The organism is Streptomyces sp. NPDC039424 (genome assembly GCF_055639495.1).
The window spans coordinates 626372-670589 of the sequence record NZ_JBVKAI010000004.1 but is presented as its reverse complement, the minus strand read 5'-3'; the positions used below and the strand labels follow the sequence as shown (position 1 = coordinate 670589).

Sequence of the window (44218 nt, the reverse complement as noted above, 5' to 3'; positions counted from 1 at the left end):
CCGATAACTCACCCCGGAGTCGTTCCACTTCCCCCAGCCTCATGCTTAGAAGATGCCCAACACCAGGCGAGATCACCCGACGTAACGAAGCACTACTAGTTCCGTCGAGGGTCATAGCCGAGGAGGTCACATCGTGAGCCGTACGGTCATCGATCTCGACGACGAAGCACTGGAAGAAGCCGCCAAGGAACTCGGCACCACCACCAAACGCCACACCATCAACGCCGCCCTGCAGGAGGTCACGGCCCGTTACCGGCGTCTTCGCGCGCTCGACGAGGCCCGCACCCTGGCGGCCGAAGGCGCGCTGGACATGGACCTCCTCCTGGACAAGAGCAAGTACCAGCCCACGAGCACGACAGGCAACGTCCCCGACACCAAAGCGGACAAGCGACCGCCGCCGACTACCTCATCGACACCTCCGCCCTCGTCCGCGTCCTGCTCCGCCAGAACACGACCGAACGGGGCGACAGAATCGGCGCCGGCCTCGTCGCGATCTGCGACCTCACCGAACTGGAAGTCCTGCACTCAGTCCGCTCGACCGCAAACCGTACGCGGTTGAAAGCGGCGCTCGACGCCCACCACGCCTGGTGCCCCATGCCGGACGGCGTCTACCACCGCTCCCGCATCGTCCAGGAACATCTGACGGCCAAGGGGACACCTGGGCCGTTTCAGTTCGGGCAGTTTCCGTCCGCGCGCACCAGCCCCTCACGTCCTGGTGCCGGTGCGATCAGGCTCCTCGAAGCTGTGGTCGAATCCGGTAGGCAGTCCCGGTCGGAGGCCTTCCGGACGCCGAACGCAGAGCCCGCGGACGGAGGCCGACGGACCCCACTGAAACCCCGCGTCCCCAACACGTCCCCACGATCATGAAAATGAGGTCGCGGAGATGTTGCCGACTCGTCGACTCAAGCTCCGCTCGTCAGCATTCCCGCAGGTCAGCGCGACGTCTGCCCGGCGAGGGAGCAAGATCCTCACCCCGCTCCGAACTCGCGAGCAGCGGATTCATTCCGTTCAGCGAAAGTTGACGGTCCAACACCTCACGAGGAACGTTTCCGCAGGTCAGAGACCTGCAAAGGTGGGGCGGGTGGGACTCGAACCCACGGCCGACGGATTATGAGTCCTTTGAGGATCTTGGCGGACCTTGCTCTTCCACGTTGATTCTTGGCGTTTTCGCAGCTCACAGTGCGTGCCATCTGCTGGTGCTCTGGACCCTTTGCCAGTCTGTTCCCGTCTTTGCGTCCCCAACGCGTCCTCACCGAGTCCCTACAGGGGCCGAGCGGAGCGCCATGGGACGATCACGGCAGGTCACTTCGTGTATGGCAGCTACTGGCGTGACCTCCTACCCAGCCCACCCGGCCCGGCGAGAAACCAGACCACGTAAAGTGACTCCTCATATCTGCCGGGCACTCCGGCACGAGACGCGTACAGGGGTGGGACGAACGGCCAGGGCCTGGAAGCGTGCCAAGTCGGTTCGCTGCACTGCCGCTTCAGCGGCGGCCTCCAGGTCCCGCGCGACGGCGCGTTCGGCGCCGACGGCAGCAGGCCGAGGCTGTCCGCGACGCCTTCGACCTGGGCCTTGGTCAGGCCGTAGTCCTGGGCGGCCTTGATCGCCTCCGCGCGGGCGCGGCTCATCTGCTCGCGTGCCTTCGCGAGGGCCGCCGGCAGCGTCTCGCCGTTGCACTTGGCCAGGTCGAACGTCGCCATGCGGCTGCCGGTAGTGCCTTCCCAGAGAGTCCACACCGACGAAACCGTCGCTGAGAAGCCGACTCCCTACGAGGCGTGAGTTTGGCGCAACTGCTGGCCCGTCCTGAGGTGACCCGCGCTCCCGGCAGCTCAAGAAGCCTTCATGGCCAGCGAACTCGGCCTGGGCTACCTGCGGCCGGTAAGCGCGGTGTCGCCCATCGCCTTACCGCCCCAGTGTGGAGATACAGAACGCCAAGGCTCAGTCGCACAACCGCCGTACAACCTTCGTGCCACCCGAAGACTGCGCTACAGCCCGGGCGCGGACCCTGCGGTGCTCAGCGTTGTCTTCTTCCTCGCCCTTCAGCAGGGGCCGCCCAGGGCGTTTGCGGTGCGGCACCGCCATGCCGCAGTTGAGGTAGGCACCGTCCGCCAGCACCGTCACTGCTTGGCAGTGCGGGGCTGACCACCCGGAGAGGCGCTGTGGGTAATGGGAGCTAGCCGTTCGGGTGAGGTGTCGTCCGCCCCAGGGCGGGGCGGCCGACAGGGTGAAGCTAGCGACGCTGCTCGAACATGACCAGGAACGGGGAGACGAATCCCGACGCTTCGACCGGGCTGGTGTCGCCGAAGATGATCAGCAGCACGCCAGCCACCAGGGCGAGCCCGTAGATTCGGGCCGCGGTGTTGTCGTGACCGTTGCCGACTTCGGGCACGGCGCTGTTTTCGCACATAATGGAGTAGCTCCTGTTCGTTGCTGGACAAGGGCACACGGTTACTCACAGCGACTAGGACCCCTGTGGTAACCAGACGGCGGCTGGGGCGGCAGCGCATTGCAGTGCGCTTACTGCCTCAGCCGTTAGTCATGGGTCGACGTGAAGCCTCCTTCAAGCTTCGGCCATACGACCTCGATACACAGGGACGCGCAGAGGTCGAGCAGGTCCTCTCTTGGCGCTGCGGGCACGAGCAGCGTGAGAGTGGGAGTCGGGTGGAAGAAGCGGCGATAGTCCATGAGGGCGCCGATCGCACTTCGAACTGACTGTCGGGTGGTGTTGTGTTTCACCTCGATGAGTCTGTTCTCGGTGGCGTCCAGAAGATCGACGCGGGCAATTCTGGTTTCGCCCTTCACTCGCACCTGTGCGCTGACGACCTCCCGTCCGAGATCGTGCAGATGGCTCGCGTAGTCCCCGGTCAGGCGTCGGAGGATGTCGTTTGTGGATTCCTGGGGCTGTCGACGGACACGGGCAACGGTGATCTCGGGTGCCTTGGTGATGCGTGTTTCAGTCAGCGGAGTGACCGGCAAGCGGGGTCCGTCGGGGACGGTAGCTCCTACCGGCCGCAGGCGGAAGATGATCACCGTCCGCATATGGCCGTTCACATCTGGTGCGTCCGCGATGTAGTACGGCTGCTCAGAGTCGACCTCGAAGCCCCCCAGGTGGCGATAGAGCCGACCTGGTTCATCTGAATGCCTGGGGAGCTGGTGGAACAGGTGCACCGCGCGGCCCTGCTCCCTATGGCGCAGCAGTGCCAGGTTCCCTCGCGTCATCTCCTGGTCGCCGTTCATGCCGACGCCCAAGAAGTGGAAGATCCCGTCATCTCCCCACCCCGTGAGGCCGTCAGGGATTGGTCGCTCGGCGACAAAGGCCATCACCATCTGTACTTGCGTCGACGGCGAGATACCGCCTTGAGGCGTACCGCCGAAGCGCGCGTGCAGATCGCGCCGCGCTACTACCTCGCCCACCTTTAGCTCATCCTTGACCACCGCCTCACCTCCCATGCACAAAGGCTAGCCCAGTCACCCTGAACAGAGAGGGTGACTTCGGGTCGTCACATGCAGATCACGGATGCCTGAGCTGCTTCTACGTGCTGAAACTCTCCCGAAAGACCCTGCGATACCCTAGGAAGGGTTACGAAACCGTTATGGTAGGTCACTTGGGTGGGCTTCGGGTAGGTAGCGTGTCGCCTTTGGCGCCGGGGCCGGCTGCGCCTGCGCGAGCTGATCGCTGGGCGGCGCTGCCGCCGTTGCCCGCGACCAGCAGCCGGGCGCCGCCGGTCAGTCGCCCGGCGGGACTGACATCTGGAGCTGGCTGGACTACAAGCCAGTCATGGCCGACCCGCGCCGGGGGGCGCAACACCTGGGCGGAAGACTCATCCTGGATTCCCGACATGGATCTGCGCCGACTCGCCGCGTATAGCCTGCTGGCTGCGTACGACTACAACCGAGCCGGGCAGGTCGCCGCGATCACCGGGGATGACGAGGCCGGGAACCGAGCGGCGTGAACTCGGCGACGTCTTGATCACCACGGCGTGGTAATGGCTGTCCGCCGGATCCTCAACGACGACGGCCCCTACGCCGTCCGCCTCGGCGAGGCCGTATCGACGGCCAGGGCGTCCGATGTAAGCGAGATTCGGGTGCCGGGACCAGTGCCGCGTGGCCGAGCGGGACTGCTGGCGCTACCGCCCGCCCCCCTGCTGTCCGTGCTGACCACCGGACCCTTCGAATGCCAGCGGGCACTGAGACAGGCTACTTGGGCGCGTTCGGCGTTGAGGAGTATCCGTGAGGAGACGACGACGTGTTCAGCGCCACGCCTGTCCGTTCTGACCGCCTCCAATGGACGCCTTCCTGAGACAGACGTACGGCTCCTCGCTGGGGAAGTCGAGGTTCTGCCGATGGCCTGGCCGCGGTTGCCTGACGACACAAGCCAGTGGGACCCGTTCGACGCGCGCGTCCCAGAGTTGTTACGGCGGGTCGTCGATGAACGCGGCCCAGGGCGCGACCCGCTGGCCCCCACTCGCGTCGTCGGCAGCTTGACCCAGACGGAAGTGGCAGTCCTGGCCATCGAGTTGTATGGCGAGGATCGCGACGGGCTCCTCTTTGCCGCCGCCAATGACGTGCTGACACGGCGGAGAGGGATGGAGCTCCAAAGAGTCGCCCAAGTCGCTTCTCCCTGGGGATGTCATCTTCCTGGTCGATCACGACGCGCGACGCGACCTTCTTGGTGCGGTCATTGGAAAGCTGTCGGAGACAGCCGCGTACGCCCCGTTGGCGGTACTGGTCGATTTTTGGCACCGCAGAGCGCGGCTCGTCGCGCGGTCCGGAATGACATACCGTGACATTCTCCGCCGAATGCGCGGCACGTCGATCACCTCGGAACAGGCGATTGGCTCATGGGTGAGAGGCGAGGTCAACGGCCCGCAGGATCCGGCCGATGTACGGCGGTTCGCCATCGCCGTGCAGGACTGGGTACTGCTCGCCCAACCGGAGAGAGTCGGCTGGGCGTTGAAGACGCTGCAGATCGTGCACCGTAAGGCGGGACGCTGGTTGTCCTCCCAGATCAGCGGAACCGACCCGCGCCCCAACGAGATGCTGGTCGACGTGAACCTGGGGCTCCGCGTCTCGGATCTACTGGATAGCGTGACGGCGCATACCGTCGGGGCGGTCGATCGAAGCCCGCGCACCGTCGCGGCGTACGAGGTGGGGCGCCTGCTCCCTCGAACGAAGCGAGTGAGCTTGTCACTCAACTGGCTTAAAAGTAGTACCGATTGAGCCGGTTCGGCCTACACCGGCTAGTGTGCCGCGCTAAAGTGTCGGCCATCTAAAGCCGCGCAGTTACGCACTTAGCTCTTCTTCGACTTAACCGACATGAGGGTCACGCGAGGGGGTCTCCCCCCGGACGGGCCAACCGGCTATACGCCTACCGTTCACAGCACAGGAGCTTCGCCATGTCGGCATTCCCTCATGGCCGTGCGTCCGCGCCGGCCAATACGCCTGCCCAGCGATACGACGCCCTGCTCGCGAGCCTCTCGCGCCGCGTCGTCAGCGAGGCCGTAGGCACTTCAATCCCTAACGGCACCCGCCTCTCCGACCGGCCTCAGAAGCGCCTGTGGCTCGGCATGCTCGCGAGCGAGCCGAAGATGATCCAGGAGACGAACGCCGGTTTTCGCGGCCTCCAGATCACCCCTCCCGCGCAAGGTTTCACCTTCCGCGTACGGAGGTTGCCAAGTGAGCTGACCGTCGAAGTCAGCGCGTCCGCCTTCCTCGCGCTGCACCCAACGGTCGACGAGCAGCGCGCGTCTATGGCAACAGACGCGAGTACCCACGGTTTCGACGTCGCTGACGAGCTTGGCTCCGCGGCGGCGGACCACGCCCGCGATGTCCCCGCCGCCGCTCCCGCGCCGCGAACACGAGTGTCCACCTTTGGAAACGGCCAGACGCCGGGATACCCGCTGGCTCAAGTGTGGACGAAGATCTCGATGACCCCGGTCAAGGTCGCGATTCCCTTGGACTCAGGCGAGGCGCGTTCGGTTCGGGCGGGGGAGAGCGAGATCGCTACGGCGATGCGCTCGGCGACAGCGCGACAGCAGCGGGAGCTCTACCGGCAGCGTCTGGCCGGCCCGCCCGTTGGTTCGCTGCCGCGCGATCACGACCTTATCGACGAACGAACGTGGGCTTCCTACGCAGCTCACAATTTGTTGGCTCCCGATGACCTCACTCCACCTGAGCATCGGGCCGCTGTTGAGGTCGAGGTGAGGCCCGTAGACGGCTTCTACGAGATCTTCGTCTCCGTCGTGAACACCACGCCGGCTCCGCGAGATCAGTTGGTCGACGGCAATCGGCCCTACGACGAGGCATACCTGGATACTCGCCTCTACGAGGTCGTCCTCTCGGCGACCGTTGATGCGCCCATCGTGCCGTACGAGCTGGAGCAGGTAGCCCAGTCGCATCGTTACGAACGAACGGTCTCAGCCTTCGGGCACGCCTCTCCGGTCACGTGCGAGACGGTGGGGGAACGGACGGTTCTTCGCACGGAGTTCGCGGCTGAACAACCGACCTGGCGCGCGCATCCCAGGACGAGGTCCAAGGACGCCGACGGACGAGAGACCCTTATTGACACCACCTTCGACTCGCTCATCGCGGATCCGATCGGGACAGTCGCGAGACTCGTGGATCTCCTTGACGTATGGGTTGAGGACAATTGGGGCGCGTCCGCTCTCGATGCCCTCCATAAGGCCCGCAGTTGGAACGACGAGGCGCGCGCCGAGGCGGAGGGGGCCGCTCTGGACGCCCGAGCGGAGGCCAGCTGGGTCCGCGCTGGGCTCGAGACCCTACGCGCCAACCCCGATGCGCTGGCCGCCTTCGTGGCGACGAACAAGGTGGTCAAAGCTGCCGCGGAGAACGAGTACACGGCCTGGCGACCTTTCCAGATCGCCTGGATCGTCGGCTGCCTCCCCGGCATGGTCGACCCCAGGAAGCACCGCGAGGTCAACATCGTCTGGTTCCAGACAGGTGGTGGCAAGTCGGAGGCCTACCTCGGATTGATGCTGGTCACTCTGTTCTACGGCAGGTACACCGGCGTCACCCGCGGGACGCAGGTGTGGGCTCGCTTCCCCCTGCGCCTGCTGGCCCTCCAGCAAACAGAGCGATTCGCGAAGATGGTGCTGCACGCGGAGGTCCTGCGGCGGAAAGACCCACGCATTCGCCACACGGGGGCGTTCGGCATCGGTTACTTCGTTGGCGGCGGCAACACACCGAACAAGCTGTACAAACCTGGCAACAACAGCTACCACGGGCCCGATCCCACGTCACCTGAGACAGCGGAGACCTGTCGAGTGCTGGACGAGTGCCCGTTGTGCCGCTGCCCGCTCGCGGTACGGTGGGACGATCCCAGCCACACCATGCGTCACATTTGCGAGAACGACGATTGTCGGCTCTCGGGGGTGTTGCCGGTATGGGGCGTGGACGACGATATCTATCGCCGGGCACCCGCTGTCCTTGTGGGCACCGTAGACAAACTCGCACAACTCGGCCAAAATCAGGCGTTCCAGATTTTGCTCGGGCGGCCTCACTCCGTCTGCCCTAAGCACGGATACTCGTCCAATCCCAACTGGTGTGCGGTGTACGGGTGCCGTGAGAACCGGCTCCCCGTGCCGAAGGGATTCGGGCATGTACGCCTGGAAATCGCGGACGAGCTCCACTTGCTCGATGAGAGCCTTGGCGCCCTCGACGGCATGTACGAGTCACTACTCCAAAAGATCAGCGAGCACCTGAACAACGACCCGTTCCAGATCGTTGGGGCCACCGCGACGATCGAGGGATACAAGAACCAGGTGCGCCACCTCTACGACCGGGACGCGAGGCGCTTCCCCGTCAACGGTCCGGAGGCGGGAGAGACATTCTGGTCCACCACCGAGATTGGCGATCCGCTGCGCCGCTACCTCGGCGTGCGCTCCCGGGCGAGCACGATGATTACGGCCACCCGAGAGGTCGCCGTCGTCCACGACCGGTGGGTACGTGACCTGTGCACCAACCCTAAGAGCGTCGTGACGGAAGCCGGCCTGGACGCCAACGAACCCGACATCGTGGAGGAGGCTCGAAAGGCCGGCGAAGACCTCTACGAGGTGCTGGTCACGTACTGTCTACGCAATGAGGACTTGACGAGCTTCACCCGGGACCCCGCGGTGAGCGACCTCCTAGTCAGCCGTGACAACCTCGCGATCATTAACGGCGACGCCAGTCCCTCGGCCATTCGCGGGGCGGTTACCCGGCTGGTTGAACGTCCTGACGACGAATCCGAGCGTGTCAAGATCATCGCTGCCACGAAGGCGATCGGGCATGGATTCGACGTCTCACGACTCGGCGTCATGGCCGTCATGGGAACCCCGACTCAGGCCTCCGAGATCATCCAAGCGTCCGCGCGTGTCGGGCGACGACACCCGGGCCTGGTCGTAAACGTGATCAACCCGAGTCGCGACCGGGACGCCAGCGTCTTTCGCTACTACCCCGAGTGGATCAGGTACCTGGACCGGCTCGTCCACAAGGTTCCCGTCAACCGCGAGTCGGTACCCGTACTCAAGCGAGTCTTGCCAGGCGGATTGATGGCGTGGCTGCTCCAGGTGCTCGACCGTGCCTGGATTACGGGAGCGCCGAGGCGACGCTCATTGGCGGACTCCACGGCCTTCCGTGACGCCGTGAACGCCGGCTTCATCGACAAGAAGCTGCTCGTCTCGCTCCTGCGTCACGGTTTCGGCATCAACGACACCAGCGTCTACCACCGCATGCACCGGCAGGCCATCGATTCGTGGGTGGACGAACACCTGACCACGGTCCCACTGCGGGCGGAGGCTGGTGACAGGCTGCCCACCTTGTTGAACCCGTCCGTGCCCCGGTCTCTCCGGGATATCGAGGAACCTCTGATCATCTACGGCGAGTTGTAGTCGGCCGCGCAAGCCAGCGTGCCGCACCAGCCGTTCTCAATCACGTCTCTCCAGAGAGTCCGTCATGGCCTTCGAACAGCTCAGTCGCAGTAATATTCAAGCCCTGTGGCGCTACATGCCCGGCCAGCCATACAACTGGTCCTCCAAGGGATCGGTCATCGGCCAGCCACCCCGGCAGGTGACCGCCCTCGATGTGCCCGAGGGTTGGGTCGCTCCGCAACTCAACCGCCTCCTCCTGCCGTTCGCCGCCGCGGCGAAGGGTGGCCCCAGGTCGGGATCTGAACTACACGCGATCGAACGCGGACAGTTCAAGCTCGTGAAGGCGGAGGACCTGCGTGCCACGCGTTTCCCCAACACCTTTATCTGCCGTGCGTGTGGCCTCCTCAAGACCGTCCGAGCGAGTGACCCGGCGCCGGCCTGCTCGGTATCCAGCCACGGGGTTATGGCCCAATTCTCCTGGGGTGAGGTACATGAGTGTGGCCTCCTGAAGGAGCTCTCGGTGCCGCGATGTGCCTCCGGTTGCCAGGGCGCGATGCGGCTCTGCAACACCCGCGACTTGAACACGTACCGGTGGTACTGGATGTGCGGTCGTTGCCAAAGGCGCTCCGACCAGCCGATCGTCAAGTGGTGCTCTACCTGTCGCGAGGGTCGCCCTCAGGTGATGCGTGTGCCACAGACATCGGTCTACTACCCCCAGCAGATCACCGTCATCAACCCGCCGACTCGGGGCACCTATGGGGCCCTGGCCCACAAGCGCGTGTACGCGGCCGCTGTGGCTCAGAGTCTTGGCCTCCTACCCAAGGGCGCGGAAGGACTACGACGGGGAGGAGGCTCCACCGCCACGGGAGGCGCCGTGGAACAAGCACGCGAGATGGCCGCGACGCTCGGCCTGAAGGCCGGCGATGATCTCTATAACCAACTCATCGCTGAGGCCAAGAAGAAGGAGGGAGACGCGCCCGCGTGGGACGCACAGGTCGACTCCCTCGGACGGGATCCAGACACGATTGAGGAGTTCGGTGAGGAGTGCCGTCAGCTTGGGTTGGCCTGGGACGCCAAGCCCCTGACGTCTCAGGAACTGCTGGACGGCGACGAGGGAACTGAGCTTGAGCCCATCTACCGGCGGTACCGCAAGCTCTTCACCCACTACGGGTTCGCCGACGTGACCCTGCTGCGAGAGCTCCCGATCGCTTACATCGTCGCCGGATACACCAGGATCAGCAGCAAGGCTGTCGCGACGACCCGTCGGGGAACCCAGACTACGCAGCAGTTCCGATTCTTCCCCGCTGGCCGGGACAGCAAGTTCCCGATGTATGGCGTCCGTACGGAGACCGAGGGCTTGCTGTTCGAGCTGGACAAACTCGCCGTGGTGAAGTGGCTCGTCGACTCCGGTCTCGTCGCGGATCCGGGCGTGCGTACGCAGGAAGACGCTCAGCGTTGGATCTTCTCGGTAGCCGACCCGGTAGTCGATGTCTTCAACGCCCCCGAGAACCCGATCAGCCGGGCGCTACTCGGCCTTGTCCACTCGATGGCGCATCGCACCATGAAAGCCATGGCCAGCAGGTGCGGGCTTAATGTCGATTCGCTGGCGGAGTACCTCTTCCCGGCGAATTGCGGCTACCTGATCTACGCGAACACTCGAAGCGAATTCACCCTTGGCGGGCTGGAGCACGTCTATCGCTTCGATCTTGAGGACGCCTTGCGTGAGTTGGACGCGGAGACCCGTTGCGTCTTCGACCCCCCGTGTCGACGGGACTTCGGTGGAGCGTGCGCCGCCTGCCTTCACATCTCCGAGGTCGCTTGCGCGAGGTTCAACACCGTGTTGGACCGCAACCTGCTCTTCGGCACACTGCCGCTGTCCGCCTCCCCCGCGAGGACACCAGTCAAGTCTGGACGAAAGGAAGAGCGGCGGTGGCGCGGGTACTGGAGCCACTGAGACCTCTCGTCTCCCTTCTCCAGCAAGCGGCGGACCCTGTCCGCGTCGCGGCGGCCGCGACCAGCCTCGCGGCCGCCGGCGCCACCGCGGCGAAAGTGATTGAGCAGGTCGCCAACGCGGTGACGGATCAACGCCTCGTGACCCACGCCCTCGTCCACGCTGGCGTGCTCCAGGAAGACAGCCGCCTTACCGAATCGGCACCGCTGCTTCTCGCTCAAGCCCACGCCATGGTCGCGATGTCAGTCGAGGACAACTGGGAGCTAGTCTTGACCGTTCCGACCTTCTTGCGTGATTCACTGAGCGCGATGTCCCGGGACAATGGCGGCCCGGGACTCCCTCTCGATACGGAGCCTACGCTCCGCATGGTCGCTGAGAGCGCCAAGGACCGACTGGTGATGGCCGCGCCTTATCTGCACCCATCCTTCGTCTCCGCGCTGGCGCCCGCTCTGGCCGATCTGTTGGCGAATGGAGGGCGCGCGGTCGTGATCACAAGGGCGTTGGGTGTTTCGGCACCAAAGCGTTCCGACCCCAATATCGACTCCGTGTCCATTCTTCGTGAGGCCGCGGGCGCGAACGGTGGTCGCCTCAAAATCTGCTCGTGGGACGAAGCTGGCCTAGGTGTCCACTTCAAGGTCTTACTCGCGGACGAACATCTGGCGTACGTCGGATCCGCCAATCTCACGCCTGGAGGCACTTCGTCAAACGCCGAAGCAGGCGTGCTGCTGCGAGGAAGACGGGTTTGGTCGCTCTCGCGTTGGCTCCACGTGGTGGCTGATGAGCTCATACGAAGGTCACTCGTGTAAGCCTCTTAAAGGTCCTTCCGCCGGTCACCCCGCTCGGGTAGGGCCCGAGTACCTAGGCATTGGTGGTGCCTAGGCGTACCCGAGAGGCCACTTATGATCCACGACTCAAGGTCAGGAAGGACGGGTGCGAAGCGGTCGACCGTGGCAGAGGGCCGCGTGGCACACTCAGCCATATGATCCGCGAACCAGCAGAGCTAACCGTCCAAGCGGACGGAACCGTTGAGTTGCCCATGGGGCTGTTGGCCGAGGCCGGCCTAAACCCCGGGTCCAAGGTGCTCGCCTTCAGCGACAGGGACGGCCGGATCGTGCTGCGCCGTTTTGACGACTCGGTCGAGGACCTACTGGGTGGGCATGGTTTGTAGCCCCGCGCGTTCAGCCGTCGCGCGCTCTGGGCGAAGAAGCGCGATGACCCGGTTGGCCGCGTCGACTGGGTCATCATGCTCCCAGACACGGATGATCGTCCAGCCAGCCTGACGCAGGAGGCTGTCAGTCTCGGCGTCTCGCTTGCGGTTTCCCTCGATCTTCTCGCGCCAGAAATCGATGTTCTTCGTGGAGGGTCGGTGGTGCTCAGGGCAGCCGTGCCAGAAACAGCCATCGACGAAGACCGCGATACGCGCTTTGGGAAAGACGATATCGGCCGTCCTGCGCAGTTGAGGAAGTGGCCTAATTCCCACGCGATAGCGCAGGCCCGCCCGATGGAGGAGCGAGCGAAGCCGGATCTCTGGCTTCGTGTCCCTGCCGCGGTTACCCCGCATCACAGACCGGACGGCCGGCGAAGTGGCCCAGGACCGCTCGGGCGGCGACTCCTCTGCGAGGAGCCCGGCGTCCCTCGCCATCTCCCATGCCTGAGCCAGGTTGGCGCCACGTGTGTCGTGCGCGACCTCGCCCACGTACTCAGCGGGTGAGCGGCCCTTGTCGGACCACCGGAGATAAGCCCGGATACGGCGTGTCTTGGGGAGGACCTTCAGCTCGATGGAAGCGCGCGCGAAGCGTCCGTCGCCCAGGTCGACCATGCGCCGGTGCCGTCCACCAGCGGCACGGTCCTGCTCGGCCGCCAGCGCCTCACGGCTTCGTCCCTCTCGGCCCTTCCACGCGCGGGCGGGTGGCGGCTTGCCCTTCCATCGGCTTGGCTCGTTTGGTGCCATACCGGTCACCTACGGCTCTCCGCCTCGTCCAGGGCGGCGGCCACGGCCTTGGCGAAGACCTCGCCGAGCAGAACGGGGACGGCGTTGCCGAGTTGCCGCATCTTCTCTCCGCGAGGACCTTCTAGCTTGTGGTCATCCGGGAATGTCATAACGCGAGCGGTCTCTCGAACGGTCATGTAGCGGTGCTTGTACTTCCAGCCGTTAGGGGCTTCGGGGTCCGGCTCTCTGTCGTCCAGGAGCATGACCGATTCCCCACCGGGTACACCGTGCACGCCAGCCTTGACCGTCTTCGCCGGCCTGTCCAGCTCGTTGGGTGTGTGGCCGTCGTAGATACGGGCACCGGGCCAGCCGATGTGGTAGGTAAAGCCCCCCAAGTAGTGCTCCTTGCGATCGAAGAGCTCCTCGGGGACGGGGGGTAGGGGCTTGTTCCCATCGATTCCGGCGATCGCGTCGCGAAGGGTCCGCCAGGGCTTCTTCTCGCCGTCCTCGTCCTGCGGCAGCTCCTGTGGCAGCTCCTTCGGCAGCCGCGCGTGGACGCGTTCCACAACGTGGTCCAGCACCTCCCGGATGGCTCGATGACGCTTCCAGTAGGACCCGTCCAGCATGGAGCGGATCAGCGCCTCTTCCGAGTACTGGGGACGCACCGCCCTCTTGAAGGCCTCGATATCGACGTTCAAGTCCGCCCGGAACGCGACGAGGATGACCCGGTGCCTGATCTGTGGCACGCCGTAGTCAGCGGCGTTCACCGGGGTCATGATGACCTCGTACCTCTCGGATGGATCGCGAGGCTCTTCCTCCCGACGTCGCTTCAGGATCTCGTCGTGCTCTTCCCACGACGCCCCGTCCGCGCGTTCCTCGAAAGGCAATTCCAGCTCCCGCTGGATGTAGTCGAAGTACCGCTTGAACGAGGGGCGAAGCAACCCACGGACGTTCTCGCAGATCACGGCCTTGGGCCTGATCTGCCGAACCGCCCTGAACATCTGGGGGAACATGTTGCGCGCGTCCTCGGTACCCTTGTGGGCGCCCCCGAGGCTGAAGGGCTGACAGGGCGGACCACCCGCGAGGACGTCGACCTCGGCGTCGCGCAGGTACTCCATGGACAGCTCTCGGACGTCGCCCACAACCAAGGGGCAGGGCTCGCCGGGCTTGGGGATCCGTTCCTCGTCGCCACGGGGCTTGGCCCCGTTGGCCTCCAGGGTCTCGCCCGCTCGCTTGTCGAACTCGTTATAGAGGAGCGGACGGAAGCCCGCGCGTTGAACGCCCAGCGCCAAGCCGCCAGCGCCCGCGAACAGCTCGACGCTGGTGCGGTCCCTAGTTTGCTCTCCAAGCTGATCAGGCATGGCGAAAGCATACCGCGGAGTTGTCGATCTTGCTGCGGGTATGGCGAGAAGTTTCTCTTCGCTTTCCCGATCGCGGATAGGGTGCCGGTGATCACTTGAGCGAAAGGACGCTTGGATGACGCCGGCAGTCGAGTCCGATGACGGGGCCAAGTACCACAGAGACTTCACCCTGAGCATCACCAAGGCCCTCGGCGATCAGCTCGCGGACGCGCTTGAGGGACTGGACCGGGCCCCGTTGGCCGAGGACAGCATCGACGACCTCAAGGAGAAGCCCGGGGTCTACCAGCTCTACCTCAATGGCGAGTTCGTCTACGTGGGCAAGGCGGACAAATCGATACCCGTCAGGCTACGTCAGCACCTCCGCAAGATCGGCGGACGTCGCGGCATCTCCTTGCGAGACGTGGAGTTCTCTTGCCTCTACGTCGCGGAGGACTTCTCCGCCCTCGCACCGGAGCAGCTGCTCATCACGCACCACAAAGAAGCCGGCCAGATCCCATGGAACAACAACGGCTTCGGCAACAAGGACCCTGGCCGGAATCGTGACAGCACAGTCCTCAAGGCCAACCACTTCGACATGCTCTTCCCCATCGACCTGGAACGTACGGTCGATGGGCTCACACCAGGTGTCGTAACCCTTCAGAAGTTGCTGGACGAGATGAAGACCGGCCTTCCGTACAACTTCAGGTATCAGAAGTCGCCTCTCTTCAAGCAGCGATTGGTGACGATCCCTGAAGCGGATATGACGGCGGACTCCGTCTTCGGATTGATCGCGAAGGAGATACCAGACTCCTGGCAGATCGTCGCCCTGATGGGCTACGTGATCATGTACGACGACAGCCCCCGCGAGTATCCGAGCGCCTGGCACTACTACCGCGGCACGGAGTCGTTCGAGACGGCGCCAGAGGCTGAGCCCCCCGGCCCTATCGATGAGGCCGAGGAAACCGACGAAGACGCGTAGTCAACCAGTTCGACCCACAGCCGCTTCCAGGCGGCGTGGGTGTACACCGCGAGTAGCCACGCGAGCACTCGACGGCCGCACTCGTCGTCAAACGCTGCTCACATCCCGGAGCCCTCATGACCACGCCAAGCACCCTGTCCTCCTGGCTCGAGGCCGAACCGCCTCCCGCTCCCCTACGGAGGAAGCCCAAGCCCGCCAGTTGGATGGATGGCGCGCAGCGGCACGAAGAGTACAACCCTCTCGACCTGGAAAACCTCGGCCGCAGCGTCGAGGCGCAATTGCTGCGCCGCCCGATCGAACCGCTGGCTTCCATCGCGCCCACCCTCGGCGCCGGTGTCTACGCCATCTATTACTCGGGCCCTCATCCGCTCTACAAGCCGATCGTCAAACCTTTTGGGGGCACCCCTATCTACGTGGGCCAAGCTCGCCGCGAGGGGGAACGCAAAGGCACAACCGATCTGAACGCGCCAACGCGCGCCCTCTTTGATCGCCTGGATGAGCATAAGGACTCCATAGAACAAGTCGCTCGGCTCGACAGCGATCTTGATATCCAGTTCTTTCACGCGCGTTACCTCGTAGCGATCGAAGCCTTCGTCAGCCTCGCGGAGCGCGTTATGATCCGGCACCATCGCCCTGTTTGGAACACTGTCGTCGACGGCTTCGGCAACCACAATCCGGGGGCCGGCCGCTTTGACAAGCAGGCAAGGCCCGCGTGGGATGATCTACATCCAGGCCGCTGGTGGTCACATCCGAAACGTATGAAGAAACCAAGCGCCCGGTCGCCCGAGCAATCGCGCCAATTGATCAAGGCGCACTTCGTGGGCATTCCCGCACAGGTCGCGAGTGAAGACGCCACTCACTGAAGTCGGCTCACGCTGCGTCCGGGCGGCGGTGCGTTCAAGGCTGAGGGCTATCGGTAGCGGCTGGCGGCGGTCAGCCATGTCACCACAATCGACTCGTCCCCGTCCTCTTCCTCGTCAGTGCCATCGGGGGCGGGGGCTTGGCGGACCTGTTCGATGTGCCGCTCCATGCCGCGCAAGTTCTCCTGCAGATCCATGGTCACTACGCCATCGACGCTGACTTTCAGGGGGTCGGCGAGGAGCTTCGCGCGCCGCTCGCCCAGTACCTCGAGCGCGACCGCGCACAGATCCCAGCCGGAAGAAGCGGCGTTCCAGGTCAGCAGGGTCGGCGTCCGGTCCGAGCTGCGCGAGCAGCCACGACCGCTGGAACTCATCCACCAGAGCCACATCCCTCAACATGAGGCACGGCCCGGAGCCAGACGGGGGAGACTGGCTCCGGGCCGTACTCGGGAGCGTATTACGCGGAGGAGGAGCGTGTCCGCCGCGACGGCGACTTCTTCGCGCCGCCCCCGCCGGTCTCGCCCCGCGCTGAATCCGGCTCAGCGGCGCCCGCGGTCGGATCCGACTCACCAACAGTGATCGGCTCTGTCTCGGCGTCGTCCTGCAGCGGCCCATCCCAGGCGTCCGGGTTCGTCACCAGCACGGCGATCTCCGACGCCGGGCTCTCGCCCGGAAGCAGGATCAGGTTCTCGTGGGTCGTCGGGTCCTTCACGTACACGGCGGCGATCAGTCGGCGCACCTGTATCAGAGCACCTTCGCCACAATGTGCGCCTCCGGGGTGTGCATGACCGGCATGCCGACCGCAGCAGGCTTGGTCCAGATCTGGACCGGGTCATCCTGAACACTGCGGGTGATTATCAGGCCCGGTGCGTCCTCCCGGATGATCTCCGGGTTCGTACCACGGGACAGCACCAGGGCCTCCGCCGTTACCCCGAACATCGGCTGGGCCCACTTCTCCCGCTCCGGCGGCACCAGAATCCACAGGTCCTCGGGCAGCACCTTGCGGGGCTTGCCGTCCACCCGCACCTGCGCCTTATAGAACTGGATCGGCGGCAGGTTGTAGTTGCGGCGCACCACTTGATCTTCTGCGGTGTGAGCGTGGTCGTTGGCGTGGTAGACGGGTTCACGCTGCCGTAGTACGCCGCCCCGTAGGCGTTGTTCGCCGCCAGGTAGCTGAACGCCTTCCGCGAGGTGATCACCAGCTCCGGTTCCGGAGCGCCGATGTCGTCCAGGTGCTGAATCCACCGCAGCTCATCCGCGATCGGGTCCGACCACGGCCGCGCGGCGACCGGCATGTTCTCGGCGGGAACGTTCCAATCCACCTCCAGCGTCAGCCCGCTCTCCTGCACCAGCGAGAACTTCCCGTCCGCGAGCACGTCGCCGGCCGCCAGCTCCAACCGGGAGCGGATCGCCTCCACGTGACGTTCCACGTCGTCGTACAGCAGCTCGGATCAGCCGGTCCTGATCCGAGCCGTGGGAGTTCTCCAGCAGGATCTGCTCCTGCTCGGAGACGACGAGCTTCTGTCCCTGCGCGGGCAGAGCACCCTCGCGGGACGTCTGCCACGCCTCACGGGTGGCGAACGGCACCGACGCGTTGAACGCCCAGCACTTGGCGACGTTGACGTACCGGCCTGAGTCCTTCGTACGCCACTTGACCTCCCGCATCTCCATTGTTGGGAAGACGTCTGGGAGGAAGTCCTTCGGGGACGGGATCGCCCTGGCGAACGTCGTCACGTCCATGACGGAGACGTCCTTCAGCAGGTCCTGAATCGTCACAGCTCACACCCCCGCTCACACAAAGCGGATCTGCGCGGCACGCGGGTGGCACACGAGCTGGGACATGTCGATGCCGCCCGGCACCTTCGACGCCTTCACCGCGCCGTGCCACAGCAGCACGGCCGTAACACGGGTCTACCCCAGGGCGAACAGGGCCTCGGGGATGATTAAGCCGCGCAGGATCTGGCGGCCACAGATCGCCTCCGGGTAGTACGGCCCGTACAGGCCGGAGTCTGCGACCGTGCCGACCAGCACAGCGGACAGGATCCTGCCGTACGGCTCTCAGCCGTCGCCGCACACGTAGTGCGTGCCGTCGCAGAACGGTTCAGGTCGAGGGTGACGGTGTCAGTCGAGTCGGTGTCGTGCAGGGACGCCAGCCACTCACGGTTGGCGGTCGTGTACTCGGACTTCGAGACGGTCTGGATGGTCATATGCGTGTCTCCATGGACGCCGCGGCCACGAATCCGCACACCGCCCACGGAGGCGATGCCGTCCACGAGGTTCAGGGGGCATGGTCCCCCACGTCCCGGGCCCGGGGCTACCTCGCAGCGGAGTCGCTGAACTCCGGAATCAGTCCACGACGCTTGGCCATCTCCAGCCCGGCCACACTAGGCCTTGATAGCGGCGCCGTACGTGTCGCGCCTCGCCCTGCCGGTGCACCGGCAGGAGCCGCCGGCGCCGGCTTGCGGAATGCACCGAACGCTCCGGACGGCGCGCACGCAGACTTTCGGCCGCCGCCTAGACCTGCGCCTATCCGCATCCTCGTCGTCCACGGCCAGCAGGCGCTCCACGGGCGCCAGGTCCTCGCCCTCCGCTCCGAGCGCCACCAAAGCAGACCGCCGAAGCGCCGCCCGGGCGGGACGCCCCGCAGGTGGTGCTTACCCGTGTGAACATGCGGGAGAACGACGCGAGCCTATCGGCTGCGGCACGCGAGGAGCTGGAGCGGGAGTACGCCGGCACCCGGCTGGGGCGGCAAGAGCTGTCTGGGGAGCTACTCGAGAACTCAGAGAAGGCAAAAAGGGCATATCCGACTTGCGGGTTATGTAGGAAATAAGCGTCCTCAACGTGTCCTCATGATCTTGAAACCGCGACCAGAGAGGCCGTCAAGATCGCTACGGACGTGCTGCTGACCGACGAAACGCCTGGTCAGAACGTTCCTGCATGACCACTAAGTGGTGGGGCGGGTGGGACTCGAACCCACGGCCGACGGATTATGAGTCCGCTGCTCTAACCGGCTGAGCTACCGCCCCATAGCGGCGTGTCGCGTACATGTGTGCGCGCCGTCTGCCGCAGCATAGCCGCTCATACGATCTCCTGCCTCGGATGGTCGGCTTCCCGCGGCCCCTCATGACCTTGAGGACTGCGGCGGGGGCGCGGCGGTTCCCCCGGACATGAAAAAGGACCCCGAAGGGTCCTCGTTCAGCATGCTCCCCCGACTGGACTCGAACCAGTAACCTGCCGGTTAACAGCCGGCTGCTCTGCCAATTGAGCTACGGAGGACCGAGCTCCCCCGACTGGACTCGAACCAGTAACCTGCCGGTTAACAGCCGGCTGCTCTGCCAATTGAGCTACGGAGGAATGCCTCGTTGCATCGAACGTACCTACCTGGGTATTCGCCAGGGGGCGCGCGCTCGCTGCGACACATACATTAGCGCAAGCAGGGGGGTGCTCCGCCAATCGGTACCTCCGGCGCCGAAGCCGCACCAGAGACCTACGCATGGGAAGGATGGTCGTCATGCGCTACCGGCTCACGTTCGTCGCCGGTCTCGCCCTGGGTTACATCCTGGGCACGAAGGCCGGACGCGAGCGCTACGAGACGCTGAAGAAGTCCGCGCGGCAGATCGCGCAGAACCCGGCCGTCCGCAACACCGCCGAGACCGCGGCCCAGCAGGGCCGGGAGATCGCGGGCAAGGCTCTGCACACGGTCAGCGACAAGGTCGGCGACCGGGTCCCCGAAGCGGTCGCCCATCGGGTCCGGTCCCTGCGGGACAGGAACGGACACGGCCCCGGAGAGGACGACTGGGGCACCAGCAACACCTAGGGACGTCCGAGGCGACACGGTCACCCCCCGCCGTACGGCAGAATTTTCGCCATGGGGATAGTCGCCGGGTTGGACAGTTCACCCGATTTCACTCGCATCGTCGTCTGTGACGCGGACACCGGGGCCGTGCTGAGGCAGGGCTATGCGCCGCACCCGATGGAGGGCCCGGACGGCGGGGGGCGGCCCAGCGACGTGGATCCACAGGCCTGGCTGCTGTCCCTGGGCGAGGCGGCCGGCGGCGGGCTGCTCGAAGGGGTGCAGGCCATCGGGGTCTCCGCCCAGCAGAACGCGCTGATCCCGCTCGACGCGCAGGGCGCCACCGTGCGCCCTGCGATGGTCGGCGGCGACAAGCGGGCGCAGGTCGCGGCGGCCGACCTGGTGGACGCGCTGGGCGGACGCGAGGCGTGGGCGCAGGCCGTGGGGTGCGTCCCGCAGGCCGCTCAGCCCGTCACCAAGCTGCGCTGGCTCGCCAAGAGCGAGCCGGAGAACGCCCTGCGGACGGCGGTCCTGCTGCAGGCGCACGACTGGCTCGTGTGGCAGTTGCTGGGGCGGCCTGTGAGGAGAACCACTGATCGCGGGGGCGCCTCCGGGACCGGGTACTGGTCCGCGGCGACCGGCGGTTACCGCCCGGACCTGGTCGAGCTGGCGCTCGGTCACCAGGCCGTCCTGCCCGACGTGATCGGCCCGTCCGACGCGGCCGGTACGACGCCGGAGGGGCTGCTGATCTCCGCCGGGACCGGCGAGACGATGGCCGCCGCCTTCGGTCTGGGCCTCGGCCTCGGGGACGCGGTGGTGTCCCTGGGGGCGTCCGGGTCGGTGATGGCCGTCCACCCGGAGGCGCTCACCGACCAGAGCGGGATGATCACCTCGCTGGCCGACGCCACCGGTATGCACCTGCCCGTCGTCACCACCCTGAACGCGGTACGGACCCTGCGCGGCACCGCCGAACTCCTCGGCCTGTCCGACCTGGAGGGCCTGTCCGACCTGGCGATGAAGTCGACACCGGGCTCGCACGGGCTGGTGATGCTGCCCTACCTGGAGGGTGAGCGGACGCCGAGTCTCCCGCACACCGCCGGAACCCTCGCCGGGCTGCGCCGCGAGTCGATGAAGCCCGAGCATCTGGCGCGGGCCGCGTTCGAGGGCATGCTGTGCGGGCTCGCCGACGCGCTCGACGTGCTGCGCGGCCGGGGTGTGGACGTACGGCGGATCTTCCTGCTGGGCGGGGCCGCCGAGCTGCCCGCCGTGCAGGCCGCGGCGCCCTCGCTGTTCGGCGCGCAGGTCGTCGTACCGCAGCCCGCCGACTACGCCGCGATCGGCGCCGCCCGGCAGGCCGCCTGGGCGCTCGGCGTCTCCCAGGGCACCCTCGACCCGCGTACCCCGCCCCTGTGGCAGGGCGCCGCCGCACAGGTGCTGGAGCCGGGTGAGGAACTGGCGGTGGGCCAGGCCGTGCGACAGCAGTTCGTGTCGGTCCGGGAGCAGACCCACCCGGGGGCGTTTCGCCCCTAAGGGGACAGGACACCCCCCTGGCCGCCCCGCTGTCGGCTTAATCGGTTGAGGTAACGCGGGTGGAGTGTTCGACGATAGGGGCCAAGGGCAACCAACCGACCCCTTTCGTCGACTCCGAGAGACGTAGCGTGCTCATACGACTTCTGCGGACCTATCTCAGGCCCTACAAGAAACCCATAGCTCTGCTGGTGCTGCTGCAGTTCCTGCAGACCTGCGCCACGCTCTACCTGCCCACGCTGAACGCGGACATCATCGACGACGGCGTGGTGAAGGGGGACACCGGTTACATCCTCTCCTTCGGCGCGCTGATGATCGGCATCTCGCTGGCGCAGGTCGTGTGCAACATCGGTGCCGTCTACTACGGCGCCCAGACCGCGGCGGCGCTCGGCCGCGATGTACGGGCCGCCGTCTTCGACCGTGTGCAGTCCTTCTCCGCGCGTGAGGTCGGGCACTTCGGCGCCCCCTCCCTCATCACCCGTACGACCAATGACGTACAGCAGGTCCAGATGCTGGCCCTGATGACGTTCACCCTGATGGTGTCGGCGCCCATCATGTGCGTCGGCGGCATCGTGCTGGCGCTCGGGCTGGACGTGCCGCTGTCCGGGGTGCTGATCGGGGTCGTGCCGGTGCTGGGCATCAGCGTCACGCTGATCGTGCGGCGGCTGCGCCCCCTGTTCCGGTCCATGCAGGTACGGCTGGACACGGTGAACCGGGTGCTGCGCGAGCAGATCACCGGCAACCGGGTCATCCGCGCCTTCGTCCGGGACGAGTACGAGGAGGGCCGCTTCCGGAAGTCGAACGTCGAGCTCACGGAGATGCAGCTGGCCACCGGCCGGATGCTCGCGCTGATGTTCCCGATCGTGATGACGGTGGTGAACGTGTCGTCGATCGCGGTCGTCTGGTTCGGCGCGCACCGCATCGACAGCGGCGGCATGGCGATCGGCGACCTGACGGCGTTCCTCGCCTATCTGATGCAGATCGTCATGTCCGTGATGATGGCCACCTTCATGTTCATGATGGTGCCGCGGGCGGAGGTGTGCGCCGAGCGCATCCAGGAGGTCCTGGAGACCGGGAGCAGTGTGGTGCCGCCCTCGGCGCCGGTCCTGGAGCTGCGCCGGCACGGGCATCTGGAGGTCCGGGGCGCGGGCTTCCGCTATCCGGGTGCCGAGGAGCCGGTGCTGAAGGCCGTCGACCTGGTGGCCCGGCCGGGCGAGACCACCGCCGTGATCGGCTCCACCGGCAGCGGCAAGTCGACGCTGCTCGGACTGGTTCCCCGGCTGTTCGACGCCACCGACGGCGAGGTGCTGGTGGACGGCGTGGACGTGGCGACCATCGAGCCCAGGCTGCTGGCGAGGACGGTGGGCCTGGTGCCGCAGAAGCCGTACCTGTTCGCGGGCACGGTGGCCACCAACCTGCGGTACGGCAATCCGGACGCCACCGACGAGGAGCTGTGGCACGCGCTGGAGGTGGCGCAGGCCAAGGACTTCGTCAGCAAGCTGGAGAACGGGCTCGACTCCCCCATCGCCCAGGGCGGCACCAACGTCTCCGGCGGCCAGCGCCAGCGGCTCGCCATCGCCCGTACGCTCGTCCAGCGCCCGGAGATCTACCTCTTCGACGACTCCTTCTCCGCGCTCGACTACGCCACCGACGCGGCCCTGCGCACCGCGCTCGCCCGGGAGACCGCCGAGGCCACCGTGGTGATCGTCGCGCAGCGCGTGGCGACCATCCGGGACGCCGACCGGATCGTGGTCCTGGACGAGGGCCGGGTGGTCGGCACCGGCCGGCACCACGAGCTCATGGCGGACAACGAGACCTACCGGGAGATCGTGCTCTCCCAGCTCACGGAAGCGGAGGCTGCCTGATGGCCGGGCCCATGGGACGCATGATGGCCGGGGGCGGCCCCGACCAGCGCTCGATGGACTTCAAGGGGTCGGGCAAACGGCTCGTCGCCCGGTTCAAGCCCGAACGGGTCACCATCTACGCGCTGCTGCTGTGCGTGGTCGTCAGCGTCGGGCTCAGCGTGATCGGCCCGAAGATCCTCGGCCAGGCCACCGACCTCGTCTTCTCAGGCATCATCGGGCGGCAGATGCCGGCCGGGTCCACCAAGGAGCAGGTGCTCGACTCCATGCGCGAGCGGGGCCAGGGCTCGATCGCGGACATGCTGCAGAGCACCGACTTCACGCCGGGCGAGGGCATCGACTTCGATGCCGTCGGGAACGTCCTGCTGTTCGCGCTCGGTACGTTCCTGGTCGCCGGTCTGCTGATGGCGGTGGCGACACGGCTGGTGAACCGGGCCGTCAACCGCACGATGTACCGGATGCGGGAGGACGTGCAGACGAAGCTGTCCCGGCTGCCGCTGTCGTACTTCGACAAGCGGCAGCGCGGTGAGGTGCTCAGCCGGGCCACCAACGACATCGACAACATCGGCCAGACGCTCCAGCAGTCGATGGGCCAGCTGATCAACTCGCTGCTCACCATCATCGGCGTGCTGGCGATGATGTTCTGGGTGTCCTGGCTGCTCGCGCTGGTCGCGCTGGTCACCGTGCCGCTGTCGTTCGTGGTGGCCACCCGGGTCGGCAAGCGGTCGCAGCCGCACTTCGTGCAGCAGTGGCGCTCCACCGGCAAGCTGAACGCGCACGTCGAGGAGATGTACACCGGGCACACCCTGGTGAAGGTGTTCGGGCGGCAGGACGAGTCGGCCGAGCAGTTCGCCGAGCAGAACGACGCGCTGTACGAGGCCTCGTTCAGGGCGCAGTTCAACAGCGGGGTCATGCAGCCGCTGATGATGTTCGTGTCGAACCTGAACTATGTGCTGGTGGCGGTCGTCGGCGGCCTGCGGGTCGCGTCCGGCGCGCTGTCCATCGGCGATGTGCAGGCCTTCATCCAGTACTCCCGGCAGTTCTCGATGCCGCTGACCCAGGTCGCCTCGATGGCCAACCTGGTGCAGTCGGGCGTCGCCTCGGCCGAGCGGATCTTCGAACTCCTGGACGCGGAGGAGCAGGAGCCGGATCCGGTGACGGCCGAGAAGCCCGCGGAGCTGCGCGGGCGGGTGGCGCTGGAGCATGTGTCGTTCCGGTACGACCCCGAGAAGCCGCTGATCGAGGACCTCTCGCTGAAGGTGGAGCCGGGTCACACGGTCGCCATCGTCGGTCCGACGGGCGCGGGCAAGACCACGCTGGTCAACCTGCTGATGCGGTTCTACGACGTCTCCGGCGGGCGGATCACCCTCGACGGCGTGGACATCGCGCGGATGTCCCGGGACGAACTGCGGACCGGGATCGGCATGGTGCTGCAGGACACCTGGCTGTTCGGCGGCACGATCGCGGAGAACATCGCGTACGGGGCCTCGCGGGAGGTGACCCGGGGCGAGATCGAGGAGGCGGCGCGGGCGGCCCACGCGGACCGGTTCGTCCGCACCCTGCCCGACGGCTACGACACCGTGATCGACGACGAGGGCACGGGGGTCAGCGCCGGTGAGAAGCAGCTCATCACCATCGCGCGGGCGTTCCTGTCCGACCCGGTGATCCTGGTGCTGGACGAGGCGACGAGCTCCGTCGACACCCGGACCGAGGTGCTGATCCAGAAGGCCATGGCCAAGCTGGCGCACGGCAGGACGTCCTTCGTGATCGCCCACCGGCTGTCGACCATCCGGGACGCGGACACGATCCTCGTCATGGAGAACGGCTCGATCGTCGAACAGGGCGCCCACGCGGAGCTGCTGGCCGCGGACGGTGCCTACGCGCGGCTGTACAAGGCGCAGTTCGCGCAGGCGGTGGCGGAAGTCGACTGAGTGCCCGGGGGGCCGCCCGCACGGGCGGCCCCCTCTTCAGTCGAGGTAGCCGCGCAGCTGGTCGGCGAAGGCGTGGTCCCGGAGCTTGTTCAGGGTCTTGGACTCGATCTGGCGGATCCGTTCCCGGGTGACGCCGAAGATGCGGCCTATCTCCTCCAGGGTGCGGGGGCGGCCGTCGACGAGGCCGTAGCGCAGTTGTACGACCTTGCGTTCGCGCTCGCCGAGGGTGGAGAGGACCGCTTCCAGGTGCTCCCTGAGCAGCAGGAACGCCGCCGACTCGACCGGGCTCGCCGCGTCGCCGTCCTCGATCAGGTCGCCCAGCGCCACGTCGTCCTCCTCGCCCACGGGGGCGTGCAGGGAGACCGGCTCCTGGGCGAGGCGGAGCACCTCGCCGACCCGCTCGGGCGGCAGGTCCAGATGGGCGGCGACCTCGTCCGAGGTGGGTTCGTAGCCGCGCTCCTGGAGCATGCGGCGCTGGACGCGCACGACCCGGTTGATGAGTTCCACGACATGTACGGGGACGCGGATGGTCCGGGCCTGGTCGGCGAGGGCGCGGGACATGGCCTGGCGGATCCACCAGGTGGCGTAGGTGGAGAACTTGTAGCCGCGGGCGTAGTCGAACTTCTCGACCGCCCGGATCAGCCCGAGGTTGCCCTCCTGGACGAGGTCCAGCATGGTCAGGCCGCGTCCGACGTACCGCTTGGCGACGGAGACGACGAGCCGCAGGTTGGCCTCGATGAGCCGGCGCTTGGCCATCCGGCCCAGCACGACCAGCCGGTCCAGGTCGAGGGCGAGCTGGCTGTCCAGGTCGGGGGTGTTGCTCAGCTTCTCCTCGGCGAACAGCCCCGCCTCCACCCGGCGGGCGAGCTCGACCTCCTCGGCCGCGGTGAGCAGCGGGATGCGGCCGATCTCCCGCAGGTACTGGCGGAACAGGTCCGAGGAGGGCCCGCTGGTATCGGCTCGGGCGGCGGGCGGCGGGGCCTCGACGGGCTCGGCGGCCTCCGCGGTGAGCACCTCGGCGGGCGGCTCCGCGGGCTCTTCCGCGCCCTCCGGTTCCGCCTCCGGGTGGTGCGCGGCACGGCTCTGCGGGGGCACGGCGGCGACTACCTCGCTCTCGGCGTCCGGATCGTCCGTCGTCGTGCTGTCGCTCTGTGTGAGGGTCTGGGTCTGCACGGGGGCGACCTCCAGGGTGATCGCTGCTGAGTGGAACCGCGGGGGGTGGGACCCGTGGGGGACGGATCGGCCGCGCTCCGAGGACTCAGGCACCGCACCCCAGTGTGGGGGAAGACACATCACCGCCACGAGGGGCTTGCGGTGACTTTTTGCGTCCGGGTCGTGACTCGTCGGTTACTCAGGTCGTTTGACCATCGGACTGACGGCCGGGGACCTGAGGCTCGCTGAGCCAAGGCAGGATGGAAGGCATGGGCGAGATCGAGGAGCAGCGTCGAGCGGACGTCCAGCTGATGCAGGCGCTGCGGCAGACGCAGCTGGAGCACGGCAAGGCGCTGGAGGCTCACACCAGGACACTCGCCGAGCACGGCAAGCTGCTCGGCGCCCTTGTGTCCGGTCAAGTGGCACTCATTGAGCAAGTCGGGGCCCTCACAGAGCGGGTCGGGGCGATCACCGACCACCTCGGCATCGCACCGCCCGAGCAGCCGCAGGACGAGGACCAGCCGTCCCTCACAACGCGGCGGCGCCCCGCTCGCGCAACGTCTGCCCGTACTGCTGGAGTACCCACAACTCGTTCTGCACGGCGGCCAGATGGGCCGGGTCGCCGCCCGTGCTGAGGCGGGCGAGGGTGCTCTGGACGTCCTGGATGCGGCGGTCGACGGCTCGGCGGCGGACCCAGACCAGTTGTTCGCCCGCGTACGACTCGTCGACCGTGCGGCGCATGATCGCTTCGACCGCCAGCTCGGTGACCATCGCTCGGACCATGTCGTCGGGGGCCGCCTCGCGGACGCGGACCAGGTACTCCTGGGGGTCCTGGGTGCCGTACTCGGCGCCGCCGGCGTCCATGATGGCCTGGCGTACGGCCGCGTAGGGCGCGGCGGTGAACTCGTCGACGCCGTACGCGTCGAAGGCGGGAGAGACCAGCTCCGGGCGCTGCAGGGCGAGTTTCAGCAGCTCGCGTTCCGTGGCGTAGACGGGGTTGCGGAGGTTGAGCGCGGGGCCGGAGGACGTGGGGCGGGCGGCGGCCGCCTCGTACTGCTGCTGGGGGCCGCGCGCCGGGGCCGGGCCCCTGCCGCCCCGGTCGCGGGCCCAGCGGGCCAGCTGGGCCACCCGCTTGACCACGAACTGGGTGTCCAGGATGCCGAGCATCCCGGCGAGCTCGACGGCGACCTCGTGCTGGGCGCCGCTGTTCTTGATGCGGGCGACGATCGGGGCCGCCTCGTCGAGGGCGGCGGCCCGGCCCGCCGGGGTGTTCAGGTCGTAGCGGCCGACGACCTGGCGGAGGGCGAACTCGAAGAGCGGGGTGCGGGGTTCGACCAGGTCCGCCACCGCCTCGTCGCCCTTGGCCAGCCGCAGGTCGCAGGGGTCCATGCCGTCGGGCGCGATGGCGATGTAGGTCTCGGCGGCGAACTTCTGGTCGTCCTCGAAGGCGCGCAGGGCCGCCTTCTGCCCGGCCGCGTCGCCGTCGAAGGTGAAGATCACCCGGGCCGAGCCGTTGTCCATCAGCAGGCGGCGCAGGATCTTGATGTGCTCGCCGCCGAAAGCCGTGCCGCAGGTGGCGATGGCCGTCGTCACCCCGGCCAGGTGGCAGGCCATGACGTCGGTGTAGCCCTCGACCACGACCGCGCGGGAGGTCTTGGCGATCTCCTTCTTCGCCAGGTCGATGCCGTACAGCACCTGGGACTTCTTGTAGATCGCCGTCTCGGGGGTGTTCAGGTACTTGGGCCCGTTGTCCGACTCGTACAGCTTGCGGGCGCCGAAGCCGACGACCTCGCCGCCGATGTCCCGGATCGGCCACATCAGGCGGCCCCGGAAGCGGTCGATGGGGCCGCGGCGGCCCTCCTGGGAGAGACCGGAGAGGAGCAGCTCCTTGTCGGTGAAGCCCTTGCCGCGCAGGTAGCGGGTGAGGTGGTCCCAGCCCTGGGGGCTGTAGCCGACGCCGAAGTGGACGGCGGCGGCCTGGTCGAAGCCGCGCTCGGCCAGGAAGACCCGGCCGGTCTCGGCCTCGGGGCTGGTGGCGAGCTGCTCCGCGTACCACTGCGCGGCGGTCCTGTGGGCCTCGACCAGGCGGATCCGCTCGCCGCGCTGGTGGGCCGGGTTGTACCCGCCCTCCTCGTAGCGCAGGGTGATGCCGGCCTGGGCGGCGAGGCGCTCGACCGCCTCCGAGAACGAGAGGTGGTCGACCTTCATCACGAATGTGATGGTGTCGCCGCCCTCCTGGCAGCCGAAGCAGTGGAAGAGCCCCTTGCTGGGGCTGACCTGGAAGGACGGCGACTTCTCGTCGTGGAAGGGGCACAGGCCCTTGAGGTTGCCGCCGCCCGCGTTGCGCAGCTGGAGGTACTCGGACACGACGGCGTCGATCGGGACCGCGTCCCGTACCGCCTTCACGTCCTCGTCGTTGATCCGTCCTGCCACGTGGTGATTCTACGGGGCAGAACTGACACTTCCGGTGCGCGCGATCGCTCAGGGGGCGAGGCTCTCCAGCGGCACGTGCGGGTCCGCCAGGGCCTCCGTGTCCACCCGGGCCCGGGAGCGGATCAGCTTCTGGACGGACTCTGTGACGTCCCACACGTTCACGTTCATTCCGGCCAGCACCCTCCCCTCCTTCACCCAGAAGGCGATGAACTCCCGCTTGCCCGCGTCCCCCCGGATCACCACCTGGTCGTACGACCCGGGCGGGGCCCAGCCGCTGTACTCCATCCCGAGGTCGTACTGGTCGGAGAAGAAGTAGGGCACGCGGTCGTAGACGACGTCCCTGCCGAGCATCGCGCGGGCCGCCGCCGGGCCGCCGTTGAGGGCGTTGGCCCAGTGCTCGACGCGCAGCCGGGTGTCGAAGAGGGGGTGCGGGAAGGCGGCGACGTCGCCGGCCGCGAAGATGTCGGGGTCGGAGGTGCGCAGCCGTTCGTCGACCACGATGCCGCCGCCGTGGGCGCGGTCGGCGATCTCCAGGCCCGCCGCCTCCGCCAGGCCCGTGCGCGGGGCGGCGCCGATCGCCGCCAGGACGTCGTGGGCCGGGTGCTCCTCGCCGTCGTCGGTGCGGGCGGCCAGCACCATGCCGTCCTGGCCGATGATCTCGGTGAGCCGGACCCCGAAGTGGAAGCGGACTCCGTGCTCGCGGTGCAGCTCGGCGAAGAGGGTGCCCAGCTCGGGGCCCATGACCCCGTGCAGTGGGGTCGGTTGGTGTTCGATGACGGTGACCTCGGCGCCGTACTCGCGGGCCGCCGCCGCCACTTCCAGGCCGATCCAGCCGGCGCCCGCGATCACGATGTGCCCGTTGTCCCGGCCGAGCGCGGCGAGCACGCCCTTGAGCCGCTCGGCGTGGGCGAGGCGGCGCAGGTGGTGGACGCCCGCGAGGTCGGTGCCGGGGATCTCGAGGCGGCGGGGCTCCGCGCCGGTGGCGAGCAGCAGCTTGTCGTAGTGGACGAGGGTGCCGTCGTCACCGAAGCGGACCGTCTTCGCGGCGCGGTCGATCCGGTCGACGGTCTGGCCGAGGTGCAGTTCGATGTCGTTCTGCGCGTACCAGGCGGGCTCGTGCACGAAGACGCTGTCGCGTTCCTCCTTGCCCAGCAGATAGCCCTTGGACAGGGGCGGGCGTTCATAGGGGTGGTCGCGTTCGTCGCAGATCAGTATCACCCGGCCGGTGAAGCCCTCCGCCCGGAGCGTCTCGGCCGCCTTGGCCCCGGCCAGGCCTCCTCCGACGATGACGAATGTCTGATCCGCGTCGACCACTTGATGCCTCCTCGTAAGGGTGCCGCCACATGGGAGCCTCCCGCACCGAGTGTGATGCGGGAAGGGGGAGTGACCCGATCAGGCCACGGAGGGTCACATTCTTTTCACAGGCGCCTCGTCAGGCTCGCGTGCAACGAGCGGGCGGAGGCGTCGGTGAGGGAGGCGATCTGGTCGACGATCACCCGCTTGCGGGCGTGGTCGTCGCCGGCCGCGTCGAAGAGCGTGCGGAACTGGGGGTCCAGGCCGTCGGGGGCGCGGGCGGTGAGCGCCTCGGCCAGTTCGGCGACGACGATCCGCTGGTCGGCGCGGAGCCGCTCCTGTTCGGCGCGCCGCATCACGTACTGGTCGGCGACCGCCTTGAGGACGGCGCACTCCATGCGGGTGGGGCGCGGTACGACGAGTTCGGCGCCGTACCGGGTGAGGCGGCCGCTGCCGTGCGCCTCCCGCGTGGCGCCCTCGGCGGCCAGGCAGAACCGGCCGATGAGCTGGCTGGTGGTGTCCTTCAGACGGGCCTGGGCGACCGCCGTGCCGTCGTACCCGTGCGGCCACCACTCCTGGTCCTGGAGCCGGTCGAGGGCCTCGGCGAGTTCGGCGGGGTCGGTGCCGGCGGGGACGTACCGGCCGATGGCGACGGCGAACACCACCTGCCGTTCGGACTCGGCCCGCAGACTGCCCGGGTCGATGTGGCCGGCGTGCAGGCCGTCCTCCACGTCGTGCACCGAGTACGCCACGTCGTCCGCCCAGTCCATGACCTGGGCCTCGAAGCAGGTGCGGGCGCCGGGGGCGTCCTTGCGGACCCAGTCGAAGACCGGCCGGTCGTCCTCGTACACCCCGAACTTGCCGGACGCCGGGTCGGTGGGGTGGGCGCCGCGCGGCCAGGGGTACTTGGTGGCGGCGTCGAGGGCGGCACGGGTGAGGTTGAGGCCGACGGAGCCCTCGGCGGTGAAGCGCTTGGGCTCGATACGGGTGAGGAGTCTGAGGGACTGGGCGTTGCCCTCGAAGCCGCCGCAGTCGTCGGCGAACTCGTTCAGGGCCTGTTCGCCGTTGTGACCGAAGGGAGGATGGCCCAAGTCGTGGGAGAGGCAGGCCGCTTCGACCAGGTCGGGGTCGCAGCCGAGGGCCGCGCCCAGCTCTCGGCCGATCTGGGCGCATTCGAGCGAGTGGGTGAGGCGGGTGCGGGGGCTGGCGTCCCAGGCCGCCTGGTTGGGCTCGCCGGGGGTGACCACCTGGGTCTTGCCGGCCAGGCGCCGCAGCGCGGCGGAGTGCAGCACGCGTGCGCGGTCTCGCTGGAAGGCGGTGCGGCCTGGGCGTTTGTCCGGCTCTGGGGCCCAGCGGTCGGCTGACGCCGGGTCGTAGGCGGGTGGGGGTTCGGGGACTGCCATGGTTCGACAGTACGGGTCGGCTGTGACAAACCGGGGTTATGGGGCCCCGTTTTCAGGCCGACGCCAGTGCCGGTTCCGTCAGCGTCTCCGGGGTCGCCAGTGCCTGGTCGTAGCGGTGGAGGATCAGGCGGGCCATCGCCGGGTGGGCGCCCAGGGGGGCCGAGGCGATCCAGGGGGCGGCTTCGGCGCACTGGGTGGCGAAGCGGCCGGGGGCGGTGAAGCAGGAGGCGACGGCGACGCGGTGGCGGCCTCGGGCGGCCAGGGCGCGCAGGGCGGTGGGGACGGTCGGTGTCGCGGCGGAGGCGTAGGCGGGAACGACGGGCACGCCGAGGCGGTCGGCGAGGAGCCGGGCGGTTCGGCGGGTGTCGGCCGCGGAGTCGGGGTCGCGGGAGCCCGCGGCGGCGAGGACGACCCCGCTCGCCCGGCGGGTGGCGTCGTCGAGGCGCGTACGCCAGCCGGCCTCCACCAGGCGGTCGTACAGGGTCTCCACGAGGAGCGGGTGCGGGCCGAGCGGTGCGGCCACCCGGGTGCGGGCGGTGGCGGCGGACGCCATCTCGGGGATGTCCCGCTTGACGTGGTAGCCGCGGGTGAGCAGCAGCGGTACGAGCACGGCCCGGCCGTCGCCGAGGGCGGCGAGGGTGTCGGGGAGCAGGGGCTCGTTCAGCTCGATGTGGCCGAGGCGCACGGGCAGGCCGGGGCGCAGTTCCCGTACCCGCTCCATGAGTGCGCGGACGGTGTTCAGGGCGCGCGGGTCGCGGCTGCCGTGCCCCACCAGGACGAGGGTGGGCGGGCCGGGGCGGCGCCTGCCGTCCAGGGAGACGAGGCTGAGCTGGCCGGCGAGCTGACTGCTGATACTGGTCATGATGTGCGCCGTGCTGTCGAGGTGGATGCGGAACTCGTCGCGGGGAGGGTTCGACGCCGTCATGGAAGGATCCTGACGGCAGGAGGTTGCCGTCCCGTTGCACGGCCGTGACGGTTATTTTTTCCGGCGCTTCACCGTGGGGGCGCCGGCGGTGTGAGGTGCCGTGCGGGTGCGGGCGAACCGGATCATCGTGCTGCGCGTCCTCCTCCTCGACAGCCGACAGGGGGACCGTATGAAGATCCGTCGACCGCGGTTGCCGCGCACCCGTGCCGGGCGGCGGCGGCTGGTGCAGGCCGTGATGGCCGGGTGTGTGCTCGCGCTGCTCCCGGCGACCTGGCTGTTCGTGTCGACGGCCGACCGGCTGCGCGGCACCGCGGACGCGCCGCGCACCGAGGTCGCCGTCGTCTTCGGGGCGGGGCTGTGGGAGGGCGAGCCGTCCCCTTATCTCGCGCACCGGCTGGACGCGGCGGTGAAGCTGTACCGGGCGGGCAAGGTGAAGGTGGTCCTGGTCACCGGTGACAACAGCCGCGAGGACTACGACGAGCCGGACGCCATGCGCGCCTACCTGACCAGGCGCGGGGTCCCCGACTCCCGCGTGGTCAGCGACTACGCCGGCTTCGACACCTGGGACTCCTGCGTGCGCGCCAAGAAGATCTTCGGTGTCGACCGGGCCGTCCTGATCAGCCAGGGCTTCCACATCCGCCGCGCGGTCGCCCTTTGCGAGGCCGCGGGCATCGACTCCTACGGCGTCGGCGTCGAGGCCAAGCACGACGCCACCTGGTACTACGGCGGCACCCGCGAGGTCTTCGCGGCGGGCAAGGCGGCCCTGGACGCCATGTTCAAGCCGGACCCCCGCTTCCTGGGCCCGAAGGAGCCGGGCGTGGCCCGAGCGCTGGCCTCCGACCGGTGACGGGCGCCGCGCTTCGGGGCACGGTCGTCGGTGACACGGGTCGCCGGGTGCGGCGGCCGTGCCCGTCGGTTGAGTACGGCAGGCACACGCGCCGATGACCGCGGGCCCGGGTGCCAGGTGGGCCCGGGTGCCTCCGTCCGTGCGTGCGCCCATTGGGGGCGCACGCGTGTGGGGGTGATCGGTCGGTCGGGGGCTTGCCCGGCGGGGGTGGGGGGTCACCGCCCCTTGAAGTGTGGTGGGCGTTTCTCCAGGAATGCCGTCATGCCCTCCTTCTGGTCTTCGGTGGCGAACAGGGCGTGGAACACGCGGCGTTCGTAGCGGATGCCGTCGCGGAGGCCGGTTTCCAGGGCGCGGTCGACGCAGTCGCGGGCCGCGGTGACGGCTGCCCGGCCGTGGGAGGCGATGATGGTGGCCGCCGCGAGGGCCTCGGGCAGGACGCGGTCGTCGGGGACGACCCGGGACACCAGGCCGCAGCTCTCCGCCTCGCGGGCGTCCATCGTGCGGCCGGTGAGGACGAGGTCCATGGCCTTGGCACGGCCCACCAGCCGGGTCAGGCGCTGGGTGCCGCCGATGCCGGGGATGACACCGAGCTTGATCTCCGGCTGGCCGAACCGCGCCGACTCCCCCGCGATCACCAGGTCGCACATCATCGCCAGCTCGCACCCACCGCCCAGGGCGAGGCCGCCCACGGCCGCGATCTTCGGCGTGCGGAGGTCGGCGAAGTGCTCCCAGGCGCCGAAGTAGTCCTCCGCCGTCATCTCCACGGCCGTCTTCCCGGCCATCTCCCTGATGTCGGCGCCCGCCGCGAACGCCCGCTCCGATCCGGTGACGACGACGCAGCCGATCTCGTGGTCGTCGTCCAACGGCCGTAACACGTCGAGGAGTTCGGTCAGCAACTCGCTGTTGAGGGCGTTCAGTACGTGCGGGCGGTGCAGGCGGACGGTCAGCACACGACCGTCCCGTTCGAGTTTGAGGTTGTGGTTGAGGCTGTCGTTCATGGACTTCCCCTTCCGGGTTTACTGCGGGGGCTACGAGTCCCAGATCGCGCCGTACGCCGGAATCCCGCGCCGCTCCAGCCCGTGCACCACCTGCCAGGTCAGCTTCTTGTTGGAGATGCAGATCACCGCCTCGGCCCCGAAGTCCCGGTACGCGGCGTACGCCAGCCGCACCATGTCGGGTTTGCCGTGCCGGGAGGTGTCCCAGACGACCGCGTGCGGCTGGACGGCGAGGATCTCGTCGACGAGCGCGTCGCCGTAGGTCGTGCGGGGGTCGCGGGTCGCCCAGACCAGCCGGGAGGGGACCTCGGCGGCCAGGAGGTGCGGCAGACAGGGGCCGATGCCGCTGCCGGTGGCCACGTACACCACCTTCCGGAAGAGGGTCTCGATGTTGGCGACCCCGGCCGTGGTGATCCCCTTCACCCACACCCGCGACGGCAGGTCGTCGATGAAGGAGCCGGTCCAGTCGCCCGCGCGGGAGACGGTGAGCCGGAAGCCGGGCTCGCCGGGAGACGGCACGTTGGCGAAGGAGTGCCACTCCCGCAGCGGGCTGCGACTGACCGCGGTCGAGGAGCCCGCGAAAGGGGTCTCGCCGTAGTCGAAGTGCGCCAGCACGACGTGCCGGGAGGGCTTTTCGAGGCGTACGTCGACCTTGCGCAGCCGCAGCCAGGGCAGCGCCACGCTGAAGGTGACCACGGCGAGCACCGCCACCGGCACCGGACCCGCCCCGGACAGCAGGGTGTGCGTCCAGAAGAGCGCCAGCGCGGTCCAGCCGCCGAAGCGGTGGATCCTCTCGAAGTGGTCGTGGTGGCGGGAGCGGAAGGGAGGCAGGGCGGTGGCGACGATCACCGCGAGCAGCGCCACCAGGGCCCAGCTCGTCGCCACCAGCGGGACCTCGGCGCCATCCGCCGTCAGCAGCACCGTCAGTGCCACGAGCCAGCCCGCACCCGCCAGCGCCCCGCCCACGTGCAGCCCGCCGAAGTGGTAGACCTTCCCCAGCGTCCAGCGCACCCGCAGCGGCCAGCTCACCGGCGGCCGGGTCGCCAGCCGGAAGAGCAGGTTGATGACGTACTGCTGGCGGACGAGGACGGCGAGGGCGAGGTTCGCGAGGACCGCGTGGCTCAGCGTGCCGGGCGAAAGGGGCCACCGGGCCCAGAGGAACAGGGCGTTGGCCAGGATGACCAGCCCTGCCAGCCGGTTGTAGTGCATCAGGCGGGGGTGCTTGAGCAGTCGGCGGGGAGCCGGGGCGAGCGGGGGCAGGTCGGTCGTCGGCTCGTCGGCGGCGCGGGGGAGCGACGTGGTCACCGCAGCACCGCCGTCCGCTGCTCGGCCACCCGGAGCAGCGCCTGTCTGTCCACCTTGCCGCGGTCGGTCTCCGGGAGGGAGGCCAGGGGGACCACGTCGGCGGGGACGCAGTAGTAGGGCAGGGCGTCGGCGACCGCGCGGCGGGCGGTGCCGGGATCGACGCCGGCCGGGCAGACGAAGGAGACCAGGGTGCGGGCGTCGCGTTTCAGGGTGACCGCGCGGGAGCAGCCCGGGACGGACTCCAGGACCGAGGAGACCGAGTCGAGTTCGACCCGGAAGCCGCGGACCTTGACCTGGTCGTCGGTGCGGCCGAGGTGTTCGAGTTCGCCGTCGGGGGTCCAGCGGCCCAGGTCGCGGGTGCGGAACATGCGGTGGCCGGGGCCGAGGAAGGGGTCGGGGGCGTATCGCTCGGCGTTGAGCGCGTCGTTGCCGAGGTAGCCGGCGGAGACGCAGGCGCCGCCCGCCCACATCTCGCCACTCTCGCCGATGGGCAGCGGGCGCCGGTCGGCGTCCAGGACGTACACCGTGTTGTTGGGGGTCGGACGGCCGATGGTGAGAAGACCGGCGGCCGGGTCGTGGCGGCGCACGGTGTTGACGATGGTCACCTCGGTGGGGCCGCAGCAGTTGTGGAACGCGGCCCGGCGCGCCCACAGGTCGGCGAGCGGACGCGGGCAGGGCTCCCCGGCGACGGCCACGGTGCGCACCCGGGGGCAGGCGTCGGGGTCGATGCCGGACAGCACGGTCGGGGTGGCGATCAGCACGTCGGCGGTGCGGGCGGCGGCGGTGATGTCCTTGCCGCGGATGACGAGGGTGCCGCCGCGGGTGAGGCAGCCGAGAATCTCCCAGGCGGCCATGTCGAAGGCGATGTTCAGCAGCTGGGCGACCCGGTCTCCGGGGCGGATACCGAGGCCGCCGGGTTCGGTGAGGAGGAGGTTGGCGACGTTGCGGTGGGTGACCCGCACGCCGTTGGGGTGGCCGGTGGTGCCGGAGGTGAACAGGACGTAGCAGCCGTCGTCGGGGGCGGGGTCCGGGCGTACGGCGGGTCCGGGCTCGTACGGCTGCGGCTCGTCCAGGGTGATCAGCCGGTGCCCGGCGGGCAGCGGGACCCGGGAGGCGTGTTTCTCCTGGGTGAGGACCACCCGGGTGCCGGCGGCCCGGATGACGTGCGTGAGCTGGGCCGGGGGTGCGAGACCGATGTCCTGGGGGACGTAGGCGGCGCTGGCCTTCAGGGTGGCGAGCAGGCCGACGACCATCGGGATGGAGCGGCGGACGAAGAGGCCGACATGGTCGCCGGGGCGTACGCCCTCGCGCACGAGACGGGTCGCGAGGGCCTCGGCGTACCGGTCGAGCTCGCCGTAGGTGATCGTCGCGCCCTGGTGTTCGACGGCCACGGCGCGCGGGGTGGCGGCGGCCCGCCGTTCGACGGCGCGATGGACGAGCGGGTCGGGCACGGGGACGGTGGGGCCGCGGCCGTACTGCCAGAAGAGGTGCTGGTCGCGGGGGGAGAGGTGACGCAGAGGCATGGCTCGGGAGACCTCCTGGCTGTTTCGAGTGACGGATGCCGGGTCCGGGGCGGTGGCAGGCGGGCCCGGGTCTGGCCGATGTGTCGAACGCCGTGCGGGGTCTTGCGCGGGGATGACTGTAGTCCTCGCGCTTGAACACTCAACCATGCGTCTCAGGCCAAGTACGGTACGGAACGAGCCACATGTGCCGGCCTCCGTCGCAGCGGCAACTTCCGTACCTCCGGCGGCGACCTGGGGGCGGGCGGTCGCGTACCTCACGGCGGCCGGGCGGCGGCCGGGAGGTCACCGTCCCGGCCGTGTAACAGGGAGCCGTCACGGCACGTAACACGGGCGACGCACTGTGGACGGTATGGAAACCACCTCGACGCCCACTCACTGCCCGTACTGCGCCCTGCAGTGCGGGATGAACGTGTCGCCCTCGCCGGGAGGGGGCGTCGAGGTGACCGAGCGCGCGGACTTCCCGGTGAACCGGGGAGCGCTGTGCGGCAAGGGGCGGACGGCCCCGGAGCTGCTGTCCTCCGCGGTGCGGCTGACCTCGCCTTTGGTGCGGTCCGGCGGTGAGCTGGTACCCGCCTCCTGGGAGGAGGCGCTGGACCGGATCGCCGCGGGTCTGTCCTCGGCGCGTGACGCGTACGGTCCCGACGCGTGCGGGGTGTTCGGCGGGGGCGGGCTGACGAACGAGAAGGCGTACTCGCTGGGCAAGTTCGCGCGGGTGGTGCTGGGCACCTCGCAGATCGACTACAACGGCCGTTTCTGCATGTCGTCGGCCGCGGCGGCGGGGACCAAGGCGTTCGGGCTGGACCGGGGGCTGCCCTTTCCGCTGGAGGACATCCCGAGGACGGGCTGTGTGATCCTGGTCGGCTCCAACCTCGCGGAGACCATGCCGCCGTCGCTGCGCTTCTTCAGCGAGCTCCGCGACAACGGCGGCACGCTGATCGTCGTCGACCCGCGCCGCACGAAGACCGCCGAGCAGGCCGACCTGCACCTCGCGCCCCGGCCCGGAACCGATCTCGCGCTGGCGCTGGGGCTGCTGCACCTGGTGGTGGCCGAGGGCCGCACCGACGAGGAGTACATCCGGGAGCGCACGGCCGGCTGGGAGGAGGCGCGGGCCGCGGCGATGGCGCACTGGCCGGAGCATGTGGAGCGGATCACGGGGGTGTCCGTTCCCGAACTCCGTCAGGCGGTAAGGATGTTCTGCGAGCCGGAGGCCGCGATGGTGCTCACCGCGCGCGGCCCCGAGCAGCAGTCCAAGGGCACCGACACGGTGGGCGCCTGGATCAACCTGTGCCTGGCCACCGGCCGCGCGGGCCGCCCGCTGTCCGGGTACGGCTGTCTGACCGGGCAGGGCAACGGGCAGGGCGGGCGCGAACACGGCCAGAAGGCCGACCAGTTGCCCGGCTACCGCAAGCTGACCGACCCGGCCGCGCGACGGCACGTGGCCGAGGTGTGGGGCGTGGACCCCGACTCGCTGCCGGGGCCCGGGCGCAGCGCGTACGAGTTGCTGGACGCGCTGGGTACGGACATCAAGGCCCTGCTGCTGATGGGCTCCAACCCGGTGGTGTCCGCGCCGCGCGCCGCGCATGTGGAGGAGCGGCTGCGGTCGCTGGACTTCCTCGCGGTGGCGGACGTCGTCCTGTCGGAGACGGCGGAGCTCGCGGACGTCGTCCTCCCGGTCACCCAGTGGGCCGAGGAGACCGGCACCACGACCAGCCTGGAGGGCCGTGTGCTGCTGCGGCGCCAGGCCGTCACCCCGCCCGACGGGATCCGCAGCGACCTGGACGTGCTGCACGGACTCGCCGCCCGGCTGGGCGTGGAGAAGGGCTTCCCGACCGACCCCGAGGAGGTCTTCGAGGAACTCCGCCGCGCGAGCGCGGGCGGGCCCGCGGACTACTCCGGGATCACCTACCGGCGGCTGGCGGAGGAGAACGGGGTGTTCTGGCCGTGCCCGGAGGTGACGGAGGCCGGGGCGGCACCGGTGGACGGGACCGGCGCCCCGGCCTACGCGGCCGGTGAGGGCGAAGACGGCTCACTGGACGCGTGGACGGGCGCACCCCAGGCGGCCGGTGAGGGCGAGGACGCGTCGCTGGACGCCTCCGCACCCGCCCACCGGACCGGCGAGGGCGCGGCCCTCCACGCCGTCGCGTCGGGCGGTCCGGCCCGCGACGACGGCACGGTGACCGTCCACCCCGGCACCCCGCGCCTGTTCCTCGACCGGTTCGCCACCGAGGACGGCCGTGCCCGGTTCGTCGCCGTGACGCACCGGGGGCTGGCCGAGGAGCCGGACGAGGAGTACCCGCTGCTGCTGACGACCGGCCGGGTGGTGTCCCAGTACCAGTCGGGCGCCCAGACGCGGCGCGTGCCCGAGCTGAACGCCGCCGCCCCCGGTCCGTTCGTGGAGCTGCACCCCCGGCTGGCGGCGCGGCTCGGGACGGCCGAGGGCGACCCGGTGGCCGTGGTCTCGCGGCGGGGCCGCGCGGTGGCGCCGGCCCGCATCACCGCGGGCATCCGTCCCGACACCGTCTTCATGCCCTTCCACTGGCCCGGTGAGGGCCGCGCCAACACCCTCACCAACCCCGCCCTCGACCCGACCTCGCGGATGCCGGAGTTCAAGGCGTGCGCGGTGCGGGTGGAGGCGGTGCGGCGGTAGCGGCGCGGGCGCCCTCGCCCGTTCGGTGCCGGGGTGCGGCGAGCCAGTCCCCGCCCTCGATCCGTGTCCCCCGCCTCCGCAGCCGTGCCGCGACGGAGGGCGCGGCGACGTACACCCACGCGTGCGCCACCGTCCCGTCGGCCTCGCGGACCACCGGCTTCGCCACCCGCTCGTACAGGTTCCGGGCGTCCCCGGGCGCGTACTCCTCCAGCCGGTCCAGCGCGACCAGCAGTTCCCCGTACTCCTCCGGCAGCGGGGTCACCAGTTCCCCGCGCACCACTCCCCCCGATTCCTCCACGGCGTAGGGGTATCCGGGTCCGTCGTACAGCACCGCGTCCGCGAGCCGGGCCGGCTCCTCGGACCGGGTCCGTCCGCGCAGGAACACGTCATGGTTGCCGGCGCCGGGGCGCAACGTGCCGTAGACGAAGAACGGGAGGGTCACAGAAACGATTCTTTACCCCCTCCGACTCCCCCACACTTCTCCGCGTGAGCGCTATGGACATGACATGTCATGCCCTCTTAAATCTCAGTCGACATCAGCGCGCCACCCCCACGCCTTCCGGGCGCCTCCCCTAGGAGACCGATGAGTCGGACACGGCACAACCGGGCATCCCGTCTCGCCACGGCCGGCATCGCCGCCACCACCGCCACGCTGCTGGCCGCAGCGCTCTCCCCCGCCGCGCACGCCGACGGCAGACCGACCCGGGCCACCGCGATCGAGAACGCGGCGTCGGCGCTCGTGGCCCACGCCACCGGCCTGGGACTCACCTCCGCGCAGGACACCGCGGTCCGGGACGTGATCGTGGACAAGGACGGCACCCAGCACGTCCGCTACGACCGCACCTACCGGCAACTGCCCGTCCTGGGCGGTGACTTCGTGGTCCACCTGACCCCGAACGGCACGTACCGCAGCGCCGACCGCGCGACCAGGAGCGCGATATCCCTCTCCTCCGTCACCCCGAAGGTGTCCGCCCCCAGGGCCGCCGACCTCGCGGTGAACGCGCTGCGCGCCGCCAACCTCGGCGAGCGCCTGAAGCAGGTGAAGGCCAGGCCCGAACTGGTCGTCGACGCCCTGCACGGCACGCCGAGACTGGCCTGGCGCACCAACGCCGTCGGCAAGGACTCGCTCGGCAACCCGGTCGCGCGCACGGTGCTGACGGACGCCCGCACGGGCGCGCAGATCGACGCCTGGGACAGCATCGAGACCGCGACCGGCGACGGCAAGTCCCTCTACGGCGGCACGGTGCCGCTGGAGACCACGCAGTCCGGTTCGGCGTACCAGCTGAAGGACCCCACCCGCGGCAACACCTACACCGGCGACGCCGAGAACAAGACCGACCTGTGCATCTTCGGCATCTGCTTCAGCCGCGCCCCCGCGACGCTGTTCACGGACGCCGACAACCACTGGGGCACGGGCGCGACCGCCGACCGGTCCTCGGCGGCCGTGGACGCCCAGTACGGCACCGACGAGACCTGGGACTACTACAAGAACGTCCACGGCCGCAGCGGCATCGCGGGCGACGGCAAGGGCTCGTACAACCGCGTCCACTACGGCAACAGCTACAACAACGCCTTCTGGGACGACAGCTGCTTCTGCATGACCTACGGCGACGGTGACGGGACGACCTTCGGCCCGCTGGTGGCGCTGGACGTGGCGGGCCACGAGATGACGCACGGCGTCACCTCCAAGACGGCCGCGCTGACCTACTCGGGCGAGTCCGGCGGCCTGAACGAGGCCACCTCCGACATCCTCGGCACGCTGGTGGAGTGGTACGCGAACAACCCCTCCGACCAGGGCGACTACCTGATCGGCGAGAGGATCGTCCGCTCCGGCTTCGGCAAGGCGGCGCTCCGCTTCATGGACAAGCCCTCCAAGGACGGCAGTTCGGCCGACTCCTGGAGCAGCTCGGTGGGCAACCTGGACGTCCACTACTCCTCCGGCGTCGCCAACCACTTCGCGTATCTGCTGGCGGAGGGCAGCGGGGCGAAGACCATCAACGGGGTCAGCTACAACTCCCCGACGTCCAACGGCTCGACCGTCACCGGCATCGGCCGGGACAAGCTCGGCAAGATCTGGTACCGGGCGCTGACGGTCTACATGACGTCCTCGACGAAGTACGCGGGCGCGCGGACGGCGACCCTGAACGCGGCGAAGGACCTGTACGGCGCGGGCAGTACGGAGTACAACGCGGTGGCGGCGGCCTGGAGTGCCGTCAACGTGAACTGACCCGGCGCCCCGCACGCCGGAAGACGCCGGACACGCCGGAAGGCCGGCGCCCTCTCGGGGGCGCCGGCCCTTCGTCGTTCGCGTCCTGGGGTGCGGCCGGGTCAGGCGACCAGCTCCGGCTCCTGCTCCTGCTCCGGGACCTCGGCCGGCTGCTTCGGCTCCGGGTCCCGCATCACCAGGGTGGCCAGGACCGCGGCGGCCAGGACACCGATCGCGCTGAGGGTGAGGGTGGTCGACATCGAGGAGGTGAAGGCCTCCCTGGCCGCGTGCACCAGGGCCGCGTCACCGTGGGCCGCCGCAAGTGCGCCGGCGATGGACTGCCTGGCCTCCTCGGGGACGTTCGCGGGCATCTCGTCGGCGAAGCCGCTGGAGAGCAGGGAGCCGAGGATCGCGATGCCGAGGGCGGTGCCGGCCTGCTGGATGGTGTCGTTCAGGGCCGAGCCGACGCCCGCCTTGTCCGCCGGGATGGTCGCCATCAGCGCGCCGACCGCGGCCGGCATCGCCAGGCCCGCGCCGAGACCGAGGAGGCCGAGGGCGATCGCCGGGACGGTGAAGCCGGAGTCGGCGTCGACCGTGGCCAGCAGGGCGAAGCAGGCGGCCATCACCAGCATGCCGGAGAGGATCACGAACCGGTTGCCGATCTTCGCCGCGAGCTTGACGCCGCCCGCGTTGCCGATGATCGCCGTGACCGCCAGCGGCAGGAAGGCCATCCCGGCCTTGACCGGGGAGTAGCCGAGGACGAACTGCAGGTACTGGGTGAGGACCAGCAGCAGACCGCCGTTGCCGATCTGGAGCAGGGCCAGGGAGAGCGAACCGCCGTTGAAGTTGCGGTGCTTGAAGAGGACCAGGGGGACCATCGGGGCGGCGGTCGCGTTCTCCCAGACGACGAAGCCCGTGAGGGCGACGACCGCGACCGCCAGGATGAGCAGGGAGCGGCCCGCGAAGGCGCCGTGCTGCGGGATCTCGATGATCCACCAGACCAGGGCGGTCATTCCGGCGGCGGACAGCACCGCGCCCAGCGGGTCGGCCTTCTGCCAGGGCGCCTTGGACTCCGGCATGAGGGTCGTTCCGGCGACCAGGGCCAGCGCGACGACCGGCACGTTGAGCAGGAAGATCGAGTGCCAGGAGAAGTGGTCGATCAGGACACCGCCGAGGACCGGGCTGCCGACCAGGCCGACCATCGACACCGAACCCCACGCCGCCATCGCCCTGCCGCGCTCCTCCTCGTCGAAGACGGTGATGAGGATCGACAGGGTGGAGGGCATGATCAGCGCTCCGCCGACGCCCATCGCGACGCGTACGGCGATCAGTTCGCCGGGAGTGGCGCAGAAGGCCGCGCCCAGTGAGGCGGCTCCGAAGAGCAGGAGCCCGATCAGCATGACCTTCCGGCGGCCGAAGCGGTCACCGAGGCTGCCGGAGGTCAGCAGCAGGCCGGCGAAGACCAGGATGTAGGAATCCAGGATCCACTGGGTGTCCTGGGCGCTCGCGCCGAGGTCCTCGGTCATCGAGGGCACCGCGACGGTCAGGGCCATGCTGTCGATCACCAGGACCAGCGTGCTCAGGCACAGCACGACGAGGATCCACCACCGACGGGGGTCGCGGGTCGCGCCCTGGGTTTCCCTCTGGGTGTCCATCTGCGTTCCTTCCGGCTTGCGCACACTGTTCCCGACTTGCGAACACCGTTCCGGCGTCGTGCGAACACTGTACGCATGTCGGTACAGTGTGCGCAACCCTCGATCGCTGTACGCTGACAGCGCACGATGTACGCCCCAGGCCGCGACAGGGGCGTCACGAGAGCCGCAGAGGAGCGTCATGGCCGCCAGGAAGACGACCGACCCGCAGCCGATCCCGTCCGTCTGGGCCCGGCAGCGGCGCGAGCCCGACCAGCCCGGCCTGACCCGGGAGGCGATCGTCCGGGAGGCGATCGCCATGCTGGACGCCGAGGGCGTCGAGGCGCTCAGCATGCGCAAGCTCGGCGCCCGCCTGAACGCCGGCGCGACCTCCCTCTACCGGCACGTGGCCACCAAGGACGAGCTGATGGAGCTCGCCGTGGACGAGGTCGCCGCCGAGACCCGCGTGCCGCCCGCCGACAGCCCCGACTGGCGGGCCGCCGTCAGCGAGGCCGCGCACTCCTTCCGGGCCACGGCCCTCAGGCACCCCTGGCTGTCCTCGGTCATCGGCCAGGCGGGTCTGACCTATCTCGGCCCCAACCTCATCTCCTACTTCGAGCGGCTCGCCGCGCTGTTCACCGCGGCCGGCTTCCCCGAACCGAGGGGCGCGATCGACGCGGTGCTGGCCTACACGCTCGGCATGAGCACCACGGAGGCCGCCTGGCTCACCACGGTCGCCCGCTCCGGCCGGAGCGAGGCCGAGTTCATCGCCCGGACACTGCCCGCCGTCCAGCAGGCCGCGGCAGGACACCAGCAC

At 68.9% G+C, this 44218-nt stretch carries 32 protein-coding genes, 3 tRNA genes and 4 pseudogenes (1 of these 39 only partly in view); 16 read left to right on the top strand and 23 right to left on the bottom strand.

Annotated elements, in window-relative coordinates; all coding sequences use genetic code 11:
* Positions 1-133: 133 nt before the first annotated feature.
* Positions 134-346, top strand: a pseudogene (locus ACZ7L0_RS14265) (type II toxin-antitoxin system VapB family antitoxin); the annotation flags it as partial.
* 62 nt (positions 347-408) lie between these two features.
* On the top strand, positions 409-867 hold the full coding sequence (locus ACZ7L0_RS14260; RefSeq protein ID WP_471242756.1) for a PIN domain-containing protein: 459 nt from the start codon (positions 409-411) through the stop codon (positions 865-867).
* Between the two features lie 453 nt (positions 868-1320).
* On the opposite strand, the gene ACZ7L0_RS14255 is transcribed toward ACZ7L0_RS14260, so the two are convergent.
* The 4 genes and pseudogenes from ACZ7L0_RS14255 to ACZ7L0_RS14240 form a co-directional block, all read right to left on the bottom strand.
* On the bottom strand, positions 1321-1701 hold the full coding sequence (locus ACZ7L0_RS14255) for a hypothetical protein (RefSeq protein WP_471242731.1): 381 nt from the start codon (positions 1699-1701) through the stop codon (positions 1321-1323).
* Positions 1702-1993: 292 nt separating this feature from the next.
* Positions 1994-2131, bottom strand: a pseudogene (locus ACZ7L0_RS14250) (IS5/IS1182 family transposase); the annotation flags it as partial.
* Positions 2132-2231: 100 nt separating this feature from the next.
* On the bottom strand, positions 2232-2408 hold the full coding sequence (locus ACZ7L0_RS14245) for a hypothetical protein (protein ID WP_466691730.1): 177 nt from the start codon (positions 2406-2408) through the stop codon (positions 2232-2234).
* Positions 2409-2533: 125 nt separating this feature from the next.
* Positions 2534-3451, bottom strand: coding sequence for an SRA domain-containing endonuclease (locus ACZ7L0_RS14240; protein ID WP_471242730.1), 918 nt, complete (start codon positions 3449-3451; stop codon positions 2534-2536).
* Positions 3452-4612: 1161 nt separating this feature from the next.
* On the opposite strand from ACZ7L0_RS14240, the pseudogene ACZ7L0_RS14235 reads away from it, so the two are divergent.
* The 4 genes and pseudogenes from ACZ7L0_RS14235 to ACZ7L0_RS14220 form a co-directional block, all read left to right on the top strand.
* Positions 4613-5221 (top strand): annotated as a pseudogene (locus ACZ7L0_RS14235) (DISARM anti-phage system protein DrmE domain-containing protein); the annotation flags it as partial.
* A gap of 176 nt (positions 5222-5397) precedes the next feature.
* The gene (locus tag ACZ7L0_RS14230) at positions 5398-8889 is read left to right on the top strand and encodes a hypothetical protein (RefSeq protein ID WP_471242729.1); all 3492 of its coding nucleotides are present in this window, start codon (positions 5398-5400) and stop codon (positions 8887-8889) included.
* Between the two features lie 64 nt (positions 8890-8953).
* Positions 8954-10822, top strand: a complete 1869-nt coding sequence (locus tag ACZ7L0_RS14225; protein ID WP_471242728.1) for a hypothetical protein — start codon at positions 8954-8956, stop codon at positions 10820-10822.
* Positions 10798-11625, top strand: coding sequence for a phospholipase D-like domain-containing protein (locus ACZ7L0_RS14220; protein WP_471242727.1), 828 nt, complete (start codon positions 10798-10800; stop codon positions 11623-11625). Before ACZ7L0_RS14225 ends, ACZ7L0_RS14220 begins: the two co-directional genes overlap by 25 nt.
* Before the next feature lie 338 nt (positions 11626-11963).
* On the opposite strand, the gene ACZ7L0_RS14215 is transcribed toward ACZ7L0_RS14220, so the two are convergent.
* Both ACZ7L0_RS14215 and ACZ7L0_RS14210 read right to left on the bottom strand, forming a co-directional pair.
* On the bottom strand, positions 11964-12638 hold the full coding sequence (locus ACZ7L0_RS14215) for a very short patch repair endonuclease (RefSeq protein ID WP_471242726.1): 675 nt from the start codon (positions 12636-12638) through the stop codon (positions 11964-11966).
* A 137-nt stretch (positions 12639-12775) separates the two neighbouring features.
* Positions 12776-14110, bottom strand: coding sequence for a DNA cytosine methyltransferase (locus tag ACZ7L0_RS14210; RefSeq protein WP_471242725.1), 1335 nt, complete (start codon positions 14108-14110; stop codon positions 12776-12778).
* Between the two features lie 115 nt (positions 14111-14225).
* Here ACZ7L0_RS14210 and ACZ7L0_RS14205 point away from each other — a divergent pair, with 115 nt between their 5' ends.
* Positions 14226-15068, top strand: a complete 843-nt coding sequence (locus tag ACZ7L0_RS14205; RefSeq protein ID WP_471242724.1) for a GIY-YIG nuclease family protein — start codon at positions 14226-14228, stop codon at positions 15066-15068.
* Positions 15069-15184: 116 nt separating this feature from the next.
* Positions 15185-15931, top strand: coding sequence for an Eco29kI family restriction endonuclease (locus tag ACZ7L0_RS14200; RefSeq protein WP_471242723.1), 747 nt, complete (start codon positions 15185-15187; stop codon positions 15929-15931).
* 47 nt (positions 15932-15978) lie between these two features.
* Here ACZ7L0_RS14200 and ACZ7L0_RS14195 read toward each other — a convergent pair whose 3' ends face one another.
* The 7 genes and pseudogenes from ACZ7L0_RS14195 to ACZ7L0_RS14165 all read right to left on the bottom strand — a co-directional run bounded on the left by ACZ7L0_RS14195 (position 15979) and on the right by ACZ7L0_RS14165 (position 19282).
* A complete protein-coding gene (locus tag ACZ7L0_RS14195) occupies positions 15979-16302 on the bottom strand; it encodes a hypothetical protein (protein ID WP_471242722.1) in 324 nt (107 codons plus the stop codon).
* Positions 16303-16385: 83 nt separating this feature from the next.
* Entirely contained in the window at positions 16386-16667 is a 282-nt protein-coding gene (locus ACZ7L0_RS14190; RefSeq protein WP_471242721.1) for a hypothetical protein, read from the bottom strand.
* Positions 16668-16672: 5 nt separating this feature from the next.
* A complete protein-coding gene (locus ACZ7L0_RS14185; protein WP_471242720.1) occupies positions 16673-17002 on the bottom strand; it encodes a major capsid protein in 330 nt (109 codons plus the stop codon).
* A gap of 92 nt (positions 17003-17094) precedes the next feature.
* Positions 17095-17346 (bottom strand): annotated as a pseudogene (locus ACZ7L0_RS14180) (major capsid protein); the annotation flags it as partial.
* A 1531-nt stretch (positions 17347-18877) separates the two neighbouring features.
* A tRNA-Ile gene (locus tag ACZ7L0_RS14175) sits at positions 18878-18954 on the bottom strand.
* Positions 18955-19131: 177 nt separating this feature from the next.
* Positions 19132-19204 (bottom strand) — tRNA-Asn (locus ACZ7L0_RS14170).
* Between the two features lie 5 nt (positions 19205-19209).
* Positions 19210-19282 (bottom strand) — tRNA-Asn (locus tag ACZ7L0_RS14165).
* A gap of 157 nt (positions 19283-19439) precedes the next feature.
* Here ACZ7L0_RS14165 and ACZ7L0_RS14160 point away from each other — a divergent pair.
* The 4 genes from ACZ7L0_RS14160 to ACZ7L0_RS14145 all read left to right on the top strand — a co-directional run bounded on the left by ACZ7L0_RS14160 (position 19440) and on the right by ACZ7L0_RS14145 (position 25041).
* The gene (locus tag ACZ7L0_RS14160) at positions 19440-19745 is read left to right on the top strand and encodes a YtxH domain-containing protein (protein ID WP_471242719.1); all 306 of its coding nucleotides are present in this window, start codon (positions 19440-19442) and stop codon (positions 19743-19745) included.
* A 51-nt stretch (positions 19746-19796) separates the two neighbouring features.
* Positions 19797-21251 (top strand): FGGY family carbohydrate kinase, encoded by a 1455-nt coding sequence (locus ACZ7L0_RS14155; RefSeq protein WP_471242718.1) that lies wholly within the window; start codon positions 19797-19799, stop codon positions 21249-21251.
* A 128-nt stretch (positions 21252-21379) separates the two neighbouring features.
* The gene (locus tag ACZ7L0_RS14150) at positions 21380-23113 is read left to right on the top strand and encodes an ABC transporter ATP-binding protein (protein WP_471242717.1); all 1734 of its coding nucleotides are present in this window, start codon (positions 21380-21382) and stop codon (positions 23111-23113) included.
* Positions 23113-25041 carry an ABC transporter ATP-binding protein gene (locus ACZ7L0_RS14145; protein WP_471242716.1) on the top strand — a complete coding sequence of 643 codons (1929 nt, stop codon included), beginning with the start codon at positions 23113-23115 and terminating at the stop codon, positions 25039-25041. The genes ACZ7L0_RS14150 and ACZ7L0_RS14145 overlap by 1 nt, the downstream gene beginning before the upstream one ends.
* Before the next feature lie 36 nt (positions 25042-25077).
* Here the strand turns inward: ACZ7L0_RS14145 and ACZ7L0_RS14140 are convergent, their stop codons facing one another.
* The 5 genes from ACZ7L0_RS14140 to ACZ7L0_RS14120 form a co-directional block, all read right to left on the bottom strand.
* Positions 25078-26307, bottom strand: a complete 1230-nt coding sequence (locus ACZ7L0_RS14140) for an RNA polymerase sigma factor (protein ID WP_471242715.1) — start codon at positions 26305-26307, stop codon at positions 25078-25080.
* A 414-nt stretch (positions 26308-26721) separates the two neighbouring features.
* Positions 26722-28626: a DNA primase gene (dnaG, locus tag ACZ7L0_RS14135; protein ID WP_471242714.1), complete on the bottom strand. Its 1905-nt coding sequence runs from the start codon at positions 28624-28626 to the stop codon at positions 26722-26724.
* A 48-nt stretch (positions 28627-28674) separates the two neighbouring features.
* Positions 28675-29940 carry an NAD(P)/FAD-dependent oxidoreductase gene (locus ACZ7L0_RS14130; protein ID WP_471242713.1) on the bottom strand — a complete coding sequence of 422 codons (1266 nt, stop codon included), beginning with the start codon at positions 29938-29940 and terminating at the stop codon, positions 28675-28677.
* A gap of 104 nt (positions 29941-30044) precedes the next feature.
* Positions 30045-31322 carry a deoxyguanosinetriphosphate triphosphohydrolase gene (locus ACZ7L0_RS14125; protein ID WP_471242712.1) on the bottom strand — a complete coding sequence of 426 codons (1278 nt, stop codon included), beginning with the start codon at positions 31320-31322 and terminating at the stop codon, positions 30045-30047.
* Between the two features lie 52 nt (positions 31323-31374).
* The gene (locus tag ACZ7L0_RS14120; RefSeq protein ID WP_471242711.1) at positions 31375-32247 is read right to left on the bottom strand and encodes a sirohydrochlorin chelatase; all 873 of its coding nucleotides are present in this window, start codon (positions 32245-32247) and stop codon (positions 31375-31377) included.
* A gap of 169 nt (positions 32248-32416) precedes the next feature.
* Here ACZ7L0_RS14120 and ACZ7L0_RS14115 point away from each other — a divergent pair, with 169 nt between their 5' ends.
* Positions 32417-33094: a SanA/YdcF family protein gene (locus tag ACZ7L0_RS14115; protein WP_471242755.1), complete on the top strand. Its 678-nt coding sequence runs from the start codon at positions 32417-32419 to the stop codon at positions 33092-33094.
* Between the two features lie 215 nt (positions 33095-33309).
* Here the strand turns inward: ACZ7L0_RS14115 and ACZ7L0_RS14110 are convergent, their stop codons facing one another.
* Genes ACZ7L0_RS14110 through ACZ7L0_RS14100 form a run of 3 tightly spaced genes read right to left on the bottom strand, consistent with a single transcriptional unit; the run spans position 33310 to position 36917 of the window.
* Positions 33310-34092, bottom strand: coding sequence for an enoyl-CoA hydratase-related protein (locus ACZ7L0_RS14110; protein WP_471242710.1), 783 nt, complete (start codon positions 34090-34092; stop codon positions 33310-33312).
* 30 nt (positions 34093-34122) lie between these two features.
* Positions 34123-35394: a ferredoxin reductase domain-containing protein gene (locus ACZ7L0_RS14105; RefSeq protein WP_471242709.1), complete on the bottom strand. Its 1272-nt coding sequence runs from the start codon at positions 35392-35394 to the stop codon at positions 34123-34125.
* Positions 35391-36917, bottom strand: coding sequence for an amino acid adenylation domain-containing protein (locus tag ACZ7L0_RS14100; RefSeq protein ID WP_471242708.1), 1527 nt, complete (start codon positions 36915-36917; stop codon positions 35391-35393). The genes ACZ7L0_RS14105 and ACZ7L0_RS14100 overlap by 4 nt, the downstream gene beginning before the upstream one ends.
* 349 nt (positions 36918-37266) lie before the next feature.
* On the opposite strand from ACZ7L0_RS14100, the gene ACZ7L0_RS14095 reads away from it, so the two are divergent.
* Positions 37267-39564 (top strand): molybdopterin oxidoreductase family protein, encoded by a 2298-nt coding sequence (locus ACZ7L0_RS14095; protein WP_471242707.1) that lies wholly within the window; start codon positions 37267-37269, stop codon positions 39562-39564.
* Here the strand turns inward: ACZ7L0_RS14095 and ACZ7L0_RS14090 are convergent.
* Positions 39524-40006: a gamma-glutamylcyclotransferase family protein gene (locus ACZ7L0_RS14090; RefSeq protein WP_471242706.1), complete on the bottom strand. Its 483-nt coding sequence runs from the start codon at positions 40004-40006 to the stop codon at positions 39524-39526. The two genes, ACZ7L0_RS14095 and ACZ7L0_RS14090, sit on opposite strands and share 41 nt — an antisense overlap.
* A 141-nt stretch (positions 40007-40147) precedes the next feature.
* Here ACZ7L0_RS14090 and ACZ7L0_RS14085 point away from each other — a divergent pair, with 141 nt between their 5' ends.
* The gene (locus ACZ7L0_RS14085) at positions 40148-41791 is read left to right on the top strand and encodes a M4 family metallopeptidase (RefSeq protein ID WP_471242705.1); all 1644 of its coding nucleotides are present in this window, start codon (positions 40148-40150) and stop codon (positions 41789-41791) included.
* A gap of 101 nt (positions 41792-41892) precedes the next feature.
* Here ACZ7L0_RS14085 and ACZ7L0_RS14080 read toward each other — a convergent pair whose 3' ends face one another.
* The gene (locus tag ACZ7L0_RS14080; protein ID WP_471242704.1) at positions 41893-43425 is read right to left on the bottom strand and encodes an MFS transporter; all 1533 of its coding nucleotides are present in this window, start codon (positions 43423-43425) and stop codon (positions 41893-41895) included.
* A gap of 178 nt (positions 43426-43603) precedes the next feature.
* On the opposite strand from ACZ7L0_RS14080, the gene ACZ7L0_RS14075 reads away from it, so the two are divergent.
* On the top strand, positions 43604-44218 hold the 5' portion of the coding sequence (locus ACZ7L0_RS14075; protein WP_471242703.1) for a TetR/AcrR family transcriptional regulator. It continues 123 nt past the right edge of the window; 615 of the gene's 738 nt are visible here — the first part of the coding sequence; it begins with the start codon at positions 43604-43606; its stop codon lies off the right edge, out of view.

Bases quoted from the DNA above. Each gene is read 5' to 3' on its own strand.
- ACZ7L0_RS14255 (WP_471242731.1), bottom strand. From the start codon at position 1,701: ATGGCGACGTTCGACCTGGCCAAGTGCAACGGCGAGACGCTGCCGGCG.
- ACZ7L0_RS14245 (WP_466691730.1), bottom strand. From the start codon at position 2,408: ATGTGCGAAAACAGCGCCGTGCCCGAAGTCGGCAACGGTCACGACAAC.
- ACZ7L0_RS14240 (WP_471242730.1), bottom strand. From the start codon at position 3,451: ATGGGAGGTGAGGCGGTGGTCAAGGATGAGCTAAAGGTGGGCGAGGTA.
- ACZ7L0_RS14230 (WP_471242729.1), top strand. From the start codon at position 5,398: ATGTCGGCATTCCCTCATGGCCGTGCGTCCGCGCCGGCCAATACGCCT.
- ACZ7L0_RS14225 (WP_471242728.1), top strand. From the start codon at position 8,954: ATGGCCTTCGAACAGCTCAGTCGCAGTAATATTCAAGCCCTGTGGCGC.
- ACZ7L0_RS14215 (WP_471242726.1), bottom strand. From the start codon at position 12,638: ATGGTCGACCTGGGCGACGGACGCTTCGCGCGCGCTTCCATCGAGCTG.
- ACZ7L0_RS14210 (WP_471242725.1), bottom strand. From the start codon at position 14,110: ATGCCTGATCAGCTTGGAGAGCAAACTAGGGACCGCACCAGCGTCGAG.
- ACZ7L0_RS14205 (WP_471242724.1), top strand. From the start codon at position 14,226: ATGACGCCGGCAGTCGAGTCCGATGACGGGGCCAAGTACCACAGAGAC.
- ACZ7L0_RS14200 (WP_471242723.1), top strand. From the start codon at position 15,185: ATGACCACGCCAAGCACCCTGTCCTCCTGGCTCGAGGCCGAACCGCCT.
- ACZ7L0_RS14195 (WP_471242722.1), bottom strand. From the start codon at position 16,302: ATGAGTTCCAGCGGTCGTGGCTGCTCGCGCAGCTCGGACCGGACGCCG.
- ACZ7L0_RS14160 (WP_471242719.1), top strand. From the start codon at position 19,440: ATGCGCTACCGGCTCACGTTCGTCGCCGGTCTCGCCCTGGGTTACATC.
- ACZ7L0_RS14155 (WP_471242718.1), top strand. From the start codon at position 19,797: ATGGGGATAGTCGCCGGGTTGGACAGTTCACCCGATTTCACTCGCATC.
- ACZ7L0_RS14145 (WP_471242716.1), top strand. From the start codon at position 23,113: ATGGCCGGGCCCATGGGACGCATGATGGCCGGGGGCGGCCCCGACCAG.
- ACZ7L0_RS14125 (WP_471242712.1), bottom strand. From the start codon at position 31,322: ATGGCAGTCCCCGAACCCCCACCCGCCTACGACCCGGCGTCAGCCGAC.
- ACZ7L0_RS14120 (WP_471242711.1), bottom strand. From the start codon at position 32,247: ATGACGGCGTCGAACCCTCCCCGCGACGAGTTCCGCATCCACCTCGAC.
- ACZ7L0_RS14115 (WP_471242755.1), top strand. From the start codon at position 32,417: ATGAAGATCCGTCGACCGCGGTTGCCGCGCACCCGTGCCGGGCGGCGG.
- ACZ7L0_RS14110 (WP_471242710.1), bottom strand. From the start codon at position 34,092: ATGAACGACAGCCTCAACCACAACCTCAAACTCGAACGGGACGGTCGT.
- ACZ7L0_RS14100 (WP_471242708.1), bottom strand. From the start codon at position 36,917: ATGCCTCTGCGTCACCTCTCCCCCCGCGACCAGCACCTCTTCTGGCAG.
- ACZ7L0_RS14095 (WP_471242707.1), top strand. From the start codon at position 37,267: ATGGAAACCACCTCGACGCCCACTCACTGCCCGTACTGCGCCCTGCAG.
- ACZ7L0_RS14085 (WP_471242705.1), top strand. From the start codon at position 40,148: ATGAGTCGGACACGGCACAACCGGGCATCCCGTCTCGCCACGGCCGGC.
- ACZ7L0_RS14080 (WP_471242704.1), bottom strand. From the start codon at position 43,425: ATGGACACCCAGAGGGAAACCCAGGGCGCGACCCGCGACCCCCGTCGG.